The 44666-nt window shown below is 38.7% G+C and carries 50 protein-coding genes, 1 tRNA gene, 1 pseudogene and 1 riboswitch (1 of these 53 only partly in view); of the genes and pseudogenes, 20 read left to right on the top strand and 32 right to left on the bottom strand.

Annotated features, from left to right (window positions below):
• Positions 1-299: 299 nt before the first annotated feature.
• Positions 300-401: riboswitch (TPP riboswitch) on the top strand.
• Between the two features lie 67 nt (positions 402-468).
• Complete coding sequence (gene thiT / locus AAV98_RS11015; protein ID WP_060665610.1) at positions 469-1056, top strand: energy-coupled thiamine transporter ThiT; 588 nt, start codon at positions 469-471, stop codon at positions 1054-1056.
• Positions 1057-1156: 100 nt separating this feature from the next.
• On the top strand, positions 1157-1339 hold the full coding sequence (locus AAV98_RS11010) for a hypothetical protein (RefSeq protein ID WP_060665609.1): 183 nt from the start codon (positions 1157-1159) through the stop codon (positions 1337-1339).
• A 26-nt stretch (positions 1340-1365) separates the two neighbouring features.
• Here the strand turns inward: AAV98_RS11010 and AAV98_RS11005 are convergent, their stop codons facing one another.
• Positions 1366-2262 carry a DMT family transporter gene (locus AAV98_RS11005; protein ID WP_060665608.1) on the bottom strand — a complete coding sequence of 299 codons (897 nt, stop codon included), beginning with the start codon at positions 2260-2262 and terminating at the stop codon, positions 1366-1368.
• A gap of 123 nt (positions 2263-2385) precedes the next feature.
• Here AAV98_RS11005 and AAV98_RS11000 point away from each other — a divergent pair, with 123 nt between their 5' ends.
• From AAV98_RS11000 to AAV98_RS10985, 4 genes are all read left to right on the top strand, one after another.
• Positions 2386-3087: an MgtC/SapB family protein gene (locus AAV98_RS11000; protein WP_060665607.1), complete on the top strand. Its 702-nt coding sequence runs from the start codon at positions 2386-2388 to the stop codon at positions 3085-3087.
• 62 nt (positions 3088-3149) lie between these two features.
• Positions 3150-3221 (top strand) — tRNA-Ala (locus AAV98_RS10995).
• Positions 3222-3341: 120 nt separating this feature from the next.
• Entirely contained in the window at positions 3342-4271 is a 930-nt protein-coding gene (locus tag AAV98_RS10990) for a DMT family transporter (RefSeq protein WP_060665606.1), read from the top strand.
• 32 nt (positions 4272-4303) lie between these two features.
• Positions 4304-4999 carry an N-acetylmuramoyl-L-alanine amidase gene (locus AAV98_RS10985; protein ID WP_060665605.1) on the top strand — a complete coding sequence of 232 codons (696 nt, stop codon included), beginning with the start codon at positions 4304-4306 and terminating at the stop codon, positions 4997-4999.
• A gap of 44 nt (positions 5000-5043) precedes the next feature.
• On the opposite strand, the gene AAV98_RS10980 is transcribed toward AAV98_RS10985, so the two are convergent.
• The 8 genes from AAV98_RS10980 to AAV98_RS10945 all read right to left on the bottom strand — a co-directional run bounded on the left by AAV98_RS10980 (position 5044) and on the right by AAV98_RS10945 (position 11328).
• Complete coding sequence (locus AAV98_RS10980) at positions 5044-5994, bottom strand: TRM11 family SAM-dependent methyltransferase (RefSeq protein WP_060665604.1); 951 nt, start codon at positions 5992-5994, stop codon at positions 5044-5046.
• 29 nt (positions 5995-6023) lie between these two features.
• A complete protein-coding gene (locus tag AAV98_RS10975) occupies positions 6024-6263 on the bottom strand; it encodes a glutaredoxin family protein (protein WP_060665603.1) in 240 nt (79 codons plus the stop codon).
• Between the two features lie 381 nt (positions 6264-6644).
• The gene (locus AAV98_RS10970; RefSeq protein WP_060665602.1) at positions 6645-7277 is read right to left on the bottom strand and encodes a response regulator transcription factor; all 633 of its coding nucleotides are present in this window, start codon (positions 7275-7277) and stop codon (positions 6645-6647) included.
• A 6-nt stretch (positions 7278-7283) separates the two neighbouring features.
• Positions 7284-8327 carry a sensor histidine kinase gene (locus AAV98_RS10965; protein WP_060665601.1) on the bottom strand — a complete coding sequence of 348 codons (1044 nt, stop codon included), beginning with the start codon at positions 8325-8327 and terminating at the stop codon, positions 7284-7286.
• Complete coding sequence (liaF, locus tag AAV98_RS10960) at positions 8324-9049, bottom strand: cell wall-active antibiotics response protein LiaF (RefSeq protein WP_060665600.1); 726 nt, start codon at positions 9047-9049, stop codon at positions 8324-8326. Before liaF ends, AAV98_RS10965 begins: the two co-directional genes overlap by 4 nt.
• Positions 9050-9320: 271 nt before the next feature.
• Complete coding sequence (locus tag AAV98_RS10955) at positions 9321-9974, bottom strand: PspA/IM30 family protein (protein WP_060665599.1); 654 nt, start codon at positions 9972-9974, stop codon at positions 9321-9323.
• Between the two features lie 22 nt (positions 9975-9996).
• Positions 9997-10344, bottom strand: a complete 348-nt coding sequence (locus AAV98_RS10950; protein WP_060665598.1) for a lmo0954 family membrane protein — start codon at positions 10342-10344, stop codon at positions 9997-9999.
• 153 nt (positions 10345-10497) lie between these two features.
• Positions 10498-11328: an exosporium glycoprotein BclB-related protein gene (locus AAV98_RS10945; protein ID WP_060665597.1), complete on the bottom strand. Its 831-nt coding sequence runs from the start codon at positions 11326-11328 to the stop codon at positions 10498-10500.
• Positions 11329-11573: 245 nt separating this feature from the next.
• Here AAV98_RS10945 and AAV98_RS10940 point away from each other — a divergent pair, with 245 nt between their 5' ends.
• A complete protein-coding gene (locus AAV98_RS10940; RefSeq protein ID WP_060665596.1) occupies positions 11574-12548 on the top strand; it encodes a S8 family peptidase in 975 nt (324 codons plus the stop codon).
• A gap of 38 nt (positions 12549-12586) precedes the next feature.
• Here the strand turns inward: AAV98_RS10940 and AAV98_RS10935 are convergent, their stop codons facing one another.
• Together AAV98_RS10935 and AAV98_RS10930 are read right to left on the bottom strand one after the other, a co-directional pair.
• On the bottom strand, positions 12587-13135 hold the full coding sequence (locus AAV98_RS10935) for a DUF6944 family repetitive protein (RefSeq protein WP_060665595.1): 549 nt from the start codon (positions 13133-13135) through the stop codon (positions 12587-12589).
• Between the two features lie 24 nt (positions 13136-13159).
• Positions 13160-14719: pseudogene (locus AAV98_RS10930) on the bottom strand (multicopper oxidase family protein).
• 170 nt (positions 14720-14889) lie between these two features.
• Between AAV98_RS10930 and AAV98_RS10925 the strand changes: the two are divergent.
• Positions 14890-16284, top strand: a complete 1395-nt coding sequence (locus AAV98_RS10925; RefSeq protein ID WP_082380867.1) for a YjiH family protein — start codon at positions 14890-14892, stop codon at positions 16282-16284.
• A gap of 47 nt (positions 16285-16331) precedes the next feature.
• Here the strand turns inward: AAV98_RS10925 and AAV98_RS10920 are convergent, their stop codons facing one another.
• The 12 genes from AAV98_RS10920 to AAV98_RS10860 form a co-directional block, all read right to left on the bottom strand.
• Complete coding sequence (locus AAV98_RS10920) at positions 16332-17774, bottom strand: DEAD/DEAH box helicase (RefSeq protein WP_060665594.1); 1443 nt, start codon at positions 17772-17774, stop codon at positions 16332-16334.
• A gap of 3 nt (positions 17775-17777) precedes the next feature.
• Positions 17778-18848, bottom strand: a complete 1071-nt coding sequence (locus AAV98_RS10915) for a metallophosphoesterase (protein WP_060665620.1) — start codon at positions 18846-18848, stop codon at positions 17778-17780.
• A gap of 289 nt (positions 18849-19137) precedes the next feature.
• Positions 19138-19437, bottom strand: coding sequence for a DUF3817 domain-containing protein (locus tag AAV98_RS10910; protein WP_060665593.1), 300 nt, complete (start codon positions 19435-19437; stop codon positions 19138-19140).
• Positions 19438-19561: 124 nt separating this feature from the next.
• Positions 19562-19975 (bottom strand): hypothetical protein, encoded by a 414-nt coding sequence (locus AAV98_RS10905; RefSeq protein WP_060665592.1) that lies wholly within the window; start codon positions 19973-19975, stop codon positions 19562-19564.
• Positions 19972-20277, bottom strand: coding sequence for an antibiotic biosynthesis monooxygenase family protein (locus AAV98_RS10900; protein WP_060665591.1), 306 nt, complete (start codon positions 20275-20277; stop codon positions 19972-19974). Before AAV98_RS10900 ends, AAV98_RS10905 begins: the two co-directional genes overlap by 4 nt.
• An 87-nt stretch (positions 20278-20364) precedes the next feature.
• Complete coding sequence (sda, locus tag AAV98_RS10895) at positions 20365-20502, bottom strand: sporulation histidine kinase inhibitor Sda (protein ID WP_060665590.1); 138 nt, start codon at positions 20500-20502, stop codon at positions 20365-20367.
• A 394-nt stretch (positions 20503-20896) separates the two neighbouring features.
• Entirely contained in the window at positions 20897-21634 is a 738-nt protein-coding gene (locus tag AAV98_RS10885) for a LytR/AlgR family response regulator transcription factor (RefSeq protein WP_060665588.1), read from the bottom strand.
• A gap of 28 nt (positions 21635-21662) precedes the next feature.
• Positions 21663-23330 (bottom strand): GAF domain-containing sensor histidine kinase, encoded by a 1668-nt coding sequence (locus AAV98_RS10880; protein ID WP_060665587.1) that lies wholly within the window; start codon positions 23328-23330, stop codon positions 21663-21665.
• A gap of 594 nt (positions 23331-23924) precedes the next feature.
• A complete protein-coding gene (locus tag AAV98_RS10875; protein WP_060665586.1) occupies positions 23925-24959 on the bottom strand; it encodes an alpha/beta fold hydrolase in 1035 nt (344 codons plus the stop codon).
• Positions 24952-25386 (bottom strand): hypothetical protein, encoded by a 435-nt coding sequence (locus AAV98_RS10870; protein WP_231687736.1) that lies wholly within the window; start codon positions 25384-25386, stop codon positions 24952-24954. The genes AAV98_RS10875 and AAV98_RS10870 overlap by 8 nt, the downstream gene beginning before the upstream one ends.
• A 31-nt stretch (positions 25387-25417) precedes the next feature.
• On the bottom strand, positions 25418-26194 hold the full coding sequence (locus tag AAV98_RS10865) for an SDR family oxidoreductase (RefSeq protein ID WP_060665584.1): 777 nt from the start codon (positions 26192-26194) through the stop codon (positions 25418-25420).
• An 835-nt stretch (positions 26195-27029) separates the two neighbouring features.
• The gene (locus tag AAV98_RS10860) at positions 27030-27227 is read right to left on the bottom strand and encodes a cold-shock protein (RefSeq protein ID WP_060665583.1); all 198 of its coding nucleotides are present in this window, start codon (positions 27225-27227) and stop codon (positions 27030-27032) included.
• Between the two features lie 461 nt (positions 27228-27688).
• Here AAV98_RS10860 and AAV98_RS10855 point away from each other — a divergent pair, with 461 nt between their 5' ends.
• Positions 27689-28849 (top strand): dicarboxylate/amino acid:cation symporter, encoded by a 1161-nt coding sequence (locus AAV98_RS10855; protein WP_060665582.1) that lies wholly within the window; start codon positions 27689-27691, stop codon positions 28847-28849.
• A 52-nt stretch (positions 28850-28901) separates the two neighbouring features.
• Here the strand turns inward: AAV98_RS10855 and AAV98_RS10850 are convergent, their stop codons facing one another.
• Both AAV98_RS10850 and AAV98_RS10845 read right to left on the bottom strand, forming a co-directional pair.
• Positions 28902-29087, bottom strand: a complete 186-nt coding sequence (locus AAV98_RS10850; protein ID WP_060665581.1) for a hypothetical protein — start codon at positions 29085-29087, stop codon at positions 28902-28904.
• A gap of 177 nt (positions 29088-29264) precedes the next feature.
• Positions 29265-29450 (bottom strand): H-type small acid-soluble spore protein, encoded by a 186-nt coding sequence (locus AAV98_RS10845; RefSeq protein ID WP_060665580.1) that lies wholly within the window; start codon positions 29448-29450, stop codon positions 29265-29267.
• A 131-nt stretch (positions 29451-29581) separates the two neighbouring features.
• On the opposite strand from AAV98_RS10845, the gene AAV98_RS10840 reads away from it, so the two are divergent.
• Positions 29582-29830 carry an atypical membrane-integrating protein (Mistic protein) gene (locus AAV98_RS10840; RefSeq protein ID WP_060665579.1) on the top strand — a complete coding sequence of 83 codons (249 nt, stop codon included), beginning with the start codon at positions 29582-29584 and terminating at the stop codon, positions 29828-29830.
• Positions 29831-30841 carry a potassium channel family protein gene (locus AAV98_RS10835; protein WP_060665578.1) on the top strand — a complete coding sequence of 337 codons (1011 nt, stop codon included), beginning with the start codon at positions 29831-29833 and terminating at the stop codon, positions 30839-30841.
• Here the strand turns inward: AAV98_RS10835 and AAV98_RS10830 are convergent.
• The 3 genes from AAV98_RS10830 to AAV98_RS10820 all read right to left on the bottom strand — a co-directional run bounded on the left by AAV98_RS10830 (position 30838) and on the right by AAV98_RS10820 (position 33326).
• Entirely contained in the window at positions 30838-31245 is a 408-nt protein-coding gene (locus AAV98_RS10830; protein ID WP_060665577.1) for a YugN-like family protein, read from the bottom strand. The two genes, AAV98_RS10835 and AAV98_RS10830, sit on opposite strands and share 4 nt — an antisense overlap.
• 293 nt (positions 31246-31538) lie before the next feature.
• On the bottom strand, positions 31539-32888 hold the full coding sequence (locus tag AAV98_RS10825; protein ID WP_060665576.1) for a glucose-6-phosphate isomerase: 1350 nt from the start codon (positions 32886-32888) through the stop codon (positions 31539-31541).
• A gap of 189 nt (positions 32889-33077) precedes the next feature.
• The gene (locus tag AAV98_RS10820) at positions 33078-33326 is read right to left on the bottom strand and encodes a hypothetical protein (RefSeq protein WP_060665575.1); all 249 of its coding nucleotides are present in this window, start codon (positions 33324-33326) and stop codon (positions 33078-33080) included.
• A gap of 340 nt (positions 33327-33666) precedes the next feature.
• Between AAV98_RS10820 and AAV98_RS10815 the strand changes: the two genes are divergently transcribed.
• From AAV98_RS10815 to mnhG, 7 genes are read left to right on the top strand one after another with little or no spacing between them, the layout of a single operon-like run.
• Positions 33667-36078 carry a Na+/H+ antiporter subunit A gene (locus AAV98_RS10815; RefSeq protein WP_060665574.1) on the top strand — a complete coding sequence of 804 codons (2412 nt, stop codon included), beginning with the start codon at positions 33667-33669 and terminating at the stop codon, positions 36076-36078.
• Positions 36065-36487 carry a Na(+)/H(+) antiporter subunit B gene (locus AAV98_RS10810; RefSeq protein ID WP_060665573.1) on the top strand — a complete coding sequence of 141 codons (423 nt, stop codon included), beginning with the start codon at positions 36065-36067 and terminating at the stop codon, positions 36485-36487. The genes AAV98_RS10815 and AAV98_RS10810 overlap by 14 nt, the downstream gene beginning before the upstream one ends.
• Positions 36487-36828 carry a Na(+)/H(+) antiporter subunit C gene (locus tag AAV98_RS10805; RefSeq protein WP_060665572.1) on the top strand — a complete coding sequence of 114 codons (342 nt, stop codon included), beginning with the start codon at positions 36487-36489 and terminating at the stop codon, positions 36826-36828. Before AAV98_RS10810 ends, AAV98_RS10805 begins: the two co-directional genes overlap by 1 nt.
• Positions 36821-38302 carry a Na+/H+ antiporter subunit D gene (locus AAV98_RS10800; protein WP_060665571.1) on the top strand — a complete coding sequence of 494 codons (1482 nt, stop codon included), beginning with the start codon at positions 36821-36823 and terminating at the stop codon, positions 38300-38302. The genes AAV98_RS10805 and AAV98_RS10800 overlap by 8 nt, the downstream gene beginning before the upstream one ends.
• Positions 38303-38308: 6 nt before the next feature.
• Positions 38309-38785 carry a Na+/H+ antiporter subunit E gene (locus AAV98_RS10795; RefSeq protein WP_060665570.1) on the top strand — a complete coding sequence of 159 codons (477 nt, stop codon included), beginning with the start codon at positions 38309-38311 and terminating at the stop codon, positions 38783-38785.
• Positions 38786-39082 carry a Na(+)/H(+) antiporter subunit F1 gene (locus AAV98_RS10790; RefSeq protein ID WP_060665569.1) on the top strand — a complete coding sequence of 99 codons (297 nt, stop codon included), beginning with the start codon at positions 38786-38788 and terminating at the stop codon, positions 39080-39082.
• Positions 39066-39458 (top strand): monovalent cation/H(+) antiporter subunit G, encoded by a 393-nt coding sequence (gene mnhG, locus AAV98_RS10785; RefSeq protein WP_060665568.1) that lies wholly within the window; start codon positions 39066-39068, stop codon positions 39456-39458. The genes AAV98_RS10790 and mnhG overlap by 17 nt, the downstream gene beginning before the upstream one ends.
• A gap of 41 nt (positions 39459-39499) precedes the next feature.
• Here mnhG and AAV98_RS10780 read toward each other — a convergent pair whose 3' ends face one another.
• On the bottom strand, positions 39500-40660 hold the full coding sequence (locus tag AAV98_RS10780; RefSeq protein WP_060665567.1) for an iron-containing alcohol dehydrogenase: 1161 nt from the start codon (positions 40658-40660) through the stop codon (positions 39500-39502).
• A gap of 183 nt (positions 40661-40843) precedes the next feature.
• On the opposite strand from AAV98_RS10780, the gene AAV98_RS10775 reads away from it, so the two are divergent.
• On the top strand, positions 40844-41077 hold the full coding sequence (locus tag AAV98_RS10775) for a DUF378 domain-containing protein (RefSeq protein ID WP_060665566.1): 234 nt from the start codon (positions 40844-40846) through the stop codon (positions 41075-41077).
• Between the two features lie 829 nt (positions 41078-41906).
• On the opposite strand, the gene yugI is transcribed toward AAV98_RS10775, so the two are convergent.
• Positions 41907-42314: a S1 domain-containing post-transcriptional regulator GSP13 gene (gene yugI / locus AAV98_RS10770; RefSeq protein ID WP_060665565.1), complete on the bottom strand. Its 408-nt coding sequence runs from the start codon at positions 42312-42314 to the stop codon at positions 41907-41909.
• Positions 42315-42603: 289 nt separating this feature from the next.
• Between yugI and AAV98_RS10765 the strand changes: the two genes are divergently transcribed.
• Positions 42604-42966 carry a helix-turn-helix domain-containing protein gene (locus AAV98_RS10765; protein WP_060665564.1) on the top strand — a complete coding sequence of 121 codons (363 nt, stop codon included), beginning with the start codon at positions 42604-42606 and terminating at the stop codon, positions 42964-42966.
• Positions 42967-43089: 123 nt separating this feature from the next.
• On the opposite strand, the gene AAV98_RS10760 is transcribed toward AAV98_RS10765, so the two are convergent.
• Entirely contained in the window at positions 43090-44250 is a 1161-nt protein-coding gene (locus tag AAV98_RS10760; protein WP_060665563.1) for an aminotransferase, read from the bottom strand.
• Positions 44247-44666, bottom strand: partial view of an Lrp/AsnC family transcriptional regulator gene (locus AAV98_RS10755; protein WP_060665562.1) — the 3' portion only. 81 nt of this gene lie beyond the right edge of the window; 420 of the gene's 501 nt are visible here — the last part of the coding sequence; the start codon falls outside the window, past its right edge — the gene reads right to left on this strand; the stop codon is at positions 44247-44249. Before AAV98_RS10755 ends, AAV98_RS10760 begins: the two co-directional genes overlap by 4 nt.

Here is a 44666-nt window from a genome sequence, read left to right as displayed (position 1 = left end):
ATCATTTTCTTACAAGATTCGCTCAAAAGCGACTTCCTAATCATAACAACTTGTCGTTTTAAAGTCAAGCTGTTTTTTATTTTTTTGAAGTAGCATTTTCACATCTTGTCTCTGCCCTCGCAGCGACGAAATTAAATATACCACCTCTACAACTATATTGCAATACTTTTTCTAAATATTTTTTAATTAATCTTCTACTAATAGAATATACTCAACATCGCTCTGCTATTATTGTTAAGTAAGGAAGAAACTTGTCGTTTTCTTGTGGTTTATGTATGATGAAGAGAGACAATTTAATTCTTTTCCACGAGGGGAGCCTTTAGGGCTGAGAGTGAATTTGATGTTCTGACCCTTTGAACCTGTTAGTTAGCACTATCGTAGGGATGTGGCGGATTTATTACTTATTTTAATTAAGCGATAAAGGGGCCCCCTTTATCGCTTTTTTTTATTATGTTAAGGGGGATATTTATGAAGAAAAATAACACATTGTTCTTAGTTGAAGTTGCAATTTTTGGGGCGCTTGGTTATTTGCTTGATTTATTAGCAGGTGTATTATCTCTAAAGATTTGGGCACAAGGTGGTTCCATCACTATTTCTATGGTCCCGGTATTTATCATGGCTTTTCGCTGGGGGATAAAAGGAGGTATTTTATCCGGTTTTATTCTTGGTCTACTCCAGATTGTTACAGGTCAAATGTTCGGAATAGATCCGGTACAAATTTTTCTGGATTATATAGTAGCTTTTTCTGCATTAGGTTTTGCTGGTGTAGTAGCTAAGCAAGTAGCAACAACTGCTAGGGAAGATAACATAAAGAAGCTAGTATTGTATGTCGGTATTGCTTCTTTTCTAGGTTGCCTTCTTAGATTTTTGGCCCATTACGCTGCAGGTATAATCTACTTTGGCTATTTAGCTCCTGAAGGACAAGCGGTATGGGTTTATTCATTATTGTATAACGGGTCATTTATGCTTCCGAGCTTCATAATCTCAACAATTGTAACAGTACTTTTGATTAAAACCGTTCCTCGTATATTTACATTTAATAATTCCATCGTTTAAGCTGGCCTCTATGGTCAGCTTTTTTTCTACGAAAAATAATAGAATGTTCTATTAAAGTCTCTCATACAATCTAGTAATAAGTGAAATAGGAGGATTAGATATGGATCTAGTAAAATACGCAGCATTTATTGTAGCATTACTGACTTCAATTGGCTTATTACTGTTTGCATATTTTGAAGGGTTGCGTATAAGTGATGAAGAAGGAAAAGTACGCGGAGAAGGGTTCATTGTGAGCCTTACACTTGGAATGTTTTTTGCAATGATGGCCACCAGACTCCAATGAATAATACATATAATAGATAGAGCCGACTATATGTCGGCTTTTAGTTTTGATTGTTTCTTGCGGTTATCCTTTAAGAAATACCCCACACTAAGCATCACAAGCAGCCCTCCAATCAATTGAGTCCAAGTCAGCATCTCATGTAGGATAAAATAAGCGAGTACTGCTGCACCAATCGGTTCAAATAAAATACTCATTGAGATAACATTTGTGCTGATGTATTTAACAGCCCAATTGAAAAAAGAATGGCCAAGTAAAGTTGGAATAATGGCAAGCAGAATGAACCAAAACCAATCTGTAGAGGAATACCCTGTAAGTGGTTCTCCCGAAACTAGTACATACAAAAACAAGGTAACGCAGCTGAAACCATAAACGATAAACGTATAGGTAATCAATGATAGTCTTTTTCTGACGTCCTGTCCGAACAATAAGTAAGCTGTTACAAGTGCACATGCCACCAAAGCGAGTATATCCCCAAATAAAGCCATCCCACTAATCTTAAAATCACCCCAGCTGATTATCACGCTCCCTACTATTGCCATCAATCCACTTACAATAGCTTTACTACTTAGTCTTTCTTGGAAAAACAAATACGTTCCAATGAATGCAAACAAAGGTTGGAGGGTTACGAGAACTGTTGAACTTGCTACACTGGTATAATTTAAAGATTCAAACCATAGAATAAAATGAAACGCTAGGAACATACCTGCCAACACCGAGAAGAGCCAATCCCTCTTCGAAATATGCTTTAATTCTCCAACATATTTATATAGAAATATGGGTAGTAGTATTATCACGGAGAATAGTAACCGGTAGAAGGCGATTACTTCAGCAGGGGCATCCGCTAGTTTTACAAAAATGGCGGATGTAGATACAGAAATTACTCCCACCGCGAGAGCCACGTATGGATTAAACCACTTAGTCAATTGCCTTCACCCACACTGTTAATATTTTTAAATAACCTTTCTAATTTTACAGAACATTGTTATAATTTTCTACAAATATTTTTTATAGAATATCATATCTTTACTTTTTACAGGAGGGGCCTTATGGACTTTTTCATGGAATATACCAATGAATACGATTTTATTATTAAACTTATTTTTGCTTCAGTTGCTGGAATCATTATAGGGTTAGAACGTGAATTGAAGGGCAAACCTCTTGGACTTAAAACCTGCGTCATCGTCTCAGTAATGGCGTGCTTATTGACTATCGTTTCCTATGAATCTGCCTTTCTTTATTCAAAGGAATACTCAAGACCTATGGATCCGGGGCGAATTCCTTCCTATGTTATAAGCGGTATTGGATTTCTTGGAGCTGGGGTAATTTTAAGGAGAAGTAACGAGGCTATTTCCGGACTGACTACAGCTTCATTGGTATTAGCATCCGCTGCACTTGGAATTACAATAGGAGCAGGATTTTATATAGAAGGGGCATTCGGTGTTATTTTCATCATTTTGGGCGTGAAGGTAATACCTTCCCTCTTTGATAAGATTGGACCGAAGAAACTAAAGGAAAAAGAAATAAAAGTTAAGATTTTTATTGAGAAAGATATTGACCTGACCATGGTTATGAAGGAGATACACCACAAAAACCTTGCCATTAAGCGAGTTAAGGTAAAAGAAGAAAAAGATGATATTGTGCTTAATTGTATCATCACCACCAAGAAAAGCGTATATACCACAGATGTATATTATGAGCTAAAATCACTTACAGGTGTCATTCAAGCAGAAGTTGAAAACTTGGACTAAATCTTTTTTAAAAAAACGTTTGCAAAAGAAAGAATGTTTGATAAAATAAATTCATTCTCATCGGGGCGGTAGTTCAGTGGGAGAATACTTCGCTGGCAGCGAAGGGGTCGTGGGTTCGAATCCCATCCGCTCCATACTTAAGGCACCACTATTTTATAGTGGTGCTTTTTTATATGTGCTAATCTCTAGAATATCTTTCAACAGGACAAGCATACGATGATAGTGACAGTCCGTTGAAAGAAGGTTGATAGTTAATGATTCCCTTTAGAAAAACCTTTACTGCCTCCCTCTATGCCACCATGGCCATCAGTTTTTGGGGTATATCCTTTGTATCCACTAAAGCTGTCCTATATAAGCTTGATCCTTTTACATTATTGGTAATGCGATTTGGCATAGGAGCTTTGTTTTTATTCCTTTTATTACTATTAACACGAGAAAGATTCTATATTTCCATTAAGTACGTACCCCATCTAATCGTATTAGGTGTTTTAGGAGTTTTTGTTCATCAGGTATTGCAGGCAACCGCCTTATTGACCATTGATGCTTCTTCTGCAGGGTGGCTTATTTCCTTCTCCCCAATATTTACAGTACTCCTGTCTATGATTTTTCTGCATGAAAAAATGACATTTTCAAAGGCTATTGGGATGATTCTTTCCGTATTGGGTGTATTGCTTATCACTTCCGCAAGAAACGGGCAGACCCTTTCATTGACGATTAACTTAGGCTTTCTATTAATGATTTTAAGTACTTTGAATTGGGCTATCTATTCCATTCTATTAAAAGGTCTTCGCATCCCTTATCCAGCACTTGTTGTAACATTTTATATGAGTTTAGTGGGCTTCGTTCTTACAACTCCATTTCTTGTGCGAAATAAAGGGTGGGAGACGTTAAAGTTATTATCTCTTAACGAGTGGGCTCATCTTGTGTTTCTTGGAATTTTTGTGTCAGGAATTGCATATTGGTACTGGGGAAAAGCACATGAAGTAATGGCCGCATCAAAAGTTTCTATGTTTTTATATTTGGAGCCGCTTTCTACTTTACTAGCAGCAGTTGTCATTTTACATGAAAAGATTCTTATACATGGTGTTTTAGGAGGAATCATCATCATTGTTGGAGTAATAATTGTTAATGGACAAATGCTGCCAAAATTAATAGAAGGATTTCCACTTTTTAAAAAGAATTAGTATAAATAAATTCTAAACAAAGAGGAAATAGTATGCTGAAAATTACCTATCTATGCATTACCCTATTCTTAATAACTGGTTGCGCAAAGCCGACAAATCATACCGAAAAACAATTGGATAAAATAGATGAAATTACAGCACCAGCATGGAGTGTTCCGTCAGAACCCTCTAACTTGGATATGGAGGAATGGCTCCTCCCCAAGAAAAATTCAAGAGTCAGAGGTGCCCCTATCACACATGTCATGCTCCACTTTACCAATAACGCTCTTCGTTCACCTAAAGACCCTTATAACATTAAAGAAGTCTATGCACTTTTTGAAGAGTATGAGGTATCTGCTCATTATATGATAGGCAGGGGTGGAGAGATCTACCTTATGGTACCGGAAGAACGCGCAGCCTTTCATGCCGGAAAAGGGCATCTATTAAACTACCAAGAGTATGAGAGTGGTTTGAACGACTTTTCTATTGGAATAGAATTGCTTGCGATTGGAACGAAGGAAGAGATGCTTTCGATAATGCCAGAGGATATCTATGATTCCATTTCTCCAACCGATATTGGGTACACGGATGCTCAGTATGCGTCATTGAAGATTTTATTAAAAGACATTTTAAAACGCAATCCGTTAATTCAGAACGACCGGGAACATATCATTGGCCATCACGAATACGCTCCTGTGCGTAAAAGCGATCCAGGTGAAATGTTTGATTGGTCCAGAATAGGTTATTAAAAGCATAAAAAAAGAGACCAGCATCATGGTCTCTTTTCCACTTTTCATTCACAAACTAAAATCTCTCTTGTAAAATAACCCTTTTGGGTCTCACAACGATCGATAATGGTAAACCCAGCTTCCTCCACCATGTCATCCATTGTCTCGATGGTAATGACAACGACTTTTTTTGTGAAACGGCGTGCATGAATCAGGATGGATAGTTGATCTTCCCGGGTAGCATGGGTATAAAGATTGTATGGCATATCAATAACCGCCACATCATAGTTATCCGTCACATCCGATATAGGTCCTAGCGTAACATTTCCTTTGAGACCGAAATGTTCAATATTTTCCCTAGAACCATTTACCACTAACGGGTTTATGTCTCTCCCATCCATATTAATCCCCATGGATAATGCTTCAACAAGTACCGTTCCTATCCCACAGCAAGGATCAATAGACTTTATTCCCTCAGGAATTGGAATGGCAATATTGGCAACAGCCCTAGCGACACGCGTGCTTAAAGCAGTTGAATATTCCCTGGGCTTTTTCGTATGCTGAAGCCATACCGCTTCACTTTTTAAATAATGACCAAAATACCAACAATTGCCGACAATGGCCATGCCAAAAATATGATCAGGTTGATGAACATCAGCTTCTCCTTCAATAACCCAACCGACGGCGCGTTCGATATCACGACGTTCTTGATATTCAATCGTATGTGGCACTTTCCTATCATTTATTTTGGAGAATATAACTTTGAACGTTTGATTGTCCATTGCTATATCCTTCACTTGATCCACAATTTCTTGCAATGAAGCTCCCTCATATATTACTTCTATTCTTTCGCGGATAAAAGGGCTTCTACTGGGATCAATTTTTGTAGTACTTTTGATAATGTTATCATCTGTTGCCTTGCCAAAAAAAGATCGCATCTCTAAATGACATAAGGAGCGCTCTTCTTTGCTATATGCATACGTATATATAAAGGCCGGTTTCTTTTGGTCTGCCAATCATTTTACTCCTTTGTTTGCTCCGACCTTCACTTTACAAGATCTATCAGCCTATTTAGTTCCCCTGGGTTAAATCCTTTTACCGCCTGGTCCCCCACCGCCGTAACTGGAATTCCCATAAATCCGAATTTCTCAACTTCCTCTTGATATTCTCTGTTTGCGAGTAAATCTCTGACTTCAAAAGATACTTGATTTTCTTTTAGAAATTCCTTTACCAATTCACAATCCCTGCAGCCTGGTGCTGAGTAGACGATAAGCTGTTTGTTCATTGAAGAAGCCTCCCAAGATGAATTTTGTCTCTATTGTTAATAGTATCATAAAAAACACAAGGCAAAAACCGATCGGTCCTCTTATTGCGTTAAACATTAGTTAGCTTAAATAGCCGCTGTTCCTTTCCACAAAAGTCGAAGACTCCTTAGGGAGATAGCGCTAGGTGGAGACCCCGCAGGCGTAGCGAAGCCTTTTGCGGAAATCAACAGCGGGGTTTAGTAAAATTTCAAAATTAAGGTCTTTTTCTGTCGCTTCGGCGTAGCCGAGAAAGCTCACGTCAGTCCCTAGGAAAGCGAAGCCTTTTGCGGAAATCAACAGTGGTGTTTAAATTCTTACAGCTTCTTTGCAAGCCTATTCTTCCTTGCCTAAAAAAACACCCATTAGTTTACTAATGAGTGTTTAAATGCGTAGATGACTGCCTGTGTTCGGTCCTGCACCTGAAGTTTTGCAAGGACATTGCTTACATGTACCTTCACAGTTTTAAGTGCAATAAACAGCTCATCCGCTATTTCTTGATTTGTTTTTCCTTGTGTCATGAGAAGGAGGATTTCCATTTCTCTGTTGGTCAATTCCTCATGAGGAAGAATTTCGGTCTTTCTGCGCATTTTCTGCATCATTTTCCCTGCAACTTCTGGCTCCAAGATGGATTGCCCTTTATATGTAGACCGAACTGCATTAGCAATTTCACTTGCTTTGGAGGTTTTTAGCATATAGCTGGTCGCTCCCGCTTCAAGGGCTGGATAGACTTTTTCATCGTCCAGAAAGCTCGTAACGATGATAATTTTTGCTTCCGGCCATTGTTCCATAATTCTTTTAGTCGCTTCTATTCCATCCATTTCCTTCATTACAAGATCCATTAATATAATATCTGGTTTATGTTCAATAGCGAGTCCTACTGCAACAGATCCATCATCTGCTTCTGCTACAACTTCAATATCAGGTTGTGCGGAAAGATATGCTGTAACTCCAATCCTTACCATTTCATGATCATCTACAAATAATACTCTAATCATTATGGTTTAATCCTCCTCTACGTCCAATTTGGGAACTTTCACTTCCAGTCTTGTACCTTCCTTTTCCACACTTACTATTTTTAAAGAACCGCCTAGTTCAACTGCACGTTCATGCATGTTTTGCAAGCCATAGGAACCTGCCCTAACATGCTCGACATTAAAGCCGATTCCGTCATCCACCACTCGTAGAATGATGAAGTTCTCCCTTTGGATAAGTAATACCTCCACAGCCTTAGCTTTGGAATGCCTTAATGTGTTGGATAGTGTCTCTTGGAGAATTCTAAATAAGTGATCCTCCACCCCTTTATCTATAGAAAAATGTTCAATTTTCCACGTAATGCTCATTGGGACTTTTTGGATAAGCTCTACTAATAACTCTTCTGCACCTTCTTGCAACGTTTTTCCTTTTAATGCGACTGGACGTAAATGAAGAAGTAAAGCCCGCATCTCCAGTTGAGACTGGTGAATCATCTCTTCCACTAATCTTAGTTGCTTGGTTTCATTGTTACTAGTACCAGATTCTCCCCTCGTTTCCGTTAAAGCAGACATTAGCATCGAGGCTGCAAAGAGCTGCTGACTGACTGAATCATGAAGCTCTCTTGCCAGCCTGTTACGCTCTTGTGAAACGATTTCCTGTATCCTAATCTCCAGATTTTCCGCCTTTTCATTTGCAATCTTTTGGGAGATTTTTGCTTGTTCCTGTATCTGAATGTGTAACTTCCATATGACCTCTTCCATTAAAGCTAACTCCTGGACATTGCTTTTGGGTACTTCCCACATGCTTCTCCCTTGTTCCACTGCTTTTAACTCCTCATAAACAGTGTTTATTTGCTTCTTCCAATACAACCCGAAAAACAGGCCGAAGAGGATTCCCAAACCAAGACTGACAATAAATAAAAACAAGATGAATGGAAGATCCATTACCTTTTGCATCCAAAGATCTTTTAGACTGATTACCGGAAAAAAGAAATAGGTTATGGCGCCTATAACTAGGAAGCTTATTATTGATATACAAGTTGCCCATAAAATTTGCCTTTGCATTGTACTCATACTCTCTTCACCTCTATACTGCCAACGAAGATTGAGGTGACAATTTTCACTTTATGGGTGGCTTCTCTATAATTAGCTGTTTGGTAATGAATAGTCTGGTTAAAGATACTTTTCTCTTCTTGCTCTAGGATATTGATGGAACCTACCATGCCAGAGTGAACGATACTAAGTTCCAATTCATAGGGAACCATTATTTGAATGTTTCCTATTACATTTCGAATAAAGATGATGGCTTCTCCTTTAGGCAGAACGGTAAAGCTCAAATCTATCTGAGTATCACTGATTCCACATTGAATGCTCACATCATCCCATGTATAAGAATGTTCAGGTGTCTTTTGTCTTCCAAACAGCTTGTTAGTGAACCACTTTTGCTCGTTTCTAACAACCTGTTCTTCCTGTTGATGTATTATAGAAGGCTGCATTTCTACAGGCTGCTTTTTGGCTTGCAGGAATTTGTACAAGAAATACAACACTGTTGCCAAAAGTAGAAAGTTGAAGGTCATCATATTAAATACGGTAAATGTTATGGACAACGCCCCAATGACAAATAGGGCCTTTCCTATTAACCAATGCCATTTCTTCTTCCCTATATACATTAGGAATCCTGAAAACAAAAAAGAAAAAATAAGGCCCGTATTGAAAAATAGAATTTCTAACAGAAAAATGAAGCTTGCTACTACGATAATAAAACTAAGATAATCCGATTTCATTTTGTTCAACATGTGCCTTATCCCTCCTTTTCATTTAAATTTTTGGCTCTGTTAAACACCGTTGTTGATTTACGCACTAGGCTTCGCTTTCCTAGGGGCGTTTGGGGAGCCTCCTCGGAAAAACGCCTGCGGGGTCTCCCCTAAACGCTATCTCCCTTAGGAGTCTTCGCCTATTGCTCCAATCAACAGCTAGGTTGCTGAAAAAATCAACAGTATGCTTTAACAGCAAATTTTTATACACCCTAAAAAGGCGCAAATGTACGCCTTTTTAGAATAGCAGTTTTCATTGTGAAAGAGAATGAGTTTTCTCCTCTGTTTGGGGAATTTCTTTTTCTAGCTGGGCAATACGCGCATCAATAGTATTGCGGTGATAATCGAAATTTACTTGGTGCTCCAAACGATCTAGGTAGGTTTCCATTTCATTAAATTTTGTAAAGGAGTCTTCTGCTTTGCTAGAATCCACCACCTGATTCATTCGATGTGTGGCCCGGGCAACATTTTCCCTTCCCATTAATTCCATTCGTTTAATATACATATCCTTAAGTCGGTGCTTCATTTCTTCATATTTTTGCTCTAGAGATGTCAAATCCGCCGAAACCTTTTCTAAAGAAAGCTTTAAGTTGTTGGCGCGCTCCTCATATTGTTGATGCTCGCGTTTTGCAAATGCCTCCAGTTTCGTTTCTCCAGCCTTTTCGGCAATGCCCGCTTGGGACTTTCGCTTTTCCGCTAGATTTCTTGCGTCTTGATATTCCCTTACAAATTCTTCTTTTAATAAATTCTGTCGTTCTACTAGCATTCGAACCTTTTCTACTTCTTTTTCACAATCACGTAAATACTGATTCAACATGGCAATCGGATTTTTCTGCTCCTTTTTATCCAAAACCTCATGGAAATCTGCAGAAATCGTCTGTTTAATTCTTGAAAATAAGTTAGTCATGGTACCATTCCTCTCCTTTAATTTATTTGTTCAATGAATTCCACTGTTTCTCGAAATTTGTGAACGGGTCGCCAGCTTCAATGATGGTGTTGTTTTCTTTCTCTTTGTTCCAGTTCTTATAAATAACATATAAGATATATGCTGCAACTACTGCTAATACGGCAGGTACATTTGCTATTGAAAACGCGATGGCAATAAAAGCAATGATCCCCCACAGAATTTTGGTGCCAGTAGAATCCGTTTTTAAGAATTCTTTTACCGCATAATAAGTGACGACCAAACTAACGGCCAACCCTAAAAGTGGACCAATGTTTGCAAGTAAAACAAAGAATGCGATGACACCTACCATAAACAATCCAAATTTTTTCATTTGTTGTTCCTCCCTTCTATGTCTTTATCTTACCTTTGTTAAAGGTTTCGTATAATGAGCTTCAGCCATATTTTGTGTTAAGACTTGGGGCTTAGTGGAGATAAGACCGACTATGTAAGAAAGGCATAGTAATGCACTATGCCCCACAAAAGTTTAATTTATTGCTAAACTTGCACTCGCAAATCCTGTAACCACCGATGCCAAGGCTGTTTCTGATTCCGTATAGAAAACTAATAAAAGCCTTGTACCAGCTGGGATTGTTTCTGATAATCCCGTTACAGTTCCTGTCAACACTTCTCCAACTGTTATTACCCCTTCCAACTCAGGTTGCAAAGTAACTGTAACTGCTGTTTCTGTAAACTCAGTTTCTCTTGGTGGTGCACTAAAGAGGGATGCAATTACTGATACAGGAGTTTCTAGTGATACCTCAACAGTGGTAGTAAAGTAGGCACTAATACCTGTTATAGTTGTGTCTCTTGGAATTGGAAATGCGAAGTTGAGGACTCCTCCTCCTCCTGAAACATCAATAGTATTTTCTGCTATGTTAATGCGTTCGAAAGAGGTACCAAATCCTAATGTAGCACCTGTACTAATGAATTCATCCGCTACTGTAGCCAGTGCCACTGGTGTTCCAGAAGAGTATGGAAGGATAGCGCTTTGACCATCAACCCCTGCTGGTCCCTCTGGTCCGGCTGGTCCGGCTGGTCCTGCTGCACCAGTAGGGCCTTGAATACCAGCTGGCCCTTCAGGTCCCGCTGGTCCGGCTACCCCTTGTGGTCCTGATGGTCCGGCTGGACCTGCTAACCCTTGTGGCCCAGATGGCCCTGGCTCTCCTTGAGGTCCTCGAGGCCCAACAACAGCCCCCTCCCCTACATTTCCACCTGTTCCACTACCGTTTGTACTCGTACTAGTACTGGTACAAGTAACGTTTATAGTTGCTGGGACATTGTATCTTGAACAGCTTCTTTCTGAATATAATCCCAATTAAATTCCTCCTCTTTCTTTTTTTTCCAAATGACTGTATCATTCTACTCTCCTTTAGACTGGTTGGTATCTTGGTCTAAAAATTCCTAAATATGTATTTTTTATAATGGTTAATTTTTAGGCTGTTAATCACTTGCTTAATAGTAGTTTTATTGATAGAATCTTCAGAAAGTAATACTGCAACACGCAACACCTTCTTTCTTTTTCACATTTGTATGAAAATAATGATTAGGAGGCGTTTTTGTATGCAAAAAGAAAAATTAGTTCATTTAATTCCTTACAAATTGGAAAACCAGTTATTTGAGACCCAACAAATTCCAGAAGGCGTTGAATTAATTCAAGCACCAGCCATTTGGCAAAATGGTTATAAAGGAGAGGGAATCGTCGTTGCGGTTATTGATACTGGATGTGATGTACAGCATCCTGATCTTGAAGGAAGGATCATAGGAGGGAAGAACTTCACAGAGGATGATAATGGAGATTCAGAGAACTTCAATGATTATAACGGTCATGGCACACATGTTGCAGGGACCATAGCTGCGATAAACCCTGGTTCTGGTGTAGTTGGAGTAGCTCCTGAAGCAAAACTACTAATCCTTAAAGCTCTTGGCGGTAAAAACGGTTCAGGAGAATATGAATGGATAATTAACGCAATAAACTACGCTGTTACCCAAAATGTAGATGTTATATCCATGTCACTTGGTGGTCCAATTGATGTCCCAGAACTTCACGATTCTATAAAAGCAGCCATCGACCATAACATCCTCGTCGTTTGCGCAGCCGGTAATGAAGGGGATGGTAATCATTATACACAAGAATTTTCCTATCCAGCTGCTTACCAGGAAGTGATTTCTGTCGGTTCTATTAATCTTCAACGTAAATCCTCTTATTTTACTAACTCGAATAACGAAATTGATCTTGTAGCACCTGGCGAAAAAATAATCTCTACCATCCCAGGAGGAAGATATGCCGTATTCAGTGGTACTTCCATGTCAGCCCCACATGTCGCGGGAGCGCTCGCTCTTATTAAAAAGCTTTCGGAAAAGGAATTCAGCCGAACACTCACCGAGGCGGAACTATATGCACAACTAATAAAAAGAACCATTCCCCTCGGCTATCCTAAAAGCTTAGAAGGCAATGGGCTTGTCTATTTAACAACTCCTCAACTTTTGGCAGATTATTTAAGGCAGTCAAATATAGCCGAAAGCATCGGCGTTTAATTAATATCTAATCCCCCGATATGGAAGATATCGGGGGATTATTCTATCCGTTCATATGTCAAACCAAGTGCAAGAATGATGGTACCAAGTGCTTGCAACCAGCTTCCTAGTGCAATGACAGCTTCATTACTTTGCTCATTTTGCTTAGAATCTGTTGTTTCCCCTCTTAACTCTCGACTACCTCCTACCGCTTGAATAGAGTTCCCAATCGCTTGAAGGAAATTACCAACTACCATGTATGGTTGGCTGGCACTGCCTAATGCAGTTATCGCCCCCAATGCTTGTATGAAGTCTCCACTAATGACAAGCCTTTCTTCTGTCTCTCCCTCAAAATCAATGACCAAACCTGTGCTGACGGACAAATTACCTGTTGCTTGAATGATATTCCCTAATTTTCCGTAAGTCAGTTCTTCTTGTGAGTCTGCTTCAAGACCGTTTCCTCCTGCTTGAAGGACATTCCCTACCAAACTTAACCCTGTTCTCCCCTGCTCATTGATGGGGAAGGTCGGGGTACTGCCAATCGCTGTAATTACCGTACCTAATGCCTGAGTCCAGACACCAATAAATTGTTTCGTATTTTCTCCCATCAAATATTCCGCCTATCTTCTCGGTTACCTTATCACTATATACGGCCGCATCATTTCATAATCTTCATGTTCTAACATATGACAGTGCCATACATAAAGTCCTGAATAAGGACCAAATTGCATGATTAATCTTGTAACCTCATTGGGATTTGCCCTTACTGTGTCCTTTCTCCCCCTTTCTTGTGGCTCTGGTAAAATACTAGGCCCTAGGTATTCTACTACTTTTTCATTGTTGTATTTCTCTACATTAAACTCACGTCTGTCAAGTATCTGGAAATCTATTAGATGAATATGGATGGGGTGAGTATCAGGTGTAAGGTTTATAAGATACCAAATTTCAGTTGTCCCAAGTTTAGGTTTTTCAGCTATTGATGCATCCCACCCTTTATTATCTAGTAACATGAGTTCTCTTCCATACTTATCCCTCAAGTGATCAAGCGTTAAATACCTTTTTCTTACAACACTATTCTCAGACAAAACAGGAAGTTGTTCCAACTCTGCAGGAATGCTGCTAGTATCAATATACACAGCTTTTGAGATCACCCTGAACTGCATAACATCCCTTACCTCATTTTTAGCCTCACCACTTGGAAAAGGAGCAGGTGCTCTATTTATTAATGAAATTTTCCTCCCTTCCAAATTAGAGAAATCAATGATTATATCCGCCCTTTCAGCAGGCGCTAGAATAATCTCCTTTATTCCGATCGGTTGAGGCAATAACCCCCTATCTGTACCTATCTGAAACATAAGCTGATCTCTATCAAGTTCTAATTTATAAAATCTACTGTTTGAGCCGTTCAGCACCCTAAATCGATATTTTCTTGGTTCCACCTCCAAATACGGCCATACTTTTCCATTAACCAATATTGTTTCCCCGAAAAATTCAGGCACAATGGACGTTACAAGGTCTGGCACCGGTTCTTCTGGCTGTTTGGGATAATATAACGATCCATCTTGATTAAATGTCCTGTCCTGTATCAATAATGGAATATCATATTCCCCTTCTGGCAAATTCAATGATAGTTCTCTTTTACTTTTCACCAAAAAGAAGCCGGCGAGACCTGCATATATGTTTAGTCTGGTAATACCAATTGCATGGTCATGGTACCAAAGGGTACAAGCATTCATATAGTTGTCATATTGATAGACTTGTTTTACAAACTTCTCTCCTACTTGTTGATATCCATTGGTAAACCAGGCATCAGGGTACCCATCACTCTCCGGTTCTACTACCGCACCGTGCACGTGAACTACTGTTCTTACCTCAGGGACATCATGGTGCGCACCATGGACGGTAAAATCTATTGGCAAAAGATGCACAGATGGCAATTGATTCTTCCACTTGATATACACCCTTTCACCACTCTCCACTTGAATGGTTGGTCCTGGGAATATCCCTTCATACCCCCACATAATTGTTTCGGGCAGTTCACTATGCACCCTCACCTTGCATTCCTTCATACACACCTCTTAATACGTATAGCCCTCCCCTTTATATAGGTGATTTAAAACTGGTGGAACTGGGAGCGCGTCCTTATATTTGGTTAAGTTATTAGTTGTTTGCTTCTGGTTTCTAAACACCATGCAATCAATCCCTCCTTTCACTTATCCATGCTTTAACATATTCGACGAAACCAATGAATATCCGAAAAGAACCCTGATTGAAAAGATAAGGTTGTATAATTATACGTAAAGTGTTATTTTTATTGATATTATATTCTATTATTCTAGTAACAAAAAAGGAGACAAAACGTATGAGTACTCAATCTGCCAAACGAACTGCCTATTCCAAACAAACAGATGCCCCAACCTATTTACCTTTACAGATCTTAAAATTTGCCATTCCTTCTTTAATTGGTATTCTACTTTTCTTAATTCCAGTTTCATTCAACGGAAATGTAACCATCGGTCTTGGAATTATGGCTGATTTGGTTTTGACCACTTTTGGTGGTTTTATTCCTTCCTTCATGGCAGCCGTATTAGTTGTTTCTGCTTTTAGCAGTTTGATAGTGAAGTTTATTCACCTGCCATCCATAAAAAAGAATAGCTTTTTAGACTCCTTATTGAACGTAGGAGGTATATGGCTTGCACTGCGCGTATTAGGTGCGGCATTCGCTGTTATGACGTTAACAAAAATTGGTCCTGAAATGGTTACATCCGAATTTACAGGCGGCATTGTGTTATATGACCTTATCCCAGTTCTAACTGTATGGTTTTTATTTGCAAGTCTCTTCATGCCACTTTTGTTAGAGTTCGGTTTAATGGACTTTATCGGTACGTTGGTTAGAAAAGTAATGCAGCCTCTCTTCAAACTACCTGGTCGATCTTCAATCGATGCAATGGCTTCTTGGATGGGAAGTGGGACTGTCGGGGTGTTGTTAACCACACAACAATACGAATCTGGCTATTATACGAAAAGGGAAGCAGCTGTCGTAGCGACCAACTTTTCCATTGCTTCCATTGCTTTTAGTCTTGTAATAGCCAAGTTTATTGGAATTGATCATATGTTTGTACCTTTCTACTTTACAGTAGTTGTTACTGGAATCATTGCAGCAGTTATATGCCCAAGAATTCCACCACTTTCCCGTAAAAAAGATACATATTACGAGCCTGTTGGCCAAAAAATCGATGAGAATGTTCCAAAAGGAGTGACGAGCTTTCAATGGGGACTGCAGCAGGCCGTAGAAAAAGCGGGGCAAGTAAAGAGCATAAAGCAAATTGTAAAGAAAGGGATTTATAATGTTGTAGATATTTGGATGGCACTGATTCCACTTGTTATGGCTTTAGGAACAATTGCCTTGATGGTGGCAGAATTTACGGAAGTCTTCAACATTCTATCTTATCCATTCATACCGTTTCTTCAACTGTTGCAAATTCCAGAAGCTCAGGCAGCTGCACCAGCCATGATCGTAGGTTTTGCTGATATGTTTCTTCCAGCAGTTATTGGAAGTGGTATAGAGTCTGAGCTTACAAGATTTGTTATTGCCGTTATGTCATTAACTCAGTTGATTTACATGTCGGAGATTGGAATCCTTTTAATAAAATCAAAAATCCCTCTATCCATTTTGGAGCTGTTCATCATCTTTTTGCAAAGAACCATTATTACATTGCCTGTTGCAGCACTAATGGCTCATTTGTTCTTTTTCTAGTAAAAATAAAAGCTCGCCAAATCCACAAATGGAATTGGCGAGCTTTATTAGTTTCGTGCCTCATGCACTTTCAATTGTTTGCCTTTGACGGTGCGGTTTTTCATTTCTTTTAAAACTATAGGTCCCTTTCCATTTAAGATATCCACATACGTCTGATTCTCCTGAATAGATATAATTCCTATATCTTCTGGTGTCATACCATCTATCTGACAAATGGTTCCTACGAAGTCCACCGCTCTAATTTTCTTTCTCTTGCCGCCATTAAAATAGAGTTTCATAATATTTCTCTCTAATTTTGCGCCTTTTTCTTCTTTCTTTGTTGGTTTACTCTTCATCTTCTCTAAAAAAGAATGTTCAGCTCTGGTTACAGTATCTTTATTTAGAAATTCACCTTTTAAAATCTTCATGCCAATATAATTCTCTATTTCGTCTAAGAGATAATTTTCGTCATATGAAACTAGTGTAATGGCTTTACCAGTTTTTCCAGCTCTTGCTGTCCGTCCGATACGATGTACATATCGTTCTTTGTCGGAAGGAACATCATAATTAATGACTAAACTTATATCTTCAATATCAATACCTCTTGATGCCACATCCGTTGCAATCAGATATCGGAATTCTCCCCGTTTGAAAGCATTCATTACTGCAAATCGGTCTTCCTGCACCATGGCACCATGCAACTTTCCGCTACGATAACCGCTACGATGAAGTTTATGGTGAACTCTCTCCACTTCTTCTTGCGTAGCGCAGAAAACGATACAGCTATCAGGGTTTTCCACTACGGTGATGTCTTTGAGAAAAAGAAATTTCTCCCCTTCCTCCACCTCATACCATACATGCTCTATTCGATTTGTCGTCAAACCACTTGTTTTAATTTCAACAAATGCAGGTTCTGTCATATATTGATCCGATAGTTGTTTTATATCTTCCGGCAAGGTAGCTGAAAATAACATCGTTATCCTATTATTGGGTAGCTTTTGAATAATTGCTTCTACTTGATCAATAAAGCCCATGTTCAACATTTCGTCTGCTTCATCAATGACAAGATATTTGAGTCTATTCACTTCAAGCGTACCTTTTTCAAGATGATCCAGCACCCGTCCAGGTGTACCAACCACTATATGTGACTTTTGCTTCAATTCTATTTTTTGCCTTTGAAAAGATTGTTTTCCATAGATAGCGGTTGCCTTAACTCGCTTATATCGCCCTATGTTTGTTATATCGTCCTTCACCTGGGCTGCAAGTTCTCTGGTTGGAGTCAATACCAAGGCCTGTGGCTTATTCTCTTCCCAGTGGACCAGCTCACAAAGTGGGACGGCAAAAGCAGCTGTTTTTCCGCTTCCTGTTTGTGACTGTACGATGATATCCATCTTCTCTAGTGCTTTCGGTATCACTTCTTCTTGAACCTTTGTTGGTTTTATATAGTTAAGACTACTTAATGCCTTGACTATGTCTTCTCCTAGATTAAATTGCTGAAAAGTTTTATTCATTCGTTAATACCCTTCTCTATCTACAAATTCTACGACAATTTCCAATATTTCCGACCTGCTGCCAATTCTAAGTGGCGGACCCCAGAAACCAAAGCCAGAGGAAACAAATGCATGTAACTGGCCTTTTTTCAAGTAACCCCAATCCAACTCAAACAGCATTTTGGTAATAAGGTGGTTTGGCATCATTTGACCTCTATGGGTATGACCCGATACGATGAGATCTATCCCACTTTCTTGCGCTTCTTTCAGCTCTGCAGGCTGATGATCCATTGCTATTAAGGGCAAGGAAACATCTATATCATTATCGTTTACCAGTTGTTGGAACGACTTTCTTCTTGAGTCTGTTTTATCTTTTCTGCCTAATAAATAAAAACTGTCTCCAACTCGAATAACCTCGTCCATTAAAATACGAATATCAACCTTTTCCATCTCTTTTAAAAACTGAGGAATCTCTCTTCCATAGTATTCATGGTTACCTAGAACCCCAAATATACCTAGCGGTGCATGGAGTTGTTTCATGATAGCCCCCATATTCTTTTTTTGAAAATGTTCGGGCTCGTCATCTATAATATCACCAGGAAGAAGAATGATATCCGGCTTGATGCCATTTATCATTTTTACAAGCCTTTTGGCATGGGCGACGCCTGATAACCTACCGAAATGCATGTCAGAGGCAACCGCTAAATGAATTTTTTTCATTTCGGATTTTTTCGCTATGGTCACCTCATACTTTCTGACTACTGGGCTGTAGGCATTGTAGAGGCCAGTAATGAAAATAATAGCCATCATGAAAGCTGTTGCGGACCCAACCATAACTATGGAAGTCTGCATTGGAACTCCCGTTAAGTTAAGGACCCAAACAACAAGATTAGCTACGGGAAATAAAACAAGTCCAAACTGAATATATCCAAACCATAATGAACCAATGGTCGATAACCAGGAGAGCGGCTTTACCAACCTGCCGAGAATATAGGCATAAGAGAAAATGGTGATCGCTAACCAATATACAGCTTCATATTGAAACGAGAATATCGCTTTTAACCAGACTAAGCCGTTCCACCCAAGATAAAACATCAAAATATTATATATAGAAAAAAACGCGACGAACGATACTATCCTACCAACATTCACGAAAACAACTACTCCTTTAGTACAGTAAATCTATTCAACTCATTATAGCGAAGAATGATGGAAGAAGGGAAATGACAAGTATTCCTTTCGCTTTGGGCTAATATAGAACCCTCCTATTAGACAGTCCATCTCTTCCACTTCGCTTCGTGCTATTCATCCCCATATATTACTATCACTGACATTCACCATCATGTACTCCTAACAGAAAAAACTGACCCCCCATCGAGAGGAGTCAGTTTACAAAAGAAGCCTTCTTTAGATAATTGTCAAAAACGATATTCCCAAATGGAATGAAAGCAACAGCTACAGCACCTGCAGCCCACTTTAGGGACCATCTTATCTTTAATGTGATGTATGCAATAAAAAGGACATAAGTGATGAACAAAAAGCCATGTAAAGCTCCAACGACACTTACTGCTTGCGGGATGTCAAACCCATATTTCAAAGGCATCGCTATAAAAAGAAGGACAAGCAATGATCCGCCTTCTATTAAGCCCATCAATCGGAATTTACCCATAGTAGTGTTTGTCATTAACTATCAGCCTTCCTTTTTCTAAACATAATTTCTTCTATTATAAAACACTTCTTACGTGCCTCTTCTTCATACTCATGACAATCCTGTGAATTTACTTTAAAGACAGTGCCCTTCCACACCCTTATTCACCTTGCTTATATTCCTTAAGCGCCTGTATGCCTTCATTTAGATAGGATATAAAGCTTTCTTCTGTTTCCTTATCTAGCATTCCTGTTAAATTTTCTTGTATTTTTTCAAAGTTATAGATGATCATATCGGTTTTCAATCCTCTACTTACGAGAACACTATTAAGCCACATCACATAGTCCACGAAAGTTTGAGTATCATTTAGCTTGTAGGCCGTGTTGAGATACAAAAAGTGATAAAAGTTGTCTTCAATGGTTCTTTCTTTTCCTTTTTCCCCAAACTTTTCTTCAAGAAAAGGAAAATCATTGTACATGGTTACCACCACTTTTTCTACGATTCGCTCTACGTCTAAGTTACCTATATCTGCTTTAATTTTTTGGACGGTTGAAGACTGCGTGGGTATGTTCATGTTGCCACCACCTTGAATTTTGTAATGGTTGGTATAATGGAGGCAAGCTCTTGGTCTGGGTACTTTTTTTCAAGTTCATGTATCCTTTTATAATCTTCACTGGTAACCCAAGAGACAAAGTCTTCTTTGGAATCCCATTCCATGAAAACAGTAAGCTCCCCTGATTTATTTTCATTTTGTAGAAGAAGAAAGCGTTGAAAGCCTTTCGCCTGTTCTACTATTTTAGATCTGTTGTGATATATTGAAATAACTTCATCTGCTTTTTCAGGTGGCACTATAAAAGTGGAGTGAACAATGTACATAGTAAGTGTCTCCTTTTGATGTATTCATACAGAAAAAAGATGCTGACTACGATCATCACATCTCCTTTTGTGTTCTGCTATTTATCTCTATCGATTCGCTACTGGTATATCTATTTTTCTCCGCTTCATTTCATCAAGAATCAGCTTCAAGAACTCTTCATTCAAGTCATTCGTTATCGCTGCTTCATAAACTTCCATCAAGGATTCATTACTTAACAAATCCATTTAAATCCCTCCCATATAACGGTTATTCTAAGTATTTGATGTATGCCACTTATTTAATTTTCAAAACGATTCGATTAACCCTAGCAAGGTATGTTTGTGTTTAATTTAAATAAGATAGCTCGTCATCATCTTTTTAAAATTCCGATTAATATATGTGAAGTAAAAGGATTTGTCATTTAGATTCATGTATAAGATATCTTTATCTAGCATTCTAACGAAACATATTCCCTTTTGTCCAATTCCTCTTATACTTTTGAGCATTTCATTAATGCTTTTCGGTGCACTACTTTGCCATTTCAACCGTAGAGACTCTACATTTAAGAACCCTTATTGGAATTTTTATGAAAAACGAAGTATGTAAAAAAGAAAACTCAAACCACGATACTCTAAAACCTTAAGGCTGTGTGATTTGAGCCAATAGCTCTTGAACTTCATTTATTTTCAACTTGGAAATGTGAGCATACTTCTCATGATTACTAAAATAGGCAAAATATGTTTCATTTTTAGGTGTGATATGTGAAAGCATCCTGAGGTTCACAATATAAGATCGATGAGTCCGGTAAAAATTTTGGTCCAATTGTTTATAAATATCACTAATATTTTCATAGGTTTCAATAGCTTGGTTGGTTGTATAAATGATGCATTTCTTCCCTGACTTTTCAATGAAAATGATATCCTCAAAAGGTATATAATAGAAAGAACTATTGGAACGAACAGATAACCTCTTGTTAAGGTTTTTTTGATCTGTATCCGCCAAATCAGTAAGCAAATGAGCTTTTGCACGCTCTAAAGCTTTGTATAATCTGATTTTCTCAATAGGCTTTACAATATAGTCAACAGCAGAAATGGCAAATGCCTCTACTGCAAATTCATTAAAACCTGTTACAAATATGAACTTTAAACTAGGGGAAAACACAAGGCATTCTTTTATTGCATCCAAGCCGCTTTTTTCGGGCATGTTTATGTCTGCAATAACAAGATCCACTTTGTGTTTCATGACGCTATCAATCAATTGTTCTCCACTTTGACATGTATCAACTATTTGAAATTCCTTTAGTTCTTCAAGAAAAAAATTCAGTATTTCAAGAGAATCTTGATTGTCATCCACAATGACTACATTTATTTGTTTCAATCGAAGAAAACCCCTTTCTTTCGATGTTTTATATCGGTACCTTTACCCAGAAGGTACTCCCTGTTCCCTCTATACTTGAAACGCCGACGGTCCCTTTCATTTCTGAAACATTCTGCTTTACAAGAGTTAAACCAATGCCTGTCCCCTCAATTCCAGGTATAGCGTGATTTACTCTGTAAAATGGTTCAAAGATATTCTCTTGGTGTCTTTGAGGGATACCAATTCCTGTATCTTTAACAAAGATCGCTAAATATCTCCCGTCTACCCTCCAATAAAGGGTGACAGTACCGGTCTTTTTATTGTATTTAATGGCATTATTTAATAAGTTGACCATGACTTGTTGAAAACGTATGGGATCAATTTCAATGGGGATATCTTCCACATCTTTCTCGATGTGAAGAGATATCCCTTTTTCTTTTGCATTGTTGCTTACGGAGAGCAAACTTTCGCAAATAGCATCTTTTATATAAACTGATTTTACATTTGTTTTAATTGTTTCAGGTTTTGTATCAATTCTGATTAGCTCTAAAATGTTGTTGATTAGCTGCAGTAGGTGCCTGCTGGAACTCAAAATCTTGGCCAGTCTAGATTTTTGCTTGTCTGTGAGGGGATCTTTTTGATCATTTTCTAAAACTTGACTGTATCCAATAATAGAATTTAATGGCGTCCTCAACTCATGACTGATCATAGCCAGGAAGTTCGTTTTGGTTTTACTTTCTCTCTCTGCTTCATTTCTTTCAATAATAAGCCGTAACTTCTTCTCATTTTCTTTAAGATGCAGATTTGCCACTTCCAATGTTTCTGTGTTTTGCGTCAACTCGTCCACTTTTGTCATACGATCTAAAACGATGGTTACCTGATAACAAATTGAATGAATCAAATCAAGTTCTTCTGATGTAAAAAAAGAACGTTTCTTAGAACCGAAGGAAATGGTACCAACAAGCTCTCCAAATGATAGCAAGGGTTCACATACATATGCTTTAATTCCTAACGGACGAATGAAATCCAGCAGCTTATCCTCACACTTATCCACATGCTCAAAAACCAATCTTTTTTTATTTTTTGCAACCGAACCACTCACAGATGTTCCTTTTTCAAGAAACCTGAAAGTTCCCACTTCTTCTTTGCATATTCCATGATGGTTTGTTAATACAAGGCAATTCTGTTCCTTGTTCCAGCTAAAATTAATATAAATATCAAGGTCCAAGACTTCTGATAGTTTATGAAAAAGGGAATCTAGCAGTTCTTTCGGATCCTTAATTGAGGTCAACATGGCAGCAGATTCATATAAAACGTTAAGGTTATCAGTCTGTTTGCTAAATGCTGCTTCCAACTCTTTCTGCCTTGTCATTTCTAAAAAGAGCATGGAAAAGTGATGTGCATCAATAGGAAAGATAATCACCTTATACCACTGAACAGGATTTTCAGAAAGTTTTATTTCGTGTTGGACGAAAATACCTTCTTGTATTACACTGTATGTATATTTAAGTAATATATTATATGCATCTTTATTCAGTAGATCCGAGAGTAGCTTCCCAGTTACCAAATGTTTCGAGTGCCTAAGTCCAAGTAAATCCATTGCCCCATCATCCATAGTACTGACTTTGAGGTCAGAATCAAAATGGACAAACCCCTTCGTTGCATGAAAAGATTTACGTTCATGTTGTATTAAACTATTTACTCCGATTATCTCCAACCTCCTTATCTTTTCTTATTAAAGGATGTACACCAAATCATAAAAGAAACATATTATTACCATGACTTACCCCAAATAAGAAAGTTTAAAGGTAGGTGGTAGTCATAACCACACATGCCTGTATTTTCTATAAAGAAATAGCACATTAATACTTGTACTATATGCATTATATCTTTTATAATCAATTATTTGAACCTAAATATTTCTTATATTCATTATGTATGCTTAGCTATTTTACATCTAAACACTATTGAACAACCACTCAAAATAGCACTTTTCATGTAGCTTTTCCGCTCATTTCAAGCCAATATATCCTTATCTCATAAGCTTTTTTCTGCTTTTTGATAATTACATAATAATAAGATATCTTTTATTAATATAATGTTTCTCTTATAAAAACTTAACAATATTTACCGAGCTTGTAATCTTTTTCAATAAAAAAGAGAGAAGCAAAAGGCTCCCCTACTAGCTTTCTTTTAAATCTATAAGAAATTGCATAAAAACAGTTGCTCCAATTCCCATGTATTCTATATAGGGATTTATGTCCCATTTTTTATTCTCATGTAAAACATACATTTGTCTATCCCTCCCATTTTATAAATGTAGCGGGTCTGACCTCTTACGCAACCAACTATCCAGATATTCCGGGAGTCTACCATTTCTAACAGAAGTCCCTGTGTGCCCGCCTTTTAATATGTGTGCTGTTTTATCAACACTTGCCACTTCATTCATTATAGGTAAAATATGATCAAGCGGTACAAGCCTGTCTCCTTCTGTCCCTACTACTAATAGATTTGCTTGAATAGTTGATAGTTTGGCTTGTTGGCCATTTATTTTACTCTTGTTATTAATAAATTTATTTCCCTTTGAAAAATCTTCGATGATTTGCTTAGCAACACCACTTGTTAAAGGAATATGTCCTTTCGTCCATGTATTAAAACGGTGCCACTTCTTAACATAGGCTTCATCATCCCTATTTAGCAAAAGAGATAAGTAAGGAGTAAAATAAATTGGCGATGTCACCAAACGTATACCTGCCTCAACATAGGAGGCTGGAATAATTCCGAGTTCATCGATAAAACGAGTGCTGTTGATATTTTCTTCTCTCATTGCTTTTACCCATTTATCAAAATAAGCAGGGTTGCTGAATTCAACTGGAGTCACAAACAGTACAAGATTCTTTATTGGTTCCTTTGCTATAGATGCATACATAGCTGCAAGCGTACCACCAAGGCAATACCCCATAATGGTCACCTCTTTTGCGGAGGAATGTTTAATTGCCACTCTTACTCCCGCTTGAATATACGCTGTAATGTAGTCATCTACGGTCATGTCCCTATCCTCTAATCCCGGCTTGCCAAAGTCAATCATATAGACATCAAACCCTTTATTAACTAACGCTTCAATCGTGCTTCCACCTGACATCATATCTAAGATAAAGGGCTGATTAATCAGAGAATAAATGATAAAAATAGGCACATTATATTTTTTTGAAGGCGTTTTGTAATACCAGAGAGTGGCTTTGTTCTTTCTCCAAATCGCTTGTCTGTCCGTTACTCCATCCTTGAATGGTGTTTCATTGTAATGAGTCATTTCCTTTTTCCATGCATCCAACTGGAAGTCACTCATGTTGATCACTACGGATAATCTTATCGTCGAAGCCAAGTAAGGAAGATATTATTGCATGCCGTTCAACTATATCTTCTAAAATTACTTTCACTTTTTTCTTTTCTTGATGTTGTCCCATCGGGGTAGTCTCTTCCTGTAACTGTACCTCAAGGCGATCAATCTTTTCTTCTATTTGGATTAGAAGCTTAGCGATATTGGCAACATCATTTTTAGTAGGAAAATTATATTTCAACGAAAGCACTTCTACCTGTTCCCTCATCTTCCGTAATTTATCTGCTTCTAACTCGCTTTCTAGGCCAACAATGCGGAAAACCGACTCTTTGTTCAGCTCAGCCTTTATTGCTTCATTCCATTTGTTTTCCATTATTAATCCTTTAACTTTTATCTTTTTGTTCCTTTCATCTTTTTTATTGTTTGAATGCAACATGGTTGGTTCACCCTTTCTTTCCAATTCCACTTTATATTAAGGAGGTCATCCCTCCATCTACGACCAAAATGTGTCCCACACAGTAATCCGATGCACGAGAGGATAAGAAAACAGCAGCCCCCTTTAAATCATGATCGCTACCAAAACGTTTGGCAGGTATTTGTTCTTTTATCATTGGAGCAGAGTGTTCTATTATTTTTTCGGTAATTTTAGTAGGAAACATGCCTGGTGCAATCGCATTTACTTGTATGTTATAAGGAGCAAGTTTTACAGCAAGGTCTTTTGTAAATGTTATAACCCCTCCTTTACTTGTGTTGTAAGCAATGGTATCCATTAGTTTAGGGTCTGTTCCACCCATTCCTGATACAGAGGCAATATTAATTATTTTTCCGTTACCTTGCTTTTGCATGACCCTTGCAGCTTTTTGACTGAATAAAAATAATCCCCTTAAATTGACATTCATCACTTTATCCCATTTGTCAGCTGCCAAGTCTAATGTCGGCGCCATCCAAGACGTTCCACTGTTGTTTACAAGGATGTCCAACGTTCCAAAGTGTCTTACCGTTTCCTCCATTACATGTTGAATTTCTTCCTCTTTTGTTACATCACAGGCATATGCTAGTGACATCACACCTTTTTGTTTCAAGGTCTCACTTACTTTTTGGCAGGATGTTAAATCACGCGAACACACAACAACGTTCGCACCCGCCTCAGCAAGGGCATTTGCCATTTGTGCCCCGAGTCCTTTTCCTCCACCAGTCACAATTGCCGTTTTGTTTTTTAAATTGAACAAATCATTTACGTCCATAATGTGTCCCCCTCTTTGTTTGCTAGTTTCCTTTTTCAGTCTAGTAACATTTAATAGATTCCATATAGTATAGTAGAGAACTATTCAAGATGTGTATAAAATGATAAAATGGTGGAGGCGGAAAATACAATATCTATTAAAAGTAAAAAAACGGGCCCCCAGTTCCTTTTTTGTTGCTTGGTTATGCTCCGCTGTTGATTTCCGCAAATGGCTTCGCTTTCCGCGGGACGGTGTTTGAGCCTCCTCGCTGCGCTGTGGGGTCTCAAACTACCGTTTCTCCCCCGCTGGAGTCTTCGCCTTTTGCTCCAATCAACAGCTATAAATTACGAGACCAAAACGTTAGTGCTTTTTCAGTTAACACGGCAAAACTCTTCGAAAACCCTTAGGTAAATGAAGGCACCTTGTTGATTGTAGTGGAAGGCGCGCAGACGCCCGGGGGAGGAAGGGACAGGTGAGACTCCACAGGCGGAGCGAAGCCACTGAAAAAGTCTTAATTATAGTATTTTCATATACACCGCTGTTGATTTCCGCAAATGGCTTCGCTTTCCTAGGGGCCCTGGTGGAGCCTCCTCGGCTACGCCTGCGGGGTCTCCACCTAGGGCTAGCTCCCTCAGTAGTCTTCGCCTTTTGCTCCAATCACCAGCTAGGAATCAATAAAAACTTTACGTTATCAGTTTTTCAGTGGCTTCGGCGGAGCCGAGGAGGCTCACGGACCGCCCGCAGGCAAGCGAAGCGCCTGGAACGGAAATCAACCAGTTTTTCCTCTCTTATTTTAAAAAAGGCATAAAAAAAAGACTCTCCAGATGGAGAGCCTTTTTCTCAACTTATGTCAAAATTACTTTTGAACGTTAGTTGCTTGAGGTCCACGAGCGCCTTGCTCGATTTCGAAAGTTACTGTTTGACCTTCTTCTAAAGATTTGAAACCTTCGCCTTGGATAGCAGAGAAGTGTACGAATACATCGTCTTGTCCTTCAACTTCGATGAATCCGAAACCTTTTTCAGCGTTGAACCATTTTACTTTACCTTCTAACATTATGTTTCCTCCTACAGTGGAACAGTCCACAATTGTATTACCATTCTTGCTCTGCATAATCTTTCAAGACGAAAAACATTGAAGTAAATTCCTTCTATCAGCCTTACCGAACAAAAACAATTAACTTAATCATAGAGGTTATGTATCAAAAAATCAAGTTTTATTTGGTTTTGCTAGTAACTTCCATTAGAAAAGTGTACTTTGTTACGGGTGAAGACATACAAGATTTGCTGCATCGATGGTGATTTTCTGTAGTAGTGTACCCATTATTCAACTTTTTATAAACCTATTTTCCTGAAAATTTTCTTTCTATCCCTAATACAAATATGAAGGAAGCGTTCACTGGAAAATACTTTTTATAAAATATAACACTTAGTACTTTTCTTTTTCTATTTGTTTTTGTAAGATAATATGATATCACAAAATAGACAATTGTATTTACAGGGAGGACATTGGGCATCATGATGAAATTCGGACTTTTACCAAGAATAATTCTTGCCATATTACTAGGAGTGACTATTGGCAGTTTTGCACCTGAATGGTTCGTTAAGCTATTTGTTACGTTTAACGAGATATTCGGAAACTTTTTAGGATTTGCAATTCCATTAATTATCATTGCATTTATTGCTCCAGGAATTGGAGAAATTGGAAAAGGAGCAGGTAAACTTCTTGGTCTGACTGCTTCCATTGCTTATCTTTCTACCATAGCAGCAGGCATCTTGGCCTATTTTGCTGCTAGTACGTTATATCCTAGTATATTAAAGAACGCAAGCCTGACAGGAACAATGGAAAATCCAGAGGAAGCATTATTAAAACCTTTCTTAGAACTGGAAATACCAGCACCATTTGAGGTGATGACAGCACTAATTATCGCATTCACACTTGGTTTAGGTATGTCAGCAATTAAAGGGGAAGGGTTAAAGACTGTCATGATAGAGTTTAGAAGTATTATTGAACTTGTCATTTCGAAAGTGATCATTCCACTTTTACCGATCCATATTTTAGGTATTTTTGCAAACATGACTTACGGTGGACAAGTTCAAACCATTATTAATGTGTTTGCAAAAGTATTTGTATTGATTATCTTATTGCATGTAACGATGTTAATCCTTCAATACTCCGTAAGTGGTGCTATGACACGAAAGAATCCATTTTTAATGCTCAAATCCATGATGGCTGCTTACTTTACCGCACTTGGTACACAATCATCTGCATCAACAATTCCAGTTACCCTTGAGCGAACGAAGAAGATGGGAGTAAGGGAGAAGACAGCTGATTTTACTGTCCCATTGCTTGCAAATATACATCTATCAGGTAGTACAATCACAATTGTTTCATGCGCAATGGCCATTATGTTCATTAATGGAATGGATTACTCTCTAATCATTGTACTCCCATTCATTATGATGCTTGGTGTAACCATGATTGCTGCTCCTGGCGTGCCTGGTGGAGCTGTGATGGCAGCTATCGGGTTATTACAGTCCATGCTTGGGTTTGATGCCACAATGGTATCCTTAATGATTGCTCTTTATCTTGCCCAAGACAGTTTTGGTACTGCATGTAATGTAACTGGTGACGGAGCCATTGCAAATTCTGTTGATAGACTTACATCGTCTAAGTAAACTATAAAAAGGTGGTACCCAATTTTTCTATTGGATTCCACCTTTTTTTGTATTATCTTATCGCACAAGCGACTCTATCGTAGCCAAAATGCTCTAAGAATTCGTTATACGCTTCTATTTTACCAAGGATTATGTCATGTTGGATCTCTCCTGGAGTAGTAGTCTCCATTTCCGTGCAATACTCCTCAATCCTCGATTTCACATAAGAAATAATCGCTGTTTCATTAAAAGAAGTCATTTCCTATCACCTCACATATTGATAGTAGATAAATACCCTTCTTCTAATTACAACAAACAAAAGCAAGCACATTCATAAATAAAAACAAGTAGTACTGGTTTATCAGCCGCTGTTGATTTCCGCATTATATGCTTTCAATTAATTAAAAAAAGAGACTCAAATTTGAGTCCCATCTAGTTATTCTCCTAATTCTATTAAGTCGGAAACGGCAACTTGTGTACGCTCTTCTCCCGGCCCACGAAGATGAACTGTTGCAGTTTTTCCATCCTCACTTACGGAATCAATCCATACTTTTGTCCCTTCAAAAGTCACGTCTATTGTTGCGGAAGAGGAAAGTATTTGTCTTGCACGTGCTTCATCCATTCTCGTCACTCCCTAAACATTATTCATTCATTATGTCATTCACACTTATTTTTCCAAAAATAAGCCATTTTATCCCTTTGAAGTTTAAGTTTAAAGGTAAATTGTCAACAATGAAACAAGAGGTGAAGGAGATGAAGTTAAGGAAGGAAGAAAAAGAACAATTAAGCGAAGCCATCGATCAGATGAATGAAAGTCTAGACAGGTTCATTGAGTTCTATAATGAGTCTGAAGAGGACAAACCTATTATTTCTTTTAATGATGAGGTCATACAATTGATAGAAGCAGGAAAACAAAAGTACGGGGAAGAGGCATTGAACCAAAAGATCAACTCCATTGTTAAAGAAGTGCTCTCTTTTATTTCCTCAGGGGATGAGCATTAGATGGATAGAATAAAGGAACAGACTTCCCTCATTTTTAGATTTGTACATTGGCCTTTAATAGCAAGGATATTGGTCATCATAATTGTCATTAATATTACTTTCGGTTTTCTCATTCATTATATTGAACCGGATGAATTTCCTTCCATTTTCGATGGAGTTTGGTGGGCGATTGTCACTACTGCTACTTTAGGTTACGGTGACTATGTTCCGGTTACTGTCACGGGGAGATCATTAGCTATCATTCTCATATTATTTGGTACAGGTTTCGTCACTACATACTTTGTATCACTGGCTGCAAGTGCCATCGCAACACAAAATGATTACTTGGAGGGTAAAGTGGATTATCGAGGATCTGAACATATAATCGTTATAGGTTGGAATGAGCGGGTAAGAGAAACGTTACGGCAAATTAATTCTATGAGCAATAAACCTTTATCAATTGTACTCATTGATTCAACCTTAGAGAAAAACCCGCTTCATGATCAAAACGTACATTTTATTAAAGGGAATCCCTGTAACGATCAAACATTACTTTCTGCCAATGTGAAAAGTGCTGGTTTTGTTGTCATATCTGCCGATCAAAGTAAGGATGAAGTTCAAGCAGATATGAGCTCGGTGTTAACTTTATTGGCTGTCAAAGGGTTAAATCCAGAAGTGTACACAATCGTGGAGATCTTGACTTCTACTCAAGTGAAGAATGCTCAACGTGCTGGAGCTGATGAAGTAATACAAACAAACATGTTTACAAGTTATGTAATGACGAACAGTATGATGTCTAATGGTATGTCCAATACTTTGTTAAATATGTTGAATCAGCTGAAGGGAAGCAAACTAAAGTATTTAGAAGTGGAAAAAGAGATGGTAGGAACAACATTCGAAAAACTTAGCAATCAGATGCTTCAGAAGAAGATTCTCATTATCGGCATAAAAAGAAGAGGAGACACCATGGTCAATCCTCCTCTTTACACGTTAATCCAAGCCGATGACTGTTTGCTCGTCATTAAAGACTAATCTCTCCCAAGAATTGCTTCTAATTCATGAACAAGTGTATGACCAAGTTCAATGAATTCTTTTGGGAAAGTGGCATCGGGATCTTCTGGTTCAGAAAACTGGTCAAAGGATGCCGTTCTATTCCAAACATGAACATTGTCATCTATTCCAATCTGGTATTTGTGGGATAGCAGGAAGGGTCTACCGATCTGTACTGTGGTCCCTTGTGAATCCAATTGTCCGTCGACAGATTGAAATGGGACTCTCAAAAATTGATAGCCGACTTCATCGTCTATTTTATAGTCAAAATAGCCGTGATCGTAGTCCCAGTTTCCCCCGATGGAATATCCAATGGCTTTTAGTTCCTGTTCTAATTTATACAACTGAAACTCCGCACCTTCGATTTTTGAAGGAATAGGAATCATAGCAATCCCTCCTTTTATATGGGTAGGTTTCCCCATGGAGGGGTTTTCATGCATATGGAAAAAGGGATAGTCCTTACAACCTGATGGTCGTAGGAACTATCCCTTTTTTTAAAAAAGTTGGGTTAGACGCCGCTGTTGCCTTCCGCAAATGGCTTCGCTTTCCTAGGGGCGGTGCTTGAGCCTCCTCACTTCGTTGCGGGGTCTCAAGCTACCGCTATCTCCCTCAGGAGTCTTCGCCTTTTGCTCCAAGCAACAGCGGTGGTGTCCATAATCCAACATATAATCTTTATAGCTTATTTTAAGCGTTTTTCTAGTTCTGCTTTTACTTCTTCGAAACCAGGTTTGCCTAGAAGAGCGAACATATTTACTTTGTATGCTTCTACTCCTGGTTGGTCAAATGGATTTACACCAAGAAGGTATCCGCTCATAGCGCATGCTTTTTCAAAGAAGTAGACAAGGTATCCAAATGTATATGCGTCCATTGCAGGAATGTTAACGACCAGGTTTGGTACTCCACCATCTGTGTGGGCAAGTAGCGTTCCTTCGTAAGCTTTTGTGTTTACAAAATCAACTGTTTCTCCTGCAAGGTAGTTGAGTCCATCCAAATCAGCCGCTTCTTCTTCTACTGTCAACTCATGGCGTGGGTTGTCCACTTTAATAATTGTTTCGAAAAGATCGCGACGTCCTTCTTGAACATATTGCCCCATGGAATGAAGGTCTGTAGAGAAGTTGGCAGACGCTGGGAAGATACCCTTTTGGTCTTTCCCTTCACTTTCACCGAATAATTGCTTCCACCATTCGGAGAAGTATTGTAGCCCTGGTTCATAGTTGATCAGCATTTCAATCGTTTTCCCTTTGTTGTAAAGGACATTACGTACAGCTGCATATTGATAAGCTGGGTTTTCTTCCAACTCAGATGTAGAGAAGTCACGACTTGCATCTGCAGCACCTTTCATCATTGCTTCGATATCTGCTCCTGATACCGCAATAGGCAATAATCCTACTGCTGTAAGAACAGAATAGCGCCCACCTACATCATCCGGAATGATAAAGGACTCATAGCCTTCTTCAGTAGCCAGTGTTTTCAAAGCTCCACGTGCTTTGTCTGTTGTAGCGTAAATACGTTTTCTAGCTTCTTCTTTTCCGTATTTTTCTTCTAAGATCTTGCGGAAGATACGGAATGCCAATGCTGGTTCTGTTGTTGTACCAGATTTGGAAATTACGTTGATAGAGAAGTCTTTTCCTTCTAACAGGTCCATTAAATCTCGCATATAAGTAGAACTAATGTTATTCCCAACAAACACAACCTGTGGAGTTTTACGTTGCTCCTTTGTTAATGCGTTATAGAACGAATGATTGAGCATTTCAAGAGCTGCTCGTGCGCCAAGGTATGAGCCGCCGATACCTACAACTAACAAAATGTCTGAGTCATTTTTGATTTTTTCTGCACTTTTTACAATTCGTGCAAACTCTTCTTTGTCATAATCTGTCGGCAGGTCAATCCAACCTAGGTAGTCATTTCCCGCTCCTGTTTTTTCATGTAATGAATGATGGGCAACTTTTACCGCATCACGTAAGTATGTAATTTCATGTTCGCCAAAAAAAGATAACGCCTTTTTATAATCAAAGCGAATATGTGTCATATATCATAACCTCCAATAAAACATATTTGCATGCCAATTTTCACTTTACATAATACTGTCGGATAATTCAAGGATTCCTACATCCTGTAAGCGGATACACCCAAAAATATTATTTCCTTTTGCTTACTCTCACAAGAAAACGGCTATACATAGTGTATAACCGCTCTCCATTTTCACTTTGGCTCTCCATCAAGTCGGTTCGACTTCTACTTCTTCTGTTTCCTTTTTTGCCACGACAATACGGATATATTCCCGTGGTTTAAATGGTTGGATGACATTAGAGCTTTCCTGTTGATTAGACCCAATGAGCACTACGGAAGAATTCCCATTGTAATAATGGTCCACATAATCTCTTTTTTGCTCAACACTCAACCACCATGCACCAGCAAATAAAGTAGAAAATATGGATAATGCAACAGCTGCTTTTCTTTTCACCATATCTACCACCACCTACGACTAGGATGGCTTAAATATCGACATTTTATGCAATGAAAAAAATTTTTTTTAAAGGCGTTTTGACTAGTTTCTATCATATTTAATATGCAGGACAAAATCGGTCCATACTAACAAACAGTAAGGATGCAAGCGGTTATGATTTAGTATATAATTTGATTTAGTAATTTTTCTTTAAAAATAATTATTCCTTATTACATGCAACAAGGCAGGTACCAAACCGTTAAAGTGACACAACCTTAGAAAAAAATGGTACTTGGCGTTGTTTTCTTATGTTTAGAAGGGAATACTATTATTTATAGAAGAAACAGAGGAGGTTTGTGTCTTGTCACTGATTCATTTAGTGATTCTATCGCCTTTTTTGTTGGCGATTCTTGTGCCTTTTGCGCATAAGTACTTTAAAAGCATACATACAGGGTGGTTTGTTTTAGTCTTGCCACTCGTTTTGTTCATTTACTTTCTCCAATTCTTAAGCACCACCATGAACGGGGAAACGTACACAAGCACCATGAAATGGATTCCTTCTATTGGAATAGATTTTATTGTTTATTTAGATGGGCTAGGTTTGCTTTTTGCTCTGTTAATCACTGGTATTGGCGCCATGGTCGTTTTATATTCCATCTATTATCTATCCAAAGAGAAAGAAGCGCTAAATACATTTTATGTTTATCTACTCATGTTTATGGGTGCGATGCTAGGTGTTGTCCTCTCTGACAACCTACTTGTTATGTATTCCTTCTGGGAGTTGACTAGTATTTCCTCTTTCTTGCTGATCAGTTACTGGTACCATCGTGAGAAATCTCGCTATGGTGCACTGAAATCGATGTTGATTACCGTTTTTGGTGGACTAGCAATGCTCGCAGGAATTATCCTCTTATACTTGATGACTGGCTCGTTCAGCATTCGAGAAAACATCGCGAGTGTGGATCTAATTACTAGTCATGAACTGTTTGTACCGGCACTTCTTTTGTTCTTGCTTGGTGCCTTCACAAAGTCAGCACAATTTCCATTCCATATTTGGTTACCTGACGCAATGGAAGCACCAACACCTGTCAGTGCATATCTTCATTCTGCTACCATGGTTAAGGCAGGTATTTATCTTGTAGCACGTATGAGTCCTGTCTTTGCAGGAGCACCAGAATGGTTCTGGCTTGTATCTGGATTTGGTATAGCCACATTATTCTGGGGTTCATTTTCAGCGGTTAAACAGACGGATTTGAAAGCAATATTGGCTTTTTCTACTGTCAGTCAGCTAGGGTTGATTATGTCGTTGCTTGGAGTAGGAAGTGCAGCAGCATATTATGACTACATTGGAGAAAATGCTTATACGATTGCAACCCTTGCAGCGGTGTTCCACCTAATTAACCATGCAACCTTTAAAGGAAGCCTGTTCATGGTTGTGGGAATTGTCGACCACGAAACAGGCACCAGGGATATTAGAAAGCTCGGCGGTCTGATGAATCTAATGCCGATTACTTTTACCCTGGCTATAATTGGGGCATTCTCTATGGCTGGTTTACCACCTTTCAACGGGTTCTTGAGTAAAGAAATGTTCTTTACGGGCATGTTGCAGGCATCGGAAATCAGTGCTTGGAACATGGAAACGCTCGGCATGATTTTTCCGGTACTTGCTTGGATTGCAAGTGTATTCACATTTATCTATAGCATGATTTTAGTTTTTAAGACTTTTACTGGAAAATATCAACCTGAAAAACTGGACAAAAAACCACATGAAGCACCGATTGGTATGCTTATACCACCAATTATCTTAGCTTCATTAGTTGTTATCTTCGGTTTCTTCCCTATGTTGCTAAAAGGGGTTATCGAACCTGCATTATATTCCATCCTTCCATCAAATGTGTTATCGGTGGAAGTAAAAATTTATCATTGGCATGGCTTTAATACTGAGCTGTTTATGACGATTGGAGTCATTTTGGTAGGTGTTCTTCTTTACCTTACCGTTGCAAAGTGGGGGAAAATCTACGAATGGTTTCCACAGAGACTTACACTTAACAAATTGTATGACGGTGGGTTAGTGGCATTAGAAAGGGGATCTTCTGCATTTACGAAATCGCACATGACCGGTTTTATCCGTGACTACCTTGTGATGATTTTTGGATTCATGATTGTCTTGTTGGGAGTTCTTCTATTTTCGACGGATGCATTTAATGTGAATCTATCCAACGTAGCACCTGCTGGGATTTATGAAGTGATTTTAGCTCTTGTCATGGTTATTTCAGCAGTTACCATACTTTTTGTGAAATCCAGACTAGCGGCTATCATTGCGCTCGGTGCAGTGGGCTATTCCATATCCCTGTTTTTCGTTTTGTTTAGAGCTCCTGATTTGGCATTAACGCAGTTAATTGTCGAAACAGTTTCAGTAGCACTGTTCTTATTATGTTTTTATCACCTTCCTGAGCTATCAAAGAAAATGGACAGACTTCGCTTTAAAGTGACAAATTTCATTATTTCTTTAGGTGTTGGTCTTGTCGTTATCTTTATCGGTCTTTCCGTTAATAGCTCCAAACTGTTTGAATCCATTTCTAGTTTTTTTGAGGCCGCTTCCTATAAAGAGGCTGGCGGAAAGAACATGGTAAATGTGATATTGGTTGATTTCCGTGGCTTTGATACTTTATTTGAAATTGCAGTACTCACGATAGCTGCATTTGGTATTTACGCCATGATAAAGTTAAGACTTACAGATAAGAAGGGAGGAGTAAAGGGTGAAAGTAAATGATTTGATTTTACAAACCACTACTACCCTTTTAACGTTTATCATCGTAATCTTCTCTGTCTATCTATTTTTTGCCGGACATTACACTCCGGGCGGAGGATTTATTGGAGGGTTGATGACATCAGCTGCTCTCGTGCTGCTTTTACTTGCTTTTGATAAAAAAACAGTACAAAATGCACTCCCATTCAACTACCTTTCTATTGCAGCAGCAGGATTGATGATATCCATCATCACAGGGGTCATTGCTCTTTTCTTTGATGTACCTTTTTTAACACATACCTTTGGATATGTAGAGTTGCCTTTGCTAGGGAAAACTGCATTAACTTCTACTTTACCATTTGATTTGGGTGTTTATTTAGTAGTAGTGGGTGTGGCAATGACCATTATTCAAACGATAGGAGAGAATGAATAATGGAGATTATTATGACTATTGTAGCGGGTGTTTTAATTGCAACCGCTACATACCTAATGTTATCCCGAAGTATTTTAAGAATTATTATTGGAACAGCACTATTATCCCACGGAGCCCATTTGTTGTTATTGACCATGGGGGGATTAAAAAGAGGGGCTGCACCTTTACTCGGCCAAGAAGCAGATGCTTATACAGATCCGTTGCCGCAAGCCTTAATTTTAACGGCAATCGTTATTGCATTTGGTGTCACTTCCTTCTTGTTAGTTCTTGCGTATAGAGCTTACCAGGAACTAAAAACCGATGATATGGATCAATTAAGGGGAAATGAAAATCATGAATAACTTAGTTATATTACCGATACTGATCCCTTTAATAACAGCAACACTATTATTGCTCATGCCTAAAAACGTTAAGCTCCAAAAAGTGATCAGTGTCATATCGTTAACATTTACAACGATTGCAGCGATGGTGCTTGTCCATACTGTATATCTTGATGGCATTCAAACATTAGAAATAGGAAATTGGAAACCACCTTTTGGTATCGTGCTAGTTGCGGACATGTTTGCCGCTCTTCTCGTACTAACTGGCGTGATTGTAAGTTTCACATGTGTCCTCTTCTCCTTTCGTAATATCGGGAAGGATAGAGAAAACTTTTTCTTCTATTCCTTTACCCAGTTTTTAATTACAGGTGTGATGGGGGCTTTTCTTACAGGTGACCTGTTCAACTTGTTTGTATTTTTTGAGGTCATGCTCATGTCTTCCTATGCGTTAATAGTATTAGGAGGAACTCGCATACAGCTTAGAGAGTCTATCAAATATTTATTGGTAAACATTATTTCTTCCGCCTTATTCGTAATAGCACTAGCATATCTTTACGGATTAGTCGGCACACTTAATATGGCAGATGTTTCGGATAAAATTGCGCAGTCAGGACAAACAGATATCGTGACAGTAGTGGCCATCCTTTTCTTAATCGTATTCGGATTAAAAGGCGGCATCTTTCCACTATACTTTTGGCTACCAGGCTCCTATCAAGCACCACCATATGCCATAACGGCAATCTTTGGTGCTTTGTTAACAAAAGTCGGGGTATATTCCATCTATCGAATATTTACGTTGATTTTTTACCACGAGCCTCAAATTACCCATCAGATTATTGCTGCATTAGCCATTATCACCATTCTTATCGGTGCAATCGGCGCAATAGCATACTGGGACGTTAAGAAAATACTTATTTACAATATTGTAACAGCGGTTGGGGTAATCATTTATGGGATCTCCATCGCTACGGTAACAGGTTATGCAGGTGGCATTTATTACCTTGTACACGATATGGTGATAAAAGGTGCTTTGTTCTTACTAGCGGGAGCAATGTTTACGATTACAGGAACAGATAATATAAAAAAAATGGGTGGATTAATAAAACGTCATCCCCTGTTAGGATGGATGTTCTTCACAGCATGCCTCGCACTTGCCGGCATACCTCCACTAAGTGGTTTTGTTGGGAAGATTCTACTAGCTCAAGGCGGTTTAGAACAGGAACATTATATTTTCGTTGGAGTCATGCTTTTCAGTAGTTTGCTGGTATTGTATTCCGTTATGAAGATATTCATGAACTGTTTCTTTAGGGAAGAAGTGTTAGATTCAAAAGAAGAAAAAGGTTCAACCAAAGGCCTTGTCTATCCTTCAGTCATTTTAATTGCACTCTCTGCTTTCCTTGGCCTTGGGGCAGAATTTGTTTATCCATACGTTTTTGAGGCGGCAGAAACATTGATGGATCCATCTATCTATATCCAAGCAGTTTTAAAGGAGTAGTTTCACATGGCTTTTCAAATTTTGATAAATGTAGTAATTGCATTCAGTTGGATGTTTCTTAAAAATCAATGGACCTTTCCCGACTTCATCATTGGATACTTTTGGGGGCTTGTTATCTTATTTTTAATGAGAAAATTTCTTCCCGGCAGGTTTTATTTTGAACGAGTGCTTGCAGCCGGACGACTATTTTTCCTTTTTTTAAGAGAACTTGTTCTAGCAAACGTACAAGTAATACGGGATATCCTGCGACCTAAATTAAAAATTGAACCCGGGATTTTTGCAATGCCGACAGAGCTGAAAAGCGATTGGGAAATTACGTTACTTTCCCTGTTGATTACCTTAACTCCAGGTACTTTGGTAATGGATGTGTCTGATGATAATAAGATTCTTTATATCCATGCCATGAATATTCCGGATGCAGATCAAGCAATTGCAGAAATAAAAAACACCTTTGAAAAAGCTATCATGGAGGTGACCCGTTAAATGATTGAAAGCACATTGGACCTATTGCTATCTATCAGCTTAATTATCATTTCCATCGCAACGTTAGGCCTCGTATATCGGGTAATAAAAGGACCTTCTGTACCGGACCGTGTCATGGCATTAGATTCCATTGGTATCAACCTTATCGCTATAACTGCCATCACGTCCATCATGTTGAAAACTGATGCATTTTTAGAAGTAATTCTTCTCATCGGTGTGATTGCTTTTGTAGGAACAGTTGCGTTTTCTAAATTTCTTCAAAAAGGAGAGATAATTGAGTATGACAGAGACAATTAGCATATTCATTGGTGTTGTCGTCCTGCTAGGTTCTCTTCTAAGCTTAGTAACGACCATTGGCCTAATCAGACTACCTGATGTTTATACTCGCAGTCACGCAGCCTCTAAAAGCGCCACACTCGGTGTCTTGTTAATTCTGGTTGCAGCCTTATTGTATTTCTGGCTTGCAGATAATTACTTTAGTGCTCGTTTAGTACTGGGAATAGTATTTGTCTTTATTACAGCCCCTGTGGCAGGTCATCTTATTTCAAGAGCGGCTTATTATACAGACGTCCCACTATGGGAAAAGTCTGTGAAGGATGATTTGAAGACTAAAGCACGACATGAACCGAAGAAAGAAATAGAAAAAAGACAAAAAGTCCATACTGAAGCATAAAAAAAACTGGCCGAACCGAATCAGGTTTGGCCAGTTTTATTTTATAGAGATGCTTTCAAGATAGAAGTGACATCTTCATGTGAAAGTGATTTAAAATTTCCCACTGCACCTCGTGACATAACATGCTCGGCCATTTTATCAATGTTCTTAGCATCAATATCATAATCGGCTAATCTTGTAGGAGCTCCAAGGCTAGACCAGAATTCACGAAGTCTGCGGATACCTTCTAAAGCTATTTCCCTGTCAGAGCCATTGTCCTGCACGCCAAACACTCTTACAGCCAACTGCTTAAATCGGCCAATATTTGCATCCATTACATGCTCCATCCAATTTGGGAACAGAATAGCCAATCCACCTGCATGCGGGATATCATAGATAGCAGAAACAGCATGCTCAATGCCATGAGTCGCCCAATCCCCACGATAGCCCATCTGCAACATACCATTTAGCGCGATGGTACCATTGTACAGTATTGTTTCCCGATGTTCATAGCTTTCCAGATCATCTAAAAGCTTGGGAGCCGTTTCCATCACGGTAGTTAGGACCGCTTCACACATCCGATCTTGCAGTGGTGTATTGGTCGTCTGATGGAAATACTGTTCTAATACATGTGACATCATGTCAACAATACCATAGACAGTGTGATCTTTTGGCACCGTAAAAGTATTTACTGGGTCTAGAATAGAAAACATAGGGAACGTCACAGGACTGCCCCAACCGTATTTCTCATTCGTTTCCCAGTTTGTAATAACAGAGCCTGCATTCATCTCAGATCCTGTTGCAGCAAGAGTCAATACTGTACCAAATGGCAAAGCTTCTGTAGCAATGTGTTTTCTAAGTACTATATCCCATACATCGCCTTCGTACTTAGCACCTGCGGCGATTGCTTTTGTACAATCGATTACACTGCCTCCACCTACTGCTAAAAGAAAATCAATTTGATTCTCTTTACATAGCTCGATACCTTTTCTGACTGTGGATAATCTAGGATTAGGTTCCACACCAGCAAGCTCCGTTATTGTTGCACCTGCTTTATGTAATGTATTAATCACATTATCGTAAAGCCCACTTCTTTTAATGCTTCCTCCACCATAAACAAGGAGAACATTCTTACCGTATGGCTCCATTTCTTGTGGCAATGTTTCAAGTTGTCCTTTTCCAAATATTAGCTTTGTTGGATTATAAAAAGTAAAATTATCCATTACTATTACCTCCCTTTTGCCATGATTATGGATGATTTTTTCATTGGTTGCAACGAATAAGCTTCAAGGTTGCATATCCCTACTTTTATCATGCTTCTACAAAAAAAAATTATAAATGAATAATTTCCGTTCAGTTACAAATTATATGAGGGAAAGCACTTATATTCTCAAGGAGGGTATGTTATGAGTACTATTCAACGTATTGCACTAGTATTGACTATTGTCGGAGCTATTAACTGGGGATTGATCGGATTCTTCCAATTCGATCTAGTAGCAGCAATTTTTGGCGGCCAAAGCGCAGCCTTGTCCCGAATCATATACGGTTTGGTGGGAATTGCCGGACTGATCAACCTAGGACTTCTTTTCGTGCCATCTGAGCAACATGAAAGCGAAGTTGAACCAAGAACAACTCGATAAGGAACTTTAAAAACCGCCTCCCTCGCAGTGGCGGTTTCATTTTTTTATCAAAGTTGTAGCACATGGGAGTGTATTGTAACTTTTCGGAGGTTGATTGTGACTTTTTTCGTGGATATTGTGACTTTTTGGAGATTGATTCTAACTTTTTTCGTGGATATTGTGACTTTTCGGAGATTGATTCTAACTTTTTTCGTGGATATTGTGACTTTTTTATGGGTTATTGTGATAATTCGGTATGCGAGATAATTAGATAGAATTCTTAGTTGTTTGGTTATTCACTCCTTTCCGCAAATGGCTTCGCTTTCCGCGGGACGGTGCTTGAGCCTCTATAATTCGTTGAGGCCACTGAAAAAGTCATTGATTTTAGAATTTTTTTAGCTACCGCTGTTGATTTCCGCAAAAGGCTTCGCTTGCCTAGGGGGCACTGCTGGAGTCTTCGCCTTTTGCTCCAATCACCAGCTAGGAATTAATAAAAACTTTACGTTTTCAGGTATTCAGTGGCCTCCTTCGTTGTGGGGTCTCAATCTACCGTTATTCCCCCGCTGGAGTCTTCGCCATTGGCTCCAATCCACAGCTGAAATTTACGTAGACCATATGTAATGCTTATTCAGTTATCTCGGTCAGTTGATTGTTGATTGTAGTGGAAGGCGCGTAGCCGACCGTGGAAGAAGGGAATGGTGAGACCCCGAAATAGGAAGCCTTAGGAGCTCGCGGACCGCCCGCACGCAAGGCAAAGCGCATGGAACGAAAAACAACCGTATTACTTCTACATATAATCATCATTAAAAAAAGACACCCCTCACAGGATGTCTTTCTAACTTAATCAAAATTACTTCTTGATTAGGTCGTTACGGTTGGATTGCTCGATCCACTCTTCTAATTTGTCTTTAAGTGTGTTGAAACCGCCAGGAGCCTCTTCAGTGTGGTTTTTCACTACAGTTGCTTGACGCTTCTTAGGCTTTCTTTGTGCCGCTGCTGGAGCTTCAGCAGGTGCTTCTTGAGTAGCTTTGATAGACAAACTGATTTTGTTAGACTTTTCGTCAACAGAAAGAACCTTTACTTGAACCTCATCGCCCATTTTCAAATGTTCGTTTACATCTTTCACATAACCGTGCGTAATTTCAGAAATATGAACAAGACCTTGTGTTTCTTCGTCAAGCGCAACGAACGCTCCGTAAGGTTGAATACCCGTTACTTTACCAGTTAATACACTTCCGATTTCGAATTTATCAGACATGAAAACACTCCTAAATAATTTAATTTTTATACACATTGAACGCAATAAAAGATTATACCACAAATTTAATACTTAATCAAAAATACTTTTTTTGGATAGTTGGAGTCCTCATTATTATTTGTGCATTTGGTCTCTAATATCCTATGAATGAAGAAAATAACCATATGTTCATAAATTACGTAAAAAATTTATAAGCTAATGATGAAAGAGTAAAAATATGTTCAAACTTTCTTTAGATTAATCATGGTATGATAAAAGTAAGAAATTGCTTATATTGGAGGTAATCGGAATGAGAAATATTGGGGAAAACATTCGTTTTTATCGGGAAGATGCAAAAATGACCGCAGCCGAGCTTGCACTAAAAATTCGTGTGGGAACCGGAACCATTGAAAAGTATGAAGCTGGCCTTCAAACACCCGACATGCAAACCATCCTAAAAATTTCTACGGTTTTAGATGTACCTGCATCTGAACTACTAGAATCCTTTACTTCCCAAAATCCTACAGGTCTAGATCCAGAGCTCGAAGAACTAATCAAAGATGTAGGGGTTAAAAGAGCCAAGTTAATCTTGAGAAAAGCCAAAGATTACTCGGATGAAGACTTCTTAAATGTCATGCAAATATTGTACGAAAAAAAATATAGCACTCAATAAAGAATATTCTAAAAATCAGGTTTTAAATATTATTTAGTTGGGAATACTTATACCATCAAGGCTTTCTAGTATTCCCCCTTTTGTTAGGACCAAGTTCACGTTGGACTTGGTCCCTTTTTTGTACTAGCGATACTTTGTTACAAAGCGCTCCATTCTTTTAATTGCTTCTTGTAGCTGTTCTAAAGACGATGCGTAAGAGCATCTCACATATCCTTCCCCGCATTTTCCAAACACATTTCCCGGTACCACTGCCACTTTTTCCTCTAAAAGTAATCTTTCTGCGAATTCCTGAGAGCTGAGTCCAGTAAGTTGTACAGATGGAAAGGCATAAAATGCACCCCCAGGATTGTGACAATCAAGTCCTATCTCATTTAGAGAAGACACAAAATAATTGCGCCGTCTACGGTAACTTTTTTTCATTGCTTCTATATCCTGACGTCCATTTCTTAACGCTTCGATGGCCCCATATTGTGCCATGGTAGAAGCACACATCATCGCATACTGATGGATTTTTAGCATGGCTTCAATAATGTCGGTGGGACCAGCTACAAAACCTAATCGCCAACCGGTCATTGCAAAGCCTTTTGAGAAACCTGATATGAGGATGGTTCGTTCCTTCATCCCTCGAAGAGTAGCAAAGCTGGTAAACTTTTCATCAAAACTAAGCTCTGCATAAATTTCATCTGATAAAACGAGCAAATCATGTTCTTCAACAAGTTGACTAACTTTCATGAGTTCTTCTTTTGAAAGCATTGTACCGGTAGGATTGTTAGGAAAACAAAGAAGTATTGCCTTCGTCCTGTCTGTAATCGCCTGTTCTAATTCCTGAAAGTCAATACTAAACCCTCGCTCTGCATCTGCTCCTACTCTAACGGCAGTTCCTCCAACCAATTCAATGAGGGGAGCGTATGAAACGAAACACGGTTCAATTACAATTACTTCATCACAAGGGTCAACAATTGCACGTATCGATAGATCCAACGCCTGGCTAGCTCCCACCGTGACAATAATGTCGGTTTCCGCTCTGTACTCTACTTCAAATTGCTCGACTAAATAATGGCTGATTTCTTTTCTTAATTCAATCAATCCTGCATTTGCTGTATAGGACGTATGTCCATTATGTAAAGAAGCAATGCAAGCTTCCCTCACTCCCCATGATGTAACGAAGTCTGGTTCGCCCACTCCTAAGGAGATAACACCTTCCATATTCGCCGCTAAGTCGAAAAATCGACGAATCCCAGAAGGCTGAAGGTTTTGAACATGTTTTGCGACTCTGTTTCTCATGGGGACACCACTATTCGACGATCATCTTCTCCCTGATCAAAAATCGTTCCATCATGTTTATATTTTTTTAAGATGAAATGGGTAGTCGTCGAGATGACCGAGTCTAAGGTAGAGAGTTTTTCAGAAACAAAGTTTGCAACCTGAGAAAGTGACTTTCCTTCTATTACGACCGATAAATCATAGGCCCCCGACATTAAATAAACTGATTTGACTTCTGGAAACCGGTATATATTTTTTGCAATTTCATCGAAACCTACTTCACGCTTTGGTGTCACCTTCACATCAATCATCGCCGTCACACCTTCAAAATTGTCGACCTTGCGCCAATCAATAACTGCCCCATACTCCACGATCACTCGTTTTTCTTCCAACCTTTTCAACATACTATCCGTTTCTTCTTTAGACAGTTCCACCAT

The sequence above is a fragment of the Bacillus sp. CHD6a genome (assembly GCF_001293645.1).
Taxonomy (GTDB): domain Bacteria; phylum Bacillota; class Bacilli; order Bacillales; family Bacillaceae_I; genus Sutcliffiella_A.
The sequence above is the reverse complement of the archived record's forward strand: the minus strand, read 5'-3'. Positions and strand labels throughout refer to the sequence as shown.

Bases quoted from the DNA above. Each gene is read 5' to 3' on its own strand.
- thiT (WP_060665610.1), top strand. From the start codon at position 469: ATGAAGAAAAATAACACATTGTTCTTAGTTGAAGTTGCAATTTTTGGG.
- AAV98_RS11010 (WP_060665609.1), top strand. From the start codon at position 1,157: ATGGATCTAGTAAAATACGCAGCATTTATTGTAGCATTACTGACTTCA.
- AAV98_RS11000 (WP_060665607.1), top strand. From the start codon at position 2,386: ATGGACTTTTTCATGGAATATACCAATGAATACGATTTTATTATTAAA.
- AAV98_RS10990 (WP_060665606.1), top strand. From the start codon at position 3,342: ATGATTCCCTTTAGAAAAACCTTTACTGCCTCCCTCTATGCCACCATG.
- AAV98_RS10985 (WP_060665605.1), top strand. From the start codon at position 4,304: ATGCTGAAAATTACCTATCTATGCATTACCCTATTCTTAATAACTGGT.
- AAV98_RS10975 (WP_060665603.1), bottom strand. From the start codon at position 6,263: ATGAACAAACAGCTTATCGTCTACTCAGCACCAGGCTGCAGGGATTGT.
- AAV98_RS10970 (WP_060665602.1), bottom strand. From the start codon at position 7,277: ATGATTAGAGTATTATTTGTAGATGATCATGAAATGGTAAGGATTGGA.
- AAV98_RS10965 (WP_060665601.1), bottom strand. From the start codon at position 8,327: ATGAGTACAATGCAAAGGCAAATTTTATGGGCAACTTGTATATCAATA.
- liaF (WP_060665600.1), bottom strand. From the start codon at position 9,049: ATGTTGAACAAAATGAAATCGGATTATCTTAGTTTTATTATCGTAGTA.
- AAV98_RS10955 (WP_060665599.1), bottom strand. From the start codon at position 9,974: ATGACTAACTTATTTTCAAGAATTAAACAGACGATTTCTGCAGATTTC.
- AAV98_RS10950 (WP_060665598.1), bottom strand. From the start codon at position 10,344: ATGAAAAAATTTGGATTGTTTATGGTAGGTGTCATCGCATTCTTTGTT.
- AAV98_RS10940 (WP_060665596.1), top strand. From the start codon at position 11,574: ATGCAAAAAGAAAAATTAGTTCATTTAATTCCTTACAAATTGGAAAAC.
- AAV98_RS10935 (WP_060665595.1), bottom strand. From the start codon at position 13,135: ATGGGAGAAAATACGAAACAATTTATTGGTGTCTGGACTCAGGCATTA.
- AAV98_RS10925 (WP_082380867.1), top strand. From the start codon at position 14,890: ATGAGTACTCAATCTGCCAAACGAACTGCCTATTCCAAACAAACAGAT.
- AAV98_RS10920 (WP_060665594.1), bottom strand. From the start codon at position 17,774: ATGAATAAAACTTTTCAGCAATTTAATCTAGGAGAAGACATAGTCAAG.
- AAV98_RS10915 (WP_060665620.1), bottom strand. From the start codon at position 18,848: ATGTTTTATCTTGGGTGGAACGGCTTAGTCTGGTTAAAAGCGATATTC.
- AAV98_RS10910 (WP_060665593.1), bottom strand. From the start codon at position 19,437: ATGACAAACACTACTATGGGTAAATTCCGATTGATGGGCTTAATAGAA.
- AAV98_RS10905 (WP_060665592.1), bottom strand. From the start codon at position 19,975: ATGAACATACCCACGCAGTCTTCAACCGTCCAAAAAATTAAAGCAGAT.
- AAV98_RS10900 (WP_060665591.1), bottom strand. From the start codon at position 20,277: ATGTACATTGTTCACTCCACTTTTATAGTGCCACCTGAAAAAGCAGAT.
- sda (WP_060665590.1), bottom strand. From the start codon at position 20,502: ATGGATTTGTTAAGTAATGAATCCTTGATGGAAGTTTATGAAGCAGCG.
- AAV98_RS10875 (WP_060665586.1), bottom strand. From the start codon at position 24,959: ATGAGTGACTTCCAGTTGGATGCATGGAAAAAGGAAATGACTCATTAC.
- AAV98_RS10870 (WP_231687736.1), bottom strand. From the start codon at position 25,386: ATGTTGCATTCAAACAATAAAAAAGATGAAAGGAACAAAAAGATAAAA.
- AAV98_RS10865 (WP_060665584.1), bottom strand. From the start codon at position 26,194: ATGGACGTAAATGATTTGTTCAATTTAAAAAACAAAACGGCAATTGTG.
- AAV98_RS10860 (WP_060665583.1), bottom strand. From the start codon at position 27,227: ATGTTAGAAGGTAAAGTAAAATGGTTCAACGCTGAAAAAGGTTTCGGA.
- AAV98_RS10855 (WP_060665582.1), top strand. From the start codon at position 27,689: ATGATGAAATTCGGACTTTTACCAAGAATAATTCTTGCCATATTACTA.
- AAV98_RS10850 (WP_060665581.1), bottom strand. From the start codon at position 29,087: ATGACTTCTTTTAATGAAACAGCGATTATTTCTTATGTGAAATCGAGG.
- AAV98_RS10845 (WP_060665580.1), bottom strand. From the start codon at position 29,450: ATGGATGAAGCACGTGCAAGACAAATACTTTCCTCTTCCGCAACAATA.
- AAV98_RS10840 (WP_060665579.1), top strand. From the start codon at position 29,582: ATGAAGTTAAGGAAGGAAGAAAAAGAACAATTAAGCGAAGCCATCGAT.
- AAV98_RS10835 (WP_060665578.1), top strand. From the start codon at position 29,831: ATGGATAGAATAAAGGAACAGACTTCCCTCATTTTTAGATTTGTACAT.
- AAV98_RS10830 (WP_060665577.1), bottom strand. From the start codon at position 31,245: ATGATTCCTATTCCTTCAAAAATCGAAGGTGCGGAGTTTCAGTTGTAT.
- AAV98_RS10825 (WP_060665576.1), bottom strand. From the start codon at position 32,888: ATGACACATATTCGCTTTGATTATAAAAAGGCGTTATCTTTTTTTGGC.
- AAV98_RS10820 (WP_060665575.1), bottom strand. From the start codon at position 33,326: ATGGTGAAAAGAAAAGCAGCTGTTGCATTATCCATATTTTCTACTTTA.
- AAV98_RS10805 (WP_060665572.1), top strand. From the start codon at position 36,487: ATGGAGATTATTATGACTATTGTAGCGGGTGTTTTAATTGCAACCGCT.
- AAV98_RS10800 (WP_060665571.1), top strand. From the start codon at position 36,821: ATGAATAACTTAGTTATATTACCGATACTGATCCCTTTAATAACAGCA.
- AAV98_RS10795 (WP_060665570.1), top strand. From the start codon at position 38,309: ATGGCTTTTCAAATTTTGATAAATGTAGTAATTGCATTCAGTTGGATG.
- AAV98_RS10790 (WP_060665569.1), top strand. From the start codon at position 38,786: ATGATTGAAAGCACATTGGACCTATTGCTATCTATCAGCTTAATTATC.
- mnhG (WP_060665568.1), top strand. From the start codon at position 39,066: ATGACAGAGACAATTAGCATATTCATTGGTGTTGTCGTCCTGCTAGGT.
- AAV98_RS10780 (WP_060665567.1), bottom strand. From the start codon at position 40,660: ATGGATAATTTTACTTTTTATAATCCAACAAAGCTAATATTTGGAAAA.
- AAV98_RS10775 (WP_060665566.1), top strand. From the start codon at position 40,844: ATGAGTACTATTCAACGTATTGCACTAGTATTGACTATTGTCGGAGCT.
- yugI (WP_060665565.1), bottom strand. From the start codon at position 42,314: ATGTCTGATAAATTCGAAATCGGAAGTGTATTAACTGGTAAAGTAACG.
- AAV98_RS10765 (WP_060665564.1), top strand. From the start codon at position 42,604: ATGAGAAATATTGGGGAAAACATTCGTTTTTATCGGGAAGATGCAAAA.
- AAV98_RS10760 (WP_060665563.1), bottom strand. From the start codon at position 44,250: ATGAGAAACAGAGTCGCAAAACATGTTCAAAACCTTCAGCCTTCTGGG.